This window comes from Paenibacillus sp. J22P218, assembly GCF_056269195.1.
This window is the reverse complement of record NZ_JBWDNL010000001.1, coordinates 1557132-1614204: the sequence shown is the minus strand read 5'-3', so window position 1 is coordinate 1614204 and position 57073 is coordinate 1557132. Positions and strand designations below refer to the sequence as shown.

The 57073-nt window shown below is 52.4% G+C and carries 57 protein-coding genes, 1 riboswitch and 1 other annotated feature (1 of these 59 running past the window's edge); of the genes, 10 read left to right on the top strand and 47 right to left on the bottom strand.

The window, feature by feature from the left end:
* The 5 genes from trmFO to sucC form a co-directional block, all read right to left on the bottom strand.
* Positions 1–953, bottom strand: the 5' portion of a protein-coding gene (gene trmFO / locus AC0YN0_RS06725; protein ID WP_475820915.1) for an FADH(2)-oxidizing methylenetetrahydrofolate--tRNA-(uracil(54)-C(5))-methyltransferase TrmFO. Its footprint begins 367 nt before the window's first position; only the first 953 of its 1320 coding nucleotides appear in the window; it begins with the start codon at positions 951–953; its stop codon lies off the left edge, out of view.
* Positions 954–1831: 878 nt separating this feature from the next.
* Positions 1832–3937 carry a type I DNA topoisomerase gene (gene topA / locus AC0YN0_RS06720; protein WP_475820534.1) on the bottom strand — a complete coding sequence of 702 codons (2106 nt, stop codon included), beginning with the start codon at positions 3935–3937 and terminating at the stop codon, positions 1832–1834.
* 28 nt (positions 3938–3965) lie between these two features.
* Positions 3966–5099: a DNA-processing protein DprA gene (gene dprA, locus AC0YN0_RS06715; RefSeq protein WP_475820533.1), complete on the bottom strand. Its 1134-nt coding sequence runs from the start codon at positions 5097–5099 to the stop codon at positions 3966–3968.
* 182 nt (positions 5100–5281) lie between these two features.
* Complete coding sequence (sucD, locus tag AC0YN0_RS06710; protein WP_475820532.1) at positions 5282–6223, bottom strand: succinate--CoA ligase subunit alpha; 942 nt, start codon at positions 6221–6223, stop codon at positions 5282–5284.
* A 57-nt stretch (positions 6224–6280) separates the two neighbouring features.
* Positions 6281–7441 carry an ADP-forming succinate--CoA ligase subunit beta gene (gene sucC / locus AC0YN0_RS06705; RefSeq protein ID WP_475820531.1) on the bottom strand — a complete coding sequence of 387 codons (1161 nt, stop codon included), beginning with the start codon at positions 7439–7441 and terminating at the stop codon, positions 6281–6283.
* Positions 7442–7769: 328 nt separating this feature from the next.
* Between sucC and AC0YN0_RS06700 the strand changes: the two genes are divergently transcribed.
* Positions 7770–9341: a YifB family Mg chelatase-like AAA ATPase gene (locus tag AC0YN0_RS06700; protein WP_475820530.1), complete on the top strand. Its 1572-nt coding sequence runs from the start codon at positions 7770–7772 to the stop codon at positions 9339–9341.
* 439 nt (positions 9342–9780) lie between these two features.
* On the opposite strand, the gene AC0YN0_RS06695 is transcribed toward AC0YN0_RS06700, so the two are convergent.
* From AC0YN0_RS06695 to rplS, 7 genes are all read right to left on the bottom strand, one after another.
* Positions 9781–10149 carry a YraN family protein gene (locus AC0YN0_RS06695; RefSeq protein WP_475820529.1) on the bottom strand — a complete coding sequence of 123 codons (369 nt, stop codon included), beginning with the start codon at positions 10147–10149 and terminating at the stop codon, positions 9781–9783.
* Positions 10136–10447 carry an EscU/YscU/HrcU family type III secretion system export apparatus switch protein gene (locus AC0YN0_RS06690; RefSeq protein WP_475820528.1) on the bottom strand — a complete coding sequence of 104 codons (312 nt, stop codon included), beginning with the start codon at positions 10445–10447 and terminating at the stop codon, positions 10136–10138. Before AC0YN0_RS06690 ends, AC0YN0_RS06695 begins: the two co-directional genes overlap by 14 nt.
* A complete protein-coding gene (locus AC0YN0_RS06685; RefSeq protein ID WP_475820527.1) occupies positions 10444–12465 on the bottom strand; it encodes a hypothetical protein in 2022 nt (673 codons plus the stop codon). The genes AC0YN0_RS06690 and AC0YN0_RS06685 overlap by 4 nt, the downstream gene beginning before the upstream one ends.
* Positions 12466–12650: 185 nt before the next feature.
* Positions 12651–13265 (bottom strand): ribonuclease HII, encoded by a 615-nt coding sequence (locus AC0YN0_RS06680; protein ID WP_475820914.1) that lies wholly within the window; start codon positions 13263–13265, stop codon positions 12651–12653.
* 24 nt (positions 13266–13289) lie between these two features.
* Positions 13290–14177 carry a ribosome biogenesis GTPase YlqF gene (gene ylqF / locus AC0YN0_RS06675; RefSeq protein ID WP_475820526.1) on the bottom strand — a complete coding sequence of 296 codons (888 nt, stop codon included), beginning with the start codon at positions 14175–14177 and terminating at the stop codon, positions 13290–13292.
* Between the two features lie 31 nt (positions 14178–14208).
* On the bottom strand, positions 14209–14922 hold the full coding sequence (gene lepB / locus AC0YN0_RS06670; protein WP_442052353.1) for a signal peptidase I: 714 nt from the start codon (positions 14920–14922) through the stop codon (positions 14209–14211).
* Between the two features lie 96 nt (positions 14923–15018).
* Positions 15019–15360 (bottom strand): 50S ribosomal protein L19, encoded by a 342-nt coding sequence (gene rplS / locus AC0YN0_RS06665; protein WP_307204005.1) that lies wholly within the window; start codon positions 15358–15360, stop codon positions 15019–15021.
* 214 nt (positions 15361–15574) lie between these two features.
* On the opposite strand from rplS, the gene AC0YN0_RS06660 reads away from it, so the two are divergent.
* Positions 15575–17005, top strand: coding sequence for a CAP-associated domain-containing protein (locus tag AC0YN0_RS06660; protein ID WP_475820525.1), 1431 nt, complete (start codon positions 15575–15577; stop codon positions 17003–17005).
* A gap of 81 nt (positions 17006–17086) precedes the next feature.
* On the opposite strand, the gene trmD is transcribed toward AC0YN0_RS06660, so the two are convergent.
* The 18 genes from trmD to AC0YN0_RS06570 form a co-directional block, all read right to left on the bottom strand.
* Positions 17087–17839, bottom strand: a complete 753-nt coding sequence (gene trmD, locus AC0YN0_RS06655) for a tRNA (guanosine(37)-N1)-methyltransferase TrmD (protein ID WP_475820524.1) — start codon at positions 17837–17839, stop codon at positions 17087–17089.
* Between the two features lie 3 nt (positions 17840–17842).
* Entirely contained in the window at positions 17843–18367 is a 525-nt protein-coding gene (rimM, locus tag AC0YN0_RS06650; RefSeq protein WP_475820523.1) for a ribosome maturation factor RimM, read from the bottom strand.
* Between the two features lie 150 nt (positions 18368–18517).
* Positions 18518–18748, bottom strand: coding sequence for a KH domain-containing protein (locus AC0YN0_RS06645; protein WP_307204001.1), 231 nt, complete (start codon positions 18746–18748; stop codon positions 18518–18520).
* A gap of 28 nt (positions 18749–18776) precedes the next feature.
* Entirely contained in the window at positions 18777–19049 is a 273-nt protein-coding gene (rpsP, locus tag AC0YN0_RS06640) for a 30S ribosomal protein S16 (RefSeq protein ID WP_337098823.1), read from the bottom strand.
* 55 nt (positions 19050–19104) lie between these two features.
* Entirely contained in the window at positions 19105–20481 is a 1377-nt protein-coding gene (gene ffh / locus AC0YN0_RS06635; RefSeq protein ID WP_337098822.1) for a signal recognition particle protein, read from the bottom strand.
* The gene (locus AC0YN0_RS06630; protein WP_475820522.1) at positions 20468–20869 is read right to left on the bottom strand and encodes a putative DNA-binding protein; all 402 of its coding nucleotides are present in this window, start codon (positions 20867–20869) and stop codon (positions 20468–20470) included. The genes ffh and AC0YN0_RS06630 overlap by 14 nt, the downstream gene beginning before the upstream one ends.
* A 143-nt stretch (positions 20870–21012) precedes the next feature.
* The gene (ftsY, locus tag AC0YN0_RS06625; protein ID WP_337098820.1) at positions 21013–22014 is read right to left on the bottom strand and encodes a signal recognition particle-docking protein FtsY; all 1002 of its coding nucleotides are present in this window, start codon (positions 22012–22014) and stop codon (positions 21013–21015) included.
* Positions 22015–22067: 53 nt separating this feature from the next.
* Positions 22068–25643: a chromosome segregation protein SMC gene (smc, locus tag AC0YN0_RS06620; protein ID WP_475820521.1), complete on the bottom strand. Its 3576-nt coding sequence runs from the start codon at positions 25641–25643 to the stop codon at positions 22068–22070.
* A 395-nt stretch (positions 25644–26038) separates the two neighbouring features.
* The gene (rnc, locus tag AC0YN0_RS06615; RefSeq protein WP_442052359.1) at positions 26039–26746 is read right to left on the bottom strand and encodes a ribonuclease III; all 708 of its coding nucleotides are present in this window, start codon (positions 26744–26746) and stop codon (positions 26039–26041) included.
* Positions 26736–27977, bottom strand: a complete 1242-nt coding sequence (gene fabF / locus AC0YN0_RS06610; protein WP_475820520.1) for a beta-ketoacyl-ACP synthase II — start codon at positions 27975–27977, stop codon at positions 26736–26738. Before fabF ends, rnc begins: the two co-directional genes overlap by 11 nt.
* A 182-nt stretch (positions 27978–28159) precedes the next feature.
* A complete protein-coding gene (locus AC0YN0_RS06605; RefSeq protein WP_053375686.1) occupies positions 28160–28393 on the bottom strand; it encodes an acyl carrier protein in 234 nt (77 codons plus the stop codon).
* A 139-nt stretch (positions 28394–28532) separates the two neighbouring features.
* On the bottom strand, positions 28533–29282 hold the full coding sequence (gene fabG / locus AC0YN0_RS06600) for a 3-oxoacyl-[acyl-carrier-protein] reductase (protein WP_475820519.1): 750 nt from the start codon (positions 29280–29282) through the stop codon (positions 28533–28535).
* Between the two features lie 22 nt (positions 29283–29304).
* Complete coding sequence (fabD, locus tag AC0YN0_RS06595; protein WP_475820518.1) at positions 29305–30234, bottom strand: ACP S-malonyltransferase; 930 nt, start codon at positions 30232–30234, stop codon at positions 29305–29307.
* A gap of 53 nt (positions 30235–30287) precedes the next feature.
* Entirely contained in the window at positions 30288–31274 is a 987-nt protein-coding gene (locus tag AC0YN0_RS06590; protein ID WP_475820517.1) for a beta-ketoacyl-ACP synthase III, read from the bottom strand.
* A gap of 9 nt (positions 31275–31283) precedes the next feature.
* A complete protein-coding gene (gene plsX, locus AC0YN0_RS06585) occupies positions 31284–32273 on the bottom strand; it encodes a phosphate acyltransferase PlsX (protein ID WP_475820516.1) in 990 nt (329 codons plus the stop codon).
* Positions 32257–32853 carry a transcription factor FapR gene (gene fapR / locus AC0YN0_RS06580; protein ID WP_337098808.1) on the bottom strand — a complete coding sequence of 199 codons (597 nt, stop codon included), beginning with the start codon at positions 32851–32853 and terminating at the stop codon, positions 32257–32259. Before fapR ends, plsX begins: the two co-directional genes overlap by 17 nt.
* 237 nt (positions 32854–33090) lie before the next feature.
* Positions 33091–33264, bottom strand: coding sequence for a 50S ribosomal protein L32 (rpmF, locus tag AC0YN0_RS06575; protein ID WP_116043433.1), 174 nt, complete (start codon positions 33262–33264; stop codon positions 33091–33093).
* Between the two features lie 34 nt (positions 33265–33298).
* A complete protein-coding gene (locus AC0YN0_RS06570) occupies positions 33299–33811 on the bottom strand; it encodes a YceD family protein (RefSeq protein WP_442053423.1) in 513 nt (170 codons plus the stop codon).
* A gap of 159 nt (positions 33812–33970) precedes the next feature.
* On the opposite strand from AC0YN0_RS06570, the gene AC0YN0_RS06565 reads away from it, so the two are divergent.
* A complete protein-coding gene (locus AC0YN0_RS06565) occupies positions 33971–35215 on the top strand; it encodes a nucleotidyltransferase (RefSeq protein ID WP_475820515.1) in 1245 nt (414 codons plus the stop codon).
* A 19-nt stretch (positions 35216–35234) separates the two neighbouring features.
* Here the strand turns inward: AC0YN0_RS06565 and AC0YN0_RS06560 are convergent, their stop codons facing one another.
* Positions 35235–36296, bottom strand: a complete 1062-nt coding sequence (locus AC0YN0_RS06560) for a S16 family serine protease (RefSeq protein WP_475820514.1) — start codon at positions 36294–36296, stop codon at positions 35235–35237.
* A 157-nt stretch (positions 36297–36453) separates the two neighbouring features.
* Here AC0YN0_RS06560 and AC0YN0_RS06555 point away from each other — a divergent pair, with 157 nt between their 5' ends.
* Entirely contained in the window at positions 36454–37692 is a 1239-nt protein-coding gene (locus AC0YN0_RS06555) for a nucleoside recognition domain-containing protein (protein ID WP_475820513.1), read from the top strand.
* Between the two features lie 6 nt (positions 37693–37698).
* On the opposite strand, the gene coaD is transcribed toward AC0YN0_RS06555, so the two are convergent.
* The 3 genes from coaD to AC0YN0_RS06540 form a co-directional block, all read right to left on the bottom strand.
* The gene (gene coaD, locus AC0YN0_RS06550) at positions 37699–38208 is read right to left on the bottom strand and encodes a pantetheine-phosphate adenylyltransferase (RefSeq protein WP_337098803.1); all 510 of its coding nucleotides are present in this window, start codon (positions 38206–38208) and stop codon (positions 37699–37701) included.
* On the bottom strand, positions 38195–38791 hold the full coding sequence (rsmD, locus tag AC0YN0_RS06545) for a 16S rRNA (guanine(966)-N(2))-methyltransferase RsmD (protein WP_475820512.1): 597 nt from the start codon (positions 38789–38791) through the stop codon (positions 38195–38197). The genes coaD and rsmD overlap by 14 nt, the downstream gene beginning before the upstream one ends.
* Before the next feature lie 129 nt (positions 38792–38920).
* Positions 38921–39046, bottom strand: coding sequence for a hypothetical protein (locus tag AC0YN0_RS06540; RefSeq protein WP_442053417.1), 126 nt, complete (start codon positions 39044–39046; stop codon positions 38921–38923).
* A gap of 172 nt (positions 39047–39218) precedes the next feature.
* Between AC0YN0_RS06540 and AC0YN0_RS06535 the strand changes: the two genes are divergently transcribed.
* Both AC0YN0_RS06535 and AC0YN0_RS06530 read left to right on the top strand, forming a co-directional pair.
* A complete protein-coding gene (locus AC0YN0_RS06535; protein WP_475820511.1) occupies positions 39219–39395 on the top strand; it encodes a YjfB family protein in 177 nt (58 codons plus the stop codon).
* A 686-nt stretch (positions 39396–40081) separates the two neighbouring features.
* Positions 40082–40240 (top strand): asparagine synthase, encoded by a 159-nt coding sequence (locus AC0YN0_RS06530; RefSeq protein WP_337098799.1) that lies wholly within the window; start codon positions 40082–40084, stop codon positions 40238–40240.
* Between the two features lie 31 nt (positions 40241–40271).
* Here AC0YN0_RS06530 and AC0YN0_RS06525 read toward each other — a convergent pair whose 3' ends face one another.
* Both AC0YN0_RS06525 and AC0YN0_RS06520 read right to left on the bottom strand, forming a co-directional pair.
* On the bottom strand, positions 40272–40925 hold the full coding sequence (locus AC0YN0_RS06525) for a hypothetical protein (RefSeq protein ID WP_475820510.1): 654 nt from the start codon (positions 40923–40925) through the stop codon (positions 40272–40274).
* A gap of 84 nt (positions 40926–41009) precedes the next feature.
* On the bottom strand, positions 41010–41255 hold the full coding sequence (locus AC0YN0_RS06520; RefSeq protein WP_475820509.1) for a YolD-like family protein: 246 nt from the start codon (positions 41253–41255) through the stop codon (positions 41010–41012).
* Between the two features lie 556 nt (positions 41256–41811).
* Here AC0YN0_RS06520 and AC0YN0_RS06515 point away from each other — a divergent pair.
* Positions 41812–42006 (top strand): aspartyl-phosphate phosphatase Spo0E family protein, encoded by a 195-nt coding sequence (locus AC0YN0_RS06515; RefSeq protein ID WP_475820508.1) that lies wholly within the window; start codon positions 41812–41814, stop codon positions 42004–42006.
* A gap of 301 nt (positions 42007–42307) precedes the next feature.
* Positions 42308–42466: a hypothetical protein gene (locus tag AC0YN0_RS06510; protein WP_442053494.1), complete on the top strand. Its 159-nt coding sequence runs from the start codon at positions 42308–42310 to the stop codon at positions 42464–42466.
* A 90-nt stretch (positions 42467–42556) separates the two neighbouring features.
* On the opposite strand, the gene AC0YN0_RS06505 is transcribed toward AC0YN0_RS06510, so the two are convergent.
* The 10 genes from AC0YN0_RS06505 to AC0YN0_RS06460 form a co-directional block, all read right to left on the bottom strand.
* On the bottom strand, positions 42557–44263 hold the full coding sequence (locus tag AC0YN0_RS06505) for a glutamine--tRNA ligase/YqeY domain fusion protein (RefSeq protein ID WP_475820507.1): 1707 nt from the start codon (positions 44261–44263) through the stop codon (positions 42557–42559).
* Between the two features lie 95 nt (positions 44264–44358).
* Positions 44359–44617, bottom strand: a binding site (T-box leader).
* 58 nt (positions 44618–44675) lie between these two features.
* Positions 44676–45446, bottom strand: coding sequence for a glucosaminidase domain-containing protein (locus AC0YN0_RS06500; protein ID WP_475820506.1), 771 nt, complete (start codon positions 45444–45446; stop codon positions 44676–44678).
* Positions 45447–45646: 200 nt separating this feature from the next.
* The gene (locus AC0YN0_RS06495) at positions 45647–46474 is read right to left on the bottom strand and encodes a TatD family hydrolase (protein WP_475820505.1); all 828 of its coding nucleotides are present in this window, start codon (positions 46472–46474) and stop codon (positions 45647–45649) included.
* Positions 46458–47321 carry an ABC transporter ATP-binding protein gene (locus tag AC0YN0_RS06490; protein ID WP_475820504.1) on the bottom strand — a complete coding sequence of 288 codons (864 nt, stop codon included), beginning with the start codon at positions 47319–47321 and terminating at the stop codon, positions 46458–46460. The genes AC0YN0_RS06495 and AC0YN0_RS06490 overlap by 17 nt, the downstream gene beginning before the upstream one ends.
* 2 nt (positions 47322–47323) lie before the next feature.
* Entirely contained in the window at positions 47324–48106 is a 783-nt protein-coding gene (locus AC0YN0_RS06485; protein ID WP_475820503.1) for an ABC transporter permease, read from the bottom strand.
* Positions 48096–48398 (bottom strand): thiamine-binding protein, encoded by a 303-nt coding sequence (locus AC0YN0_RS06480; protein WP_475820502.1) that lies wholly within the window; start codon positions 48396–48398, stop codon positions 48096–48098. Before AC0YN0_RS06480 ends, AC0YN0_RS06485 begins: the two co-directional genes overlap by 11 nt.
* 28 nt (positions 48399–48426) lie before the next feature.
* Positions 48427–49473, bottom strand: coding sequence for an ABC transporter substrate-binding protein (locus AC0YN0_RS06475; RefSeq protein ID WP_475820501.1), 1047 nt, complete (start codon positions 49471–49473; stop codon positions 48427–48429).
* A gap of 222 nt (positions 49474–49695) precedes the next feature.
* A riboswitch (TPP riboswitch) is annotated at positions 49696–49811 on the bottom strand.
* A gap of 73 nt (positions 49812–49884) precedes the next feature.
* A complete protein-coding gene (locus tag AC0YN0_RS06470; protein ID WP_475820500.1) occupies positions 49885–50997 on the bottom strand; it encodes a GerAB/ArcD/ProY family transporter in 1113 nt (370 codons plus the stop codon).
* A 16-nt stretch (positions 50998–51013) separates the two neighbouring features.
* Entirely contained in the window at positions 51014–52234 is a 1221-nt protein-coding gene (locus AC0YN0_RS06465; protein WP_475820499.1) for a Ger(x)C family spore germination protein, read from the bottom strand.
* 17 nt (positions 52235–52251) lie between these two features.
* Positions 52252–53799 carry a spore germination protein gene (locus AC0YN0_RS06460; RefSeq protein WP_475820498.1) on the bottom strand — a complete coding sequence of 516 codons (1548 nt, stop codon included), beginning with the start codon at positions 53797–53799 and terminating at the stop codon, positions 52252–52254.
* A gap of 249 nt (positions 53800–54048) precedes the next feature.
* Here AC0YN0_RS06460 and AC0YN0_RS06455 point away from each other — a divergent pair, with 249 nt between their 5' ends.
* Positions 54049–55314, top strand: a complete 1266-nt coding sequence (locus AC0YN0_RS06455; RefSeq protein ID WP_475820497.1) for a DNA polymerase IV — start codon at positions 54049–54051, stop codon at positions 55312–55314.
* Entirely contained in the window at positions 55311–55637 is a 327-nt protein-coding gene (locus AC0YN0_RS06450; RefSeq protein WP_475820496.1) for a YolD-like family protein, read from the top strand. The genes AC0YN0_RS06455 and AC0YN0_RS06450 overlap by 4 nt, the downstream gene beginning before the upstream one ends.
* On the opposite strand, the gene AC0YN0_RS06445 is transcribed toward AC0YN0_RS06450, so the two are convergent.
* Positions 55634–56962 carry a DUF2515 domain-containing protein gene (locus AC0YN0_RS06445; protein WP_475820495.1) on the bottom strand — a complete coding sequence of 443 codons (1329 nt, stop codon included), beginning with the start codon at positions 56960–56962 and terminating at the stop codon, positions 55634–55636. The genes AC0YN0_RS06450 and AC0YN0_RS06445 overlap by 4 nt on opposite strands.
* Between the last annotated feature and the right edge of the window lie 111 nt (positions 56963–57073).

Genomic DNA, 57073 nt, shown 5'->3' with positions numbered 1-57073 from the left:
ATGAACGTATTTCGGTGCATGACCCCGAAACGGACGAACTCGGCATTTTCCAGCCCTGGAATGAGTGAAAACACACGCTTCTGCTCGCCCCATTTCAAATGGGTTTGGAAGCCTACTACATTGTAGAGCGTTCCGGCAGCGTTATCTTGGCGCAGTTGAATAACCGCATGCGGCAGCTTGCCGGTATGCGGGTTAACAAGACCGACAGGCTTCATCGGCCCGAAGAGCACGGTCTGTTTGCCACGACTGGCCATAACTTCGATTGGCATACAGCCTTCGAAATAAACCTCTTTCTCGAATTCCTTAAGCTCAGCGGTCTCGGCTGTCGTAAGCGCTTCGTGGAAAATTTCGAATTCCTCTTCGGTCATCGGACAGTTGAGGTAAGCTGCTTCGCCTTTATCATAACGGGATGCCAGATACACTTTGTTCATATCGATAGAGTCTTTCTCGATAATCGGCGCAGCCGCATCATAGAAGTAGAAGTATTCCTCGCCAAGCAGCTCTTGAATTTGAGCCGACAAGCCAGGCGCCGTTAATGGGCCTGTTGCAATGACGACGATACCGTCCGTCGGAATCTCGGTTACTTCTTCGTTGCGCACCTCGATAAGAGGATGCTCGCGAAGCCTGCTCGTTACCTCTCCAGAGAATCCGTCACGGTCGACGGCGAGCGCCCCGCCAGCAGGTACGGCATGCTGATCAGCGCAGCTCATAATAAGCGAGTTAAGCTGACGCATCTCTTCCTTCAATACGCCTACGGCGTTCGTGAGACCATTCGCACGCAAGCTATTGCTGCAGACAAGCTCTGCGAATTGGTTCGTATGATGTGCCGGCGTTTGCCTAACCGGACGCATTTCATATAAAATCACGGGCACTCCTTGGGAGGCGATCTGCCATGCAGCCTCGCTTCCGGCTAAGCCTGCTCCGATGACGGTTACGGTTTGTGGTTGTGACAATGACAATTTAGGTCAATCCTTTCGAGTATATTTGCTACCAAACCTTCAAAGGCTTTTCGAACCCACCCAAACCCTCCCTTCCAAGGGAGGGCCCCATAGGGTTGCACCCTCTGGACACCGCCTGACTAACGATGTAGGAAGAGAGACGCTCGCGAGTCCACACTGTGCTAGGATCGCTGGTGTCCTTCCGGACACTCTTCACCTTTGGCTGGTGTTTACTTACCTGGTTTCGTGCAACAGTAACGATGGAGTACCAGATGTGTTTTTGAGTTTATTTAGCGCTTCGAACGCTTTGTCCCTACGGGACACGCTTGTACTGGGCAAAGCTTGGTTAGTTTTGAGTGCTTGAAGAGCAAGTATGGACTATTGATCGAATATTCGGACTAAGGTTGAGTCAGCTATATTTACAATCCAATCGCCCGCATCCAAACGATTCTTTTGTACCCGATGGATGGCAACCGTCACCCTCTCTATTAACTGGAATTTGTCCTGTTATTTTACGGATATGGACTGAATTTCTCGAAATAACTGGATTTTCTCCATCTATTTCGTGATGATATGTGCTGGATGCGGATAATGGGCTGTATTAACGGGAGTTTTTCCCGCTATTGCTAGCGCAGTCGACGATGGAGAGCATTTAACTGGATAAATTCCAGTTATTTTTGCTCCTTACTCCGTTCTCTATCCTACCTGCATCTTCACGCTGACCGTCTATGGACGGTCAAACCCTCCCCTTTGCAGGGAGGGCTTGATACGATAATGCATCGGGTGTTAAAAAATGGAATGATAAGCCCATATAACGACGGTGTCCTCCCTAGTAAGGGAGGACGGTGTGCCACTCGCAATGGCTGTTTGTTCATTTCATTAATAAGCTTGCTTTAATCCACGATTTCCTCGTTATCCTCTTCATCCGGTACTTCTTCCGAATAGTCGCAGGTCGGACAATTCAGCTTAACCCCGCTCCGGTTGCGCTTCTCGACCAACATGCTGTCGCAATTCGGACAAGGTTTCGTAGTCGGCTTATCCCATGACACATAATCGCAGCCTGGGTATTGATCGCATCCATAGAAGATTCGGCCTTTCTTGCTGCGTCGCTCGATAATCTTTCCGTCTCCGCATTTCGGACAAGGAACGCCAATATCCTTGACGATCGGCTTCGTATTGCGGCAATCAGGAAACCCTGAGCACGCAAGGAACTTGCCGAAGCGGCCCATTTTGTATACCAAATGCCTGCCGCACTTCTCGCACAGCTCGTCGGAAACCTCATCCTGAATTTCGATTTCCTTCATCTCGTCCTCTGCAACCTCGAGACGTTTCTCGAAAGATTCGTAGAACGTTGCAAGCACCTTTACCCAATCTTCCGTGCCTTCCTCCACATGGTCAAGGTTTCCTTCCATGTTGGCGGTAAACTCGGCGTCAAGAATTTCGGGGAAGAACTCCTCCATTAGTTGGATAACAAGATCGCCTAGCTCGGTCGGCATGAACTTCTTCTCTTCCATCGCCACATAACCGCGCTTCTGAATCGTCTCCAATGTCGGCGCATACGTACTTGGACGCCCTATGCCGAGCTCCTCAAGCGTTCGAACGAGCCGCGCCTCCGTATAACGCGGCGGGGGCTGGGTGAAATGCTGTTTCGGTTCAACCGTCTCGGCAGCAATCACATCGCCCGTTGCAAGCGGCGGCAAAAACTTATGCTCTTCCACGGTGCCGTCATCGTTTCCTTCGACATACACCTTCATGAAACCCGCGAACTTCACTTTCGAACCGACCGCACGGAACACAGTGCTGCCAGCTTGCATATCAACGGTCATCGTATCAAGAATAGCAGAAGACATTTGGCTGGATACGAAGCGCTCCCATACGAGCTTATATAGACGGAACTGATCGCGGCTCGTGAATGCCTTAACCGACTCCGGGTCACGGAGCACGGATGTCGGACGAATCGCTTCATGCGCATCTTGCGCATTGCTGTTCTTCTTCGTATAGACGCGCGGCTGTTCAGGAGCAAACGCCGGACCGTACTTCGTCGTGATGTACTCCTTCGCTTCCTCTTGTGCAACCGGTGAGATACGAGTCGAGTCCGTTCTCATATAAGTGATTAAACCGACTGTACCCTCCTTGCCAAGCTCTACGCCTTCATAAAGCTGTTGAGCAACCGACATCGTCTTGGAAGCGCGGAAACCAAGCTTTCTGGCCGCCTCCTGCTGCAAGGAGCTCGTAATGAACGGCGGAGCCGGATTACGGAGTCGTTCCTTCTCTCTTACATCGGAGACGCTGAACTTCTCGCCTTTCATAGCGCTCAGCACTTCTTGCACGTCCGCTTCCTTGCCAAGTTCCTTCTTCTCCCCGTTCACCGAATAATATTTGGCGTCGAACGGGATGCCGGAATGGGTCAGCTTAGCGGTAATGGACCAATATTCCTCGGGAACGAAAGCGTCGATCTCATTGTCGCGATCGATAATAAGCTTAACCGCAACAGATTGTACGCGTCCGGCGGACAAGCCCTTTTTCACTTTCTTCCATAGAAGAGGGCTAATCTTATAACCTACAAGCCGGTCTAGTATTCGTCTGGCTTGCTGCGCGTTAACCAAATCCATATTGATCTTCCGCGGCGTCTTGAACGCGTCCTTCACGGCTTGCTTCGTTATTTCATTAAATACGACACGGCAAGTGTCTGTTTCGTCAAGCTCCAAGTAGTGTGCCAAATGCCACGCAATCGCCTCGCCTTCGCGATCCGGGTCAGCCGCCAGAAAAACATGTTTTACTTTTTTGCTGGCGTCCTTCAATTCCTTGAGCACGCTTCCCTTGCCGCGAATGGTTATGTATTTGGGGTTAAAATCGTTCTCTACCTCTACGCCGATCTGACTTTTAGGCAAATCGCGAATGTGACCCATCGATGCTTTAACGATATATTTGCTGCCTAAATATTTGCCTATCGTTTTGGCTTTGGCCGGTGATTCGACGATAACTAATGAATCTGCCATGCGAGGTGCCTCCTCTCTCTACTGCTAGTTACAATGGGATATATATGGATCCGGGCTGAAGCTCGATTTTCCGTTTTATACATAAATTTATCAGAAGTGCGTTCAAATGTCCAAACGGAATGGCGGACAGCTCGTGTAATTCATTAATGGACAATGGCTGATCTTGCAAAAAACGGACGATTTGCCGCTCTTCTGCTGTTAAACTTAAGGCCGAGTCTTCACTCGCACTCCCAGCAGTTGTCTTGCTTTTGAACCTATTCTCAATAGCGGCTGGCAGCCACCTCAGCTCTTCAATGATATCATTTGCGCAAGAGATGAGCTTTGCTGTGCCTTTCTTGATAAGTTCGTTGGGACCATCGCTCTTCGGCGAAGAGATTTGTCCCGGGATGGCGAACAGTTCTCTCGACATGTCGAGCGCGTATTGCGCCGTTATGAGCGACCCGCTTCGTTTGGCTCCCTCCACAACAACCGTGCCTACCGATAAACCGGCAATGATCCGATTGCGCTGGGGAAATTGTCCCGGATGAAGCTTCGTGCCAATCGGCGTTTCGGATAAAAGCAAGCCTTTCTCAGCTATCGCACGAAATAATGAAGCATTTTCCGAAGGATAACAGGTATCAATCGGCGTTGGCAACACCGCTATCGTTCCGCCAGCACCGTCTAGCGCCGCTTCATGCGCAACACTATCGATTCCTTTGGCAAGTCCGCTAACAATGGTTAAACCAAGATCGGAGAGCTCCTTCGACAGTTCTCTTGCACTATGTCTGCCATAGGCGGTTGGCACTCTCGTACCGACAATAGCAACGCTTGGCGCGTGCAACAGTTCGATATTGCCTTTCGCGTACAGCACCCAAGGGGGCTGATCGATCTGTCTTAAACGATATGGATATTCCTTATCGAACGGCGTTAACGTAACCGCCCCTGCTCTTTCGGCAGTTGGAGCCGACTTGTCAGCGAGATCCCATCTCCCCGCAGCGAATCGGTTCATGACCGATTGTGCCTGATCCTTTTTCAAGCCAATGCCGGTCAACAGCTCAAATGTCCATATTGGCGTAAGCCATAATTGATGCTCAAGCGCCTTCGTAATGGAATGCCAGCCAATGCCCGGTATTTCATAGAATGCGACAACCATGCTTCTTTTCAGTTCATTATTGCTATTCATACGCCCATCCCTCTCATAGTTCCGGACGGCATACATTCTTATCTATTGTGCGTTACATGGATAAAGAATGCAAGTCGACCGATTAAATTTTGAAAATCCAAATGAAAATGAACAAAAAAAAGCAACCCTCCAACTCCCGTTAACGGGTCGTCGAAAGGTTGCTTACCTTCATAACTTGCGTATTAGATTTGTGCTTGGTGAGTCGTGCATTTATCAAGCAAGCCTTGCTCTTTCAGCACGCTTACGAGCGTGGAGCCCATATCCGTAGGTGTCGGAGCAACTTTGATGCCGCATGCTTCAAGCGTAGCGATCTTCTCTGCTGCAGTACCTTTGCCGCCGGAAATGATAGCGCCTGCATGGCCCATCCGTTTGCCCGGAGGCGCTGTTGCGCCGCCGATGAAGCCGACTACCGGTTTCTTCATGTTCGCTTTGATCCACTCAGCAGCTTCTTCCTCTGCTGTACCGCCGATCTCGCCGATCATGATTACCGCATAAGTGTCAGGGTCTTCGTTGAAACGGTTAAGGATGTCGATGAACTCGGATCCTTTAACAGGGTCGCCGCCAATACCAACCGCGGACGATTGACCGATACCGCGAGTTGTAAGCTGGTGAACCGCTTCGTACGTCAACGTACCCGAACGGGAAATGACGCCTACGTGGCCTTTTGTATGGATGTAACCCGGCATAATGCCGATTTTGCACTCGCCTGGTGTAATAACGCCTGGGCAGTTCGGTCCGATAAGAACCGTTTTGCTGCCGTCCATATAACGTTTTACTTTAACCATATCAAGTACCGGAATGCCTTCTGTAATACAGATGACAAGGTCAAGCTCAGCGTCTACGGCTTCCATGATTGCGTCAGCAGCGAATGCCGGCGGTACATAGATAACCGAAGCGTTAGCGCCCGTAGCTTTGACAGCTTGAGCAACCGTGTTGAATACCGGAAGCGATACAACATTTCCGTTGTCAAGCGTGATGTCAACGTTCGTGCCGCCTTTGCCCGGAGTAACGCCGCCAACCATTTGCGTACCGTATTCTAAAGCGCCTTTTGCATGGAATAAGCCGGTTGCGCCTGTAATACCTTGAGTAATGACTTTTGTGTCTTTATTGACCAAAATGCTCACTCTTAACTCACATCCCCTGAATGAATTCGTATGCGGGCATGCCGCAAGTCAAGCTATTTATTTCACGAGAGCGACAATTTTTTGAGCGCCGTCCGACATGGAGTCAGCAGCGACAATGTTCAATCCCGATTGTTTCAAAATAGCTTTTCCGAGGTCTACGTTTGTACCTTCCAGACGAACGACGAGCGGTTTATCAAGACCAACTTGTTTAGCCGCTTCGACAACGCCGTTAGCAATAACGTCGCAACGCATAATGCCGCCGAAAATGTTAACGAAGATCCCTTTTACTTTTTCGTCGGACAAAATAATTTTGAAAGCTTCGGTAACCTTCTCTGCAGTTGCACCGCCCCCTACGTCGAGGAAGTTGGCCGGGTCGCCGCCGAAGTATTTGATAATATCCATCGTTGCCATTGCAAGGCCTGCGCCGTTAACCAAGCAGCCAATGTTGCCGTCTAGGGCGATGTAGCTGAGATCGTATTTAGAAGCTTCGATTTCTTTCGCATCTTCCTCTTCGAGGTCGCGAAGCGCTACGATATCTTTGTGGCGATACAGCGCGTTGGAATCGAAGTTCAGCTTCGCGTCAAGAGCGATAACTTGTCCGTCGCCAGTAACAACAAGAGGGTTGATCTCCGCGATGGAAGCGTCCTTCTCAACGAATGCCGTGTAGAGAGAGATCATGAACTTAACTGCTTTATTAACCAGCTCGCCTGGAATATTGATTGCATAAGCCAGCTTGCGCGCTTGGAATGCCTGAAGGCCAACAGCCGGATCGACAACCTCTTTGAAAATTTTCTCCGGGGAATGCTCGGCAACTTCTTCGATTTCCGTGCCGCCTTCTTCCGAAGCCATTATAACGACGCGGCCTGTACCACGGTCGAGAACGACGCCGATATAATATTCTTTCTTAATGTCGCAGCCTTGCTCGATGAGAAGACGTTTGACTTCTTTGCCCTCTGGGCCAGTTTGATGCGTTACGAGCACTTTGCCAAGAATTTCGCTAGCGTATGCACGCACTTCATCCAAGTTTTTTGCTACTTTAACGCCGCCCGCTTTACCGCGTCCGCCAGCATGAATTTGTGCTTTCACGACAACTACGGAAGTTCCGAGCTCTTTGGCCGCTTCTACAGCTTCATCAACCGTGAAGGCAACTTTACCTTCAGGTACGACTACACCATACTGTTTAAGGACCGCTTTCCCTTGATACTCATGGATATTCATTGTTGAAATCCTCCATTTCACAGACTGAAATCAGTCATATGTACACAAACCTTTATTATTGTAGCACCTTTCCATGCTTGTTACCTTATTTTCACGCATAATTAATACGGCTTTTTTGATATGGGTTTAATCTCTTTTTGAGATTAAACCGCAGGAGCCAGGCAAACTACGCCAAATAGTATATCCTTAAACCTCATTTATTACGCGACAAATGTTATAGGATTGACAGTAGGGAAAGGCATGATCTATGATAGTCCCATAATCTAAAAAATGGAAACGGAATGGTTAGGAAGCACCTTCATTCAATACTTGGAGGTGCTATTTTTTTATGTTCAGTTTGGTACAAAGCGCAAGCGTTTACGGAGTTGACGGCAGAAGCATTTCGGTTGAAGTCGACATATCGAGCGGCTTGCCCCAGGTCAATGTAGTCGGACTCCCCGACCCCGCTGTTCGCGAATCAGTGGAACGTGTTCGGGCTGCGATTAAGAACAGCGGCTTCAGCTTTCCAATGGATCGCATAACGGTAAATTTAGCGCCAGCCGATCTTCGCAAGGAAGGCACCGCGTTCGATCTTGCGATCGCTGTTGGCATATTAACGGCCAGCGCGCAGATCGGCGCTCAACCGTTCGAGCGTACGCTTCTCATCGGCGAGCTATCACTTAATGGAGGCGTCAAACCCGTATCGGGAGTGCTTGCAATGATCGAACAGGCAAAGAGCAGCGGTATTACGAGAATCGTCCTCCCCCTCGCCAACGCTGCCGAAGCAGCATGGATATCCGGCATGGAACTGTTCGCCCTCACGCATCTCAAGCAATTGCAGGGCGAGAAGGCAAGCGGCGAACAGGATTGGAATCGGCTGCGATTCGACCCATCGGCTAAGAATGCAGGCACTCGCGGCAAGGCAGGCCATGCTGCTTTATCGGATGAAGATGATGCCTTCGACTTTAGCGACGTTATCGGCCAGCATCAAGCGAAGCGGGCTATGTTAATCGCTGCCGCCGGAAAACACAATATTTTGCTAAGCGGACCGCCGGGAACGGGCAAAACAATGATGATCCGTCGTTTGCCAGGCATATTGCCGCCGTTGAGCGAGCAAGAAGCGCTTGAGGTAACGAAGATATACAGCGTAGCCGGCAAGCTGTCAGAGGCACCCCAGGGGTTAATTACGCATCCACCATTCAGAGCTCCGCATCATACGATTTCTTCCGGCGGTCTAATTGGCGGCGGCACCATTCCGAAGCCCGGGGAAATTACGTTAGCCCATCGCGGAGTCTTATTCCTAGATGAATTACCTGAATTTCCGCGGCAGGTGCTTGAGATGATGAGGCAGCCTTTGGAAGATCGGGTCGTCACGATCGCAAGATCGAAGGCCGTTTTCCAGTTTCCCGCCAATCTCATGCTAGCCGCCTCCTTCAACCCTTGCCCTTGCGGCTATTATGGCCATGAATATGGCGAGAAACGCTGCACATGCAATTCGACGGCGATTAGCCGCTACCGCTCCAAGCTATCCGGCCCGCTTCTTGACCGTATCGATCTGCAGCTTGAAGTGCCTAGGCCTATCATGATGGAGCAAGGAAAAGGAGCTGAGCTGGGCTTAACTTCTGCCGATATGCGGCGAATTGTTCAGGAGGCGAGGGTGCGCCAACAGCAGCGAACACGCTCACTTGGGACCGTGTGGAACAGTGAGCTGACAAGCTCTGGGCTCCGCAAGCATGCTTTGCTTAAGCCGGCAGCGTTATCGCTGCTCGACCATGCTTTCCAGCTGTTCGGTATCAGCATGAGGGCCTATGACCGGCTCCTTAAGCTGGCGCGTACAATCGCTGATGTAGAGGGCAGCGAGGAAGTAGAGGCGGAGCATGTCGCTGAAGCGATTCAATATCGGAGATTGGATACGGTGTAGCAGTTGCAAGTAACTGCTTACAGTTGACAAGTTTTTTGTAACGACCGCATAAATTCGCTATTTTGATTGGATTTTGTACAATCAAAAGGCTAAGAACGAGACGACATTAGAGTTTGATTGGATTTTGTGCAGGCAAATGGTCGGAGGCAGGCAGTTGAAGGCTAAATTGCCGGTTTTGACTGTATGATATCCACTCAAGCGTCGCTTAACAGACGATTTAGACCAATTTGACTGTATGAAATACAGGCAAAACGTATGATCATCCACGTTATACAAGTTGAAATGGCTGATAATAAATTAATCATTCGCAATTTCTCTGTATTTCTTTCAATTTTGTTTAGTTAAAAGACTCGCAGCCTATGGTTGCGAGTCTTTGCTTTCTATTGAGATGGACCAAACTGTGCGATTACTTCCAGGACAACTCTCTCCGACGCATTTATCAGAATGCACCTTCAATATGCTTGCACTCCGCGACGCTCCCGTCGCTATTAACCGAAACGGCAATGACATCGAAGCGAACAGGACTGTCCAATAAGCCTGCGCTCCGCATATAGACGAGAGCTGTAGATCTGACCTTCATTTGCTTGCGAATATCGACCGATTCTGCGGCCGTACCGAAACGACCTGCTCCCGACCTTCGCGTACGTACCTCAACGAACACCGTTCTGCCATAATGCTCGGCAATCGTATCTATCTCTCCGATACGGCAGCGCCAGTTGCGCTCGATAATTCGATAGCCCGCCGCTTCAAGCAGGCTGCAAGCGGCATCCTCGCCTAACTTTCCAAGCTGCAGTCTACTTGTCGTCATTCCAATCCCTCGCTTTGCGATCCGAGCGATAGACGAAACTTAATATTTCAGCGACGAGCGTGTACAGCTCGGCCGGTATTTCTTGATCGACATCCAACTTAGAGAGCACCTCTACCAGCGAAGCATCCTCTTGAATAGGGATACCATTCTCCTTCGCCTTCTCCAATATCTGATCGGCAATATGTCCCTTGCCCTTGGCAATCATTACGGGAGCATTCCGCTCGCCTGGCTCATACTTTAGCGCTACCGCCTTGCGGGAGGGAACCGATGAACGGTTGCCTTGCTGATCTCCGGTCATATTTTGAAATCGACTCCTTTGTACCTCGCCTGCGAGAACTGCGACAGATCAGGCGGCGTCAGCGGTTTCTTCGCCTTCTCAGCGCCCTGATCCTGCTTCTGTTCGGTCTCCGTTCCCGGCTTAGGCAACGGCGTTGTACGAAGCGACAGCAGTTGGTAGCCGGTCTCCTGCAGTCGTTCTGCCACTTCCATGCGCGAAGCTTCCGCAAGCGCTCCAATAGCAGGGTGATCGTTCCACAAATTCAGACTGACGATCTTGTCCACTACATTCACGTCAACTAACGTATCGCCAAGATTGTTCATCGACAAATTGAATAACAATCGGCAATTGGCAGCATCGAGTTCGCCTTTGCGTCCGCGGCGGGTCTGAATATGAACCGACGCGGTCTGATTGCCGTCTTGCCCGTTCAGCGGAATAAACATCGTGACATGCGTAAGAATGGAGCTGTTGCGCTCCGGTGTCAGCAGCAGTTGCTGCCCCGTAATTTGGGAAACGAGCTGCTGCGCCGTCTCCTTGATTGCTGGCGGCGTGTCACTATCCGAGATGAGTGTGAGCAGCGCGCTCTTTAGCGATTCATGCTGCGCGCTTTGCGTTTGCTGAGCCGGCTGCGCTTGAAGCTGAATGTCCGGTTTCGCTGCATCCAGACCGAGAGCGTTTGCTTGCTGTAATAAACCGGCTGTACGTTCCATGCCTCCTGCGAGTCGTGTTTCCGCGGCAGCCGGCTTCGTCTGCTGCTCTTCCACAATGCCTTGATTGACTCGAGCCTGTCCACTGTTTTCTTGCTCATTCTCCGGCAACTGAGGTTTCGCTAAGCCGCTGCTAATACCACGCTCTGCTTCAATTCCTCTAGTAGTCGTAGCCACTGGACGAGCAGTCGACTCTGAATCTCCCTCGCCAGCACTCTCACTAACGCTTGCACCAACCGCAGCTTGCGACTGCTCCTCGACTGGCTGAGCTGTTGCAGCCGCACGAGCTGCGGCAGCATCAGGCGCAGCCGTAGCCTTGGCGAGCTGCAGCTCATGATCGACTCCAAGCCATTTCATCATTTGGCCGATCCAATTCTGCGAGCCTTTGCCACCAGCAGAAGCTGCTTGGCGACTTTCAGCATGCACGCTACCAGCCTCGTTTGCTCCCTTGCCTTGAACAGCCGCCGCATCCACCGCGCTTCCCGTTGCAGATGCCGTTCCCGTTGCCGTTGTTGCCGTTTGCGCAAGCCCATCTGGCTTGCCAGCTAACGATAACGAAGACATAGCCGCCTTCGCTCCCGCAGTGCCAGCTTGAGGCTCGCTGTCGGCAGTCGCAGTGCCATCAATCGCGCCCCGCAACAACTCCGCTCCTTCAGCCAACAGCGCAGCTACGCGCGCTGCTGCTGGCGGCAGCGTCTTCGCTTCAGCAGTTGCCTCTCCATCCTGCCCTTGCAACGTTTGCGTCATCGTCATCGCTGAGATCTGCTTCTGGAGCGTATCCAGCAACTCATGCGCATCCTGCCCGAACATGACCTGCTGTAACGACGCTACGACGGCTCCCGTCATCGGCAGGCCGCGCTTATGCGCCGCGGCGGCCGCATTCATCCACTGCTCAATATCGCCGCCCTCCGGCATTGCTGCAGCAGCCTGCTGGAAAGCTTGCGCCACTTCCTTCGTGAGCACTAGACCTTCCCGGCGAAGATCCTTAATGAGCGCCAGCGCCCATTTCGTCTCCGGCAGCCCCAATGCTTTTGCCCATTCCTTGAAATTCTCATCCGGCATGCCGAGCGCGCTTGGTTCTACCTGCTTGAGCACAATAAGCGCGCCTGAGGATTGCGGCTGGACTTGCATCAGTGCCGTCTGCCCCTGCTGAAGCGGAATTTCTAACTTAGCGCGAACTTGCACGCCGTTTATTTGTACGAGCGCTTCGTTATTCTCCATGACTTGCAATACGACGCCGCGAACCGTTTGGCCTGTCTTAAGCTCCAGCGCCCGCGTATCATTGCCGGCGGCTTCCCCCAGATAGGTTCTCATCATCTGGCCGATGTTCATCTATGCATCCGCCTCCCTTGCATTCTCTTTACGACTTACGATTTTCTCGTTCGCAACACATGTACCTTATATATCGGCTGGCAAGCTTCTTCCGTGTAGGTTTTCCAATCAAAAACGCCTGTCTCTTGTAGTGGCAGCAGTTGCCAAGAACAAGAAGACAGGCGTTAGTATGTACAAGGGTCGCGTTATATAAGCAGTTGCTGCTGCTCTGCAAAGAGCTTGCCGAGAAACGTTCGACGATGGAGCGGACTCGCGCCATACTCAAGCAGTCTCTCCCGGTGGAGCTTCGTTGCATAACCTTTGTGAATGGCAATTCCGTATTCCGGATAAGCTTCCTCCCACTCACTCTGGCAAAGTCTGTCACGCGTTACTTTTGCGACGATAGACGCTGCCGCAATGGACTGGCTAGTCGCATCGCCTTTAATAATCGATTGCTGCGGAAGCGGCACGTCCACCTTCTCCGCATCGATTAGCAAATAATCAGCCGGCATCTCAAGCGATTCCACCGCCAGCTTCATGGCCAGCCTTGCCGCTTGCTTAATATTGATTCGATCGATCGTCTCCGCATCGACGCGTGCAACGGACCAAGCGACAGATTGCCGCAAAATAATGTCATACAGCATATCGCGCTTCTTCTCGGAAAGCTTCTTAGAATCGTCAACACCGTCAATGATGAGACCGGGAGGCAAAATAACTGCGCCGGCGACTACATCGCCGAATAAGCAGCCTCGCCCCACCTCGTCAACACCTGCAATGGTCTTGTATCCGTCGCTCCATAAAGCTCGTTCAAACTGCAGCATCATATTGTTTCCCCCTAGCCCCGGCTAGTCGTTTCTTCCAGGCATATCATCATACGGCGCTTCAAGCGTAATCCGGCCAAGCTTGCCAGCTCGCAGATCGCGCAAAATAATGCCAGACGTTTTCTCCAAATCTACTCGCCCGCCGCCAATCAAGCAGCCTCTGCGACGTCCGATATCTTCCATGACTCGTACGATTTCATCCGAATCCTGAATATCCTTCGGTGGCGTGTCCAGTCCGTAACGTTCGCTAATCGTCGGCCAATAACGGTCAGCCAGCTCCCGAACGGCGAAAAACGCAATATCATCAACGTTCAATATTTGCTCTTTAATTGCTCCTGTCATCGCAAGTCGATAACCAACGAGCTCATCCTCGAATTTCGGCCACAAAATGCCCGGCGTGTCGAGCAGCTCAATATCGCCGCCAACGCGAATCCATTGCTGCCCCTTCGTCACACCCGGACGATCGCCCGTTATCGCAATATTGCGGCCAGCGAGACGATTAATGAGTGTCGACTTGCCGACATTCGGAATGCCGACGATGAGCGCTCTAATCGCGCGTGGGTTCATGCCTTTCGCGATTTGGCGGGCGATCTTCTCATGAAGAATTTGCTTCGCCTTCACGGGAATGTCGCCAATTCTTGTGCCAGTCGACGAATCGACCGCTACGCATTCATGACCTTCATTGGCAAAATATTGCATCCAGCTTTCCGTTGCTTTCGGATCGGCTAGATCTGATTTGTTAAGCACGATAAGACGCGGCTTATTGTTCAGAATATCGTCGATCATCGGATTACGACTGGAGATCGGCACACGCGCATCGAGAAGCTCGATTGCGATGTCGATTAATTTGAGCTTGTCCTGTATCTGTCTCTTGGCCCGCGTCATATGACCGGGAAACCATTGAATCGTCATTCCTTCACCTCAAACCTCAATCAAACTTCTGTTACTTCGTCCAATGTTTAATAAACTCAAGCTTGTTCAGCGGCCAGAAAATAATATCCGCACGGCCTACGATCTCTTCGTCTCTTACGAAGCCGATAAACCGGCTGTCCGTACTGTTGCTGCGATTGTCGCCTAGCGCGAAGATCGTGTTTTCTGGCACCGTTGCTTCTGTGACTTGGCTATTCGGGAAGTCGGTATTAATGCCAGGCTCGTTATACAATTCGCCTCTTGCATGAGCTTCTTCGATCGCTTCCTTAATATACGGCTCTTCGATTTTTTTATCATTAATATATAGATCGTCACCTTCAAGACGAATGACATCGCCCGGGACGCCGATTACGCGTTTAATGAACTTGCGGTGCTGATCAGGCACGTCGAACACAACGACCTCGCCAAACTTAGGCTCACGAATCGAATACAATATTTTATTAACAATTAGCCGCTCGCCCGTCTCGAAGTTAGGCTCCATCGAGGGACCATCGACAATAAAAGGCGAGAACAAAAATTGCCGTATAATAAACACAAGCACTACCGCAATGACGAGCGCTTTAATCCATTCCACGATTTCCTTATAAGCGCCGCCCTTCTTAACCGATCCTGTTCCATATGTAACAGCACGCCCCGGGAGCGGGTTCTGCCCATCCTCACCAGCTGTATGCTTCATTTCATTGCTGTCATCATTCTCTGAAACACCATTGTTCTTCTGTAAGTCCATCTGTCCCGCCCTCTTTCCTTAAGCGTTGTTAAGTAAGTATAGCTGCAAAAAAACGAAGAGGAGCTTGTTTGCGCAAGCCCCCCTTGTTTGTTCATCTTAACGAATCTCTTTAATTCTAGCAGCTTTACCGCGCAGACTGCGAAGGTAGTACAGTTTCGCACGACGTACTTTACCACGGCGAGCCACTTCGATTTTTTCGAGTTTTGGCGAGTGCAGCGGGAAAGTTCTTTCCACGCCTACACCGTAAGAAATTTTGCGCACTGTAAAAGTTTCGCTAATTCCGCCACCGCGACGTTTGATAACAACGCCTTCGAACAACTGAATACGCTCACGAGTACCCTCGATAACTTTAACATGTACTTTCAAAGTGTCGCCTGGACGAAAGTTTGGAAGATCTTTGCGCAATTGCTCTTGTGTAATTGCTTGTACGATATTCATTTAAATTTCACTCCTTCCACCATAGACGTTCATAGAAGCTCGCCGGATTCCATTGAATCGGTTCATCACTGCTAGCGGACCGCCCGATATACGAACAACATTAAAAATTTTATCATACCTAAAAAAATATATCAACTTGTTTTTCCGACGGTCACAATCATGTATACTTGTACGTATAATATATTGACAAAATACGACAGAAAAGAGGTGCAAAATGCTCCAACAATTATGGAAATCCAAACCGTTCCTCAAAGCGGGCGTCGCCATGATCGTCGCAAGTTCGATCGCTGCCTACGCTCCCGGGGAACCTGCCTTTGCTGAAAGCGTTCCGTTCGTCGATACGAACGGTCACTGGGCCCAACCCTATATCAGCTGGGCGGTAGACGAGCATTTGGCATCGGGTTATACGGACGGCTCGTTCAAGCCGAACAGGCCCATCAGCGAGCCCGAATTTCTATCGATGCTTCTGAGGTCGTACGGGCTTCCGACGCAAACGCAATCGTCCGAGGCCTGGTATACGCCTTATTATGACTATGCAGGCAATCTAGGCTGGCCTGTTACTTATGTCACATCGAACGATTCCTTTCGGCGCGGACAAGCCGCCTTGCTCATCGCCACGGCCGTCGAAGGCAAAGCCTTTACGGAAACAAGCGCCGTCGCATGGGTATTGAAGGAAGGCATCTCCAACGGGCGAACTTCCGCTACCGTCGCCGGCTTCGAAGGGAACGGCTTGCTTACGCGAGCAGAAGCACTGACTTTCTTTTACAAGCTTAAGGAGCACAGCGCTTCTTTATCCAGCACCAAAATTGCGCAGATCGGCTACTCGCTAGGCGGCATAGCGATCGGCGATAACGCCCAAAAAGTCACGCAATTGCTAGGCAACCCCGCTAGAAAAGAAGCAAGCGGCTACGACTTCGCATGGCATATTTACAATACCGACAAAAGCTACAAACAATATCTCATGATCGGCATGCAGAACAACCGCGTTGTAGCACTATTCTCGGGTTCTAAGTCCGTTTGGCAAGCCAAGACTGGCATTGTACCGGGAATTACGATAGCCGAAGCAAAGTCGAAGACAGGGCCGGTCGGGAACGCTTCCGCTCATGACGACTATTATGAATACATTTCGGAAGGCATTCACTCGACCCTATTCATTGACCGCAAGGATGGAAACAAAATAAGCGGAATGCTGCTTGTTGACTCCGCAAGCATGAACGCTAATTTTTCCAAACCTTCCGAGGCGCTCCAAACCGCGCTCGAGCAGCAAAGCTTTGACCTCACGAACGCCGAACGAGCAAAGCGCGGCATCTCGCTGTTGACATGGGACAAGCTGGCCGCCGCTTCAGCCCGCTCACACAGCGTCGATATGGGGAATAGAGATTTCTTCGCCCATACGAACCTTAACGGCAAATCGCCATTCGACCGCATGAAAGCAAATGGCGTCCGCTATATGCTGGCAGCGGAAAATATAGCGGCAGGTTACAACAACAGCATTTACGCCCACTACGGCTGGATGAATTCCGATTCCGGCCACCGAGAGACGTTGCTGAACAGCAAGCTGGAGAAGCTTGGAACAGGTGTCGGCTTCGGCAACTCTAACAGTACCTATAACATCTATTATACCCAAGATTTTTATACGCCATAATCAAATCACTGTCTAAAAAAAACAACAAGCTGCTATCGGTTGCAATTTACCGAACGCAGCTTGTTGTTTTTCAAACGCCTCTTATGCTTTCCACTTGATTCCCTCTTGGGCGGCAGCCTCTTTAAGAAACTTGCGCTCCTTGTCCGACAGCTCTGCGTGCGCAAGCAGATCAGGACGACGTCGCAACGTGCGCAGCAGCGATTGTTGACGTCTCCATACGACAATGTTGGCGTGATGCCCTGACAACAGGATATCGGGCACTCCCCAACCTCGGAACTCTGCTGGCCTCGTATAATGCGGATACTCTAATAAACCGGTGCTGTATGAATCCGTTACCGCGGACGTTTCATTGCCAAGCACTCCTGGAAGAAGCCGAACAACGCTGTCGATGACGGTCATCGCCGGGATCTCTCCGCCTGTCAGCACGTAATCGCCGATCGAGAGCTCGTCCGTGACCAGATATTCGCGTATACGCTCGTCATAGCCCTCGTAGTGGCCGCAGATAAGGACGATATGCTCTTCGGCCGCAAGCTCCTCGGCTTTCTTCTGCGTGAAGGTTTCTCCCTGCGGACACATCAAGATGACGCGAGGCTTCACATTAGGAGCAAGCTTCAAATCCTCTACTGCCGCAAAGACCGGTTCCGCCTTCAGCACCATACCGCCGCCTCCGCCATAAGGGTAGTCGTCTACGGTATTGTGTTTATTGTTCGAATAATCGCGGAAGTTGATCGCCTGCAGAGAGACAATGCCTTTATCCTTTGCTTTCCCCAGTATGCTCGCACCGAACACGCCTTCGAACATTTCCGGGAACAACGTCAGCACATCAATCTTCATTCCTTAGATCAATCCTTCCATCAGCTTAACCGTAACGATCTTCTCAGCAACGTTAACTCGAAGCAGCACGTCATCAATAACCGGAATAAGAATCGGCTTGCCTGCTCCCTTCGGGCGTTCTACGACCCACACATCGTTTGCTCCAGGGCTAAGTATTTCAGTAATCGTGCCGAGCTCCTGACCTTCATCCGTCTTCACCAGGCAGCCGATAATTTCGTGGTAATAATATTCGCCTTCATCCAGCTTGCCTTGCTGGTCCTCCGATATTTTGAGCGCCCAGCCTTTGTACTTCTCCACAATATTAATATCGTCGAAACCGGCCAGTTTTAAAATATATACGTTTTTGTGCGCTCTTGAGCTTATGATCTTCACTTCAAGGGAAGTGCCTTTTTCTTCATCCTGCAGCAGCAGCTTGCTGCCAGGTGCGAACCGCTCGTCCGCGAAGTCCGTTTGCGAGAGCACCTTGACCTCGCCTTTAATGCCATGCGTGTTAACGACTTTTCCTACCGTTAAATATTTTCCGTTCATTGTGACCAGCCTTTCGCCTATATGTATATATGTATTATACATGAAAAACGGCTTCGTTCCACGTCGAGCCCGCGGAAGGAAGCCGTCTATGATGTCTCCCTAAAATGGAAAAGGGTTAGGACTGTTCATCCTAACCCTCGCATGCGTGTATTATGACATGATATCGACGACGACGCGCTTCTGCGATTTGACGGAAGCTGAAGTCACAACTGTACGCATCGCTTTCGCAATACGTCCTTGTTTACCGATAATTTTACCGATATCCTCAGGGTGAACCGAAAGCTCGTAAATCGTATTGCGGTCATCATCCTTCACGTTTACACGCACTTCCTCCGGATGATCCACCAAAGCCTTCGCTATGACAAGAATTAATTCTTTCATCTCAAAGCCCTCCGCCGTTCAACCGTCATTATTTTTGAAGTTTAAGCTCGTGGAACTTTTTCATGACACCAGCTTTGGAAAGCAGGTCGCGAACCGTGTCAGAAGCCTGAGCACCAGTTTGCAGCCATTTCAACGCTTTCTCTTCATCGATCTTAACTTGAGCCGGTTGTGCAACCGGATTGTAAGTACCGATTTCTTCAATAAAACGTCCGTCACGCGGCGAACGGGAGTCCGATACAACAACGCGGTAGAAAGGTGCTTTGTGAGCGCCCATCCGTTTCAAACGAATACGTACTGCCATTAGAATTCACCTCCTTCGAAAAATAAACGTTCGTATTTCTGCTATGCAACCCGCATTAGAACGGGAACTTCATATTTTTGCCGAGCATGCCTTTGAGCCCTTTCTTGCCGCCTTTAGGCCCTTTCGGTCCCATCATCGACGAGAACTGCTTCATCATTTTCTTCATATCGTCGAACTGTTTAATTAAACGGTTAACTTCAACGATCGTTGTACCGCTGCCCGTTGCGACGCGCTTGCGACGGCTATGGTTGAGCAGCTCAGGCTTCTGCTTCTCTTCCTTCGTCATCGAGCGAACAATCGCTTCGACGCGGCCGATCTGCTTCTCGTCGATCTTCATATCCTTAACGCCCTTCATCTTGTTCATGCCGGGCAGCATATCCATAATCTGATCGAGCGGGCCAAGCTTGCGCACCTGAGCCATCTGCTCTAGGAAGTCGTCAAACGTGAATTCCGCCGTGCGCATCTTGCGTTCCATCTCTTTGGCTTGATCCGCGTCGATTCCGGCTTGCGCCTTCTCGATCAACGACAGCATGTCGCCCATGCCGAGAATACGCGATGCCATCCGCTCCGGATGAAACGGCTCAAGCGAATCGATCTTCTCGCCCATTGCGGCGAACTTGATCGGACAGCCTGTTACAGCCTTAACCGATAGCGCCGCGCCGCCGCGAGTATCGCCGTCAAGCTTCGTCAGTACAACACCCGTAAGCTCGAGCTGCTCGTGGAAGCTTTGGGCTACGTTAACGGCGTCTTGACCTGTCATTGCATCGACTACGAGCAGAACCTCATCAGGCTTAACGATCTGATGGATGTTCTTAAGCTCTTCCATCAGCGCTTCGTCAATATGCAGACGGCCCGCCGTATCGATAATGACGTAATCGTTATTGTTTTCCTTCGCGAACTGCAAGCTCTGACGAGCAATCTCAACGGGCGATGTCTGATCGCCAAGAGCGAATACAGGCGCATTAATCTGTTCGCCGAGCACTTGAAGCTGCTTAATTGCCGCCGGGCGATAAATATCGCACGCAACGAGCAACGGCTTGTGATTGCCCTTCTGCAGCAGCTTCGCTAGCTTACCGGACGTCGTTGTTTTACCTGCGCCCTGCAAGCCGGCCATCATGATGACGGTCGGAGGCTTGTTCGCCTTAGCAAGCTTGCTTTGCGTACCGCCCATTAATTCCGTGAGCTCTTTATTTACGATATCGATGACGACCATGCCGGGCGTAAAGCTCTTGGATACGTCCAAGCCCAAAGCCTTTTCCTTCACCTTGGCGATAAAGTCCTTCACGACTTTGAAGTTAACGTCCGCTTCCAGAAGCGCCAGCCGCACTTCGCGCATCGCCTCGTTCAGATCGTCCTCGGTTACTTTCCCCTTACCCCTCAGCTTGCTGAATACATTCTGAAGCCTATTCGATAAGCTCTCAAATGCTGCCATGAACCGTCACCTCCTTCTCTAGTCGATTATCCGCCGCTCGGAACGCATCAATCACATTCACTAGCGCGGCTCTTGCTGTATCATCTATTACTAAGCTCATTACACTCTTCTCCAGCTGTTCGGTTAGCTTCAGCAGCGTTTCATGCTTCGCAAGCAGGTTCAGCTTGCTTTCATAGCCTTCCAGCGCTTGCTCCGCTCGCTTCACGTTATCGTACACGGCTTGACGGCTAATGCCGAATTCCGCGGCGATCTCGCCCAGTGAGAAGTCGTCGTGAAAATAATATTTGAGAAACGTCTGCTGCTTCTCGGTTAGAAGCTGCTCATAAAAGTCGAATAGCAAATTAACTCTGGTAGTCTTCGATAAGGCGTCTGGTTCATTTGCTTTCATCCCCTTCGCCTCCCGATTCCTAACTTCACTATTGCGCTATCGGCAAGCCGTCAAGGCATTCACCTTTACAGCATTGCAACGTCTCTTATCATACATGACGCCATGGGCGGCTGTCAAGCTTTTGTACTTGTCACCAAAATGAATTATTGACCAGCCTGCGCTTCCTCTTCTTCGCGCTGAATTAAGCCGGCGAACAGCGCATGCACGAACTGCTCGGAATCGAATTGCTGCAGGTCGCCCATCTTCTCGCCGAGACCGACAAGCTTCACCGGCAGATTCAGCTCGTTGCGGATTGCGATGACGATGCCGCCTTTTGCCGTACCGTCAAGCTTCGTCAGCACGAGGCCGGTTACGCCGCTTTTCTCGCCGAACAGCTTCGCTTGGCTAAGCGCGTTCTGTCCCGTCGTCGCGTCGAGAACGAGCAATACTTCATGCGGCGCATCAGGCAGCTCGCGCTGGATAACGCGGAATATTTTGTTAAGCTCTTCCATCAGATTCGTCTTGTTCTGAAGACGTCCGGCCGTATCGCACAGCAACACGTCGACGCCGCGCTGCTTAGCCGCTTGAACGGCATCGAACATGACGGCTGCGGGATCGGAGCCGGATTGCTGCTTAATGACGTCAACGCCTACGCGCTGTCCCCAAACTTCAAGCTGCTCGATCGCTCCGGCACGGAACGTATCGCCGGCAGCCATCAGAACGCTCTTGCCTTCGCTCTTGAACTTATGCGCAAGCTTGCCGATCGTCGTCGTCTTGCCGACGCCGTTAACGCCTACGAACAGAATAACGGTAATTCCGCTGGAAGCCATTCGCAGCGCCGATTGGTCGTCGCCCTTCATCAAGCCGATCAGCTTCTCGGAGAGGATCGGCTGCAGGTCGGCAGCATCCTCGATCTTGCGTTTCTTCACCTCTGCGCGCAGCTCGTCGATAAGCTGCATAACCGTATTAACGCCAACGTCAGCGCCGATCAGGATCTCTTCAAGCTCCTCGTAGAACTGCTCGTCGATTTTTTTGCGGCGAAGAATAAGCTCTTCGACCTTCTCGACGAAGGCGGTACGCGTCTTGGTGAGACCTTCCTTAAATATATTCGTAACCGCTTCTGTCTTCGTAGCGATACTTTCCTTCAGTTTCTTAAAAAAGCTCATTCTCTATTTCCTCCATCCTAAGCATAGGGGCCATTCTTTTTATTTCTACGTTTCTACGCCGAAACCGGTTCTTCTTCTTCCAAACGCACGGATACCAGCTTCGACACGCCGCCTTCTTCCATCGTTACCCCGTATAGCACGTCAGCTTCCTCCATCGTGCCTTTACGGTGCGTGACGACGATGAATTGCGTCAGCCCGGAGAATTCGCGTAAATATTGGGCGAAACGCGCGACGTTCGCTTCGTCAAGCGCAGCTTCTACTTCATCGAGTACGCAGAACGGCACCGGCTTCACTTGCAGGATCGCGAACAGCAGCGCAATCGCTGTGAGCGCCCGCTCGCCGCCCGACAACAGCTGCAGGTTTTGCAGCTTCTTGCCCGGCGGCTGAGCCACGATGTCGATACCCGTATCGAGCACCTTATCCGGCTCGACTAGGACGAGATCCGCACGGCCGCCGCCGAACAGCTTCGCGAATACAACAACGAAGTGGCCGCGAATCGCTTCGAATGTCGTCTTGAATCGCTTCGACATCTCGTCGTCCATCTCGCGAATAACTTGATACAGCGTCGTCTTCGCTTCAATAAGATCGTCCTTCTGCTCCGACAGGAAGTCGAAGCGCTCCTTCACGCGCTCGTATTCATCGATCGCGCCAAGGTTCACTTCACCGAGTGCCGTAATTTGACGCTTCAGATCGCGTACTGCCGTTTGCGTGCCAAGCACATCTTCCGGCACAGGATACTGCTCCTTCGCCAATTCAAAGCTAAGCTCGTATTCTTCGCTTAGCTTGCGAAGCAGGTTATCAAGCTCTACGTCGAGCCTATTAGCGGCGATTTCGGTCTGCCGCATTTGCTCTTCGACTGCTCTAAGCTGAGCGCGCTGCTCCTTCGTCTCGCTTTCGCCTTCCTCGATTTCCTGGAAGCGCTGCGAGCGCTCGGCACGCTTCAGATCCGTCTGCTCCGCGCATTGCTGCTTCTTAATGCGCAGCGCATTAAGCTGCTCGATCTGGCGAACCGACTCCTCGCCATGACGAGTGAGCTCCTCATCCTGCTGCTCGGACAACGAGCGCAGGCTGGCAAGCTCTTGCTTCGCCCGTTGAATGTCCGCGCGCACCCGCGTCGCTTGATCATCGAATGATTGCTTCTCTTGATCAGTCTTCGCTGCGGCGATTTTAATATCGGTAAGCTGCCCTTGCAGTTCCTCCTTCGCGAACTCGCTCGCTTTGCGCCGCTCCTCTGCCAGACGAATCGCTTCTTGCAGCCTTGCTTCATCTATTACGAGCTGCTCTAACCGTTTCTCGGCAGCTGCCCCAGCCGCTTGCAGCGTCTCCAGCTCATTCTTGTTCGTGCTGCGATCAGCCGTATGCAGCTGCTGCTGCTCGTCCAAGTTCTTCGCTTCATTATTTAATTGCTGGAGCTCGGCGCGAATTTGCTGCTCTTCAATTCGGCATTGCTCAGCCTTTGCACGCAGCTCTTCCATGTTATGCGAGCGAATAGACTGTTCCTTGCGCAGGTCGCTTAGCTTGTCCCGCAATTGTTCTACCGTAATTCTTGCATCCGCTATCTCTTGGTCGAGCGCTTCGATCTGACGCTGTCTGCCAAGCAGGCTTGCGCCTTTCTTCTGCAAGCTGCCGCCTGTCATCGAACCGCCGGCGTTCACAATATCACCGTCCAGCGTAACGACACGGTAGCGGTATTGGCACTTGGACGCGATGCGATTCGCTTGCTCCAACGTCTCGGCGAGCAATACGTTGCCGAGCAAGTTGTTCACGATTGCTTCGTACTTCTTGTCGCTTCCTACAAGATCGGCTGCGACGCCAATGAAACCTTCGACTTCGGATGCGATCCGCTTATCATGCTCAGGCACTTGCCGCCCGCGAATAACATCGAGAGGCAGGAATGTCGCTCTGCCGAGCTGTCTTTGCTTCAAGAAGCTGATTGCCGCGCGAGCCGACTTCTCATCCTCCATAACGACATGCTGGAGCGCTCCTCCGAGCGCTGTCTCGACAGCTGTCTCGATCCGCTCCGGTACGCGCACGAGCTCAGCGACCGCTCCATGAACGCCGGATATGCCGCCCGAACTGCGGCGTGCAGCCTTCAGCACTTCCTTAACGCCGTGCATGAAGCCATCAAGCGCATCCTGCATTTCTTTCATCGTATCGCGACGCGAAATATGGCTGTCCAGCTTCTGATCCCACTTGCGAATGGCTATCGTCACTTCATCGATTGTCTGCGTATTCGACTTCGATTGCTCCGACTCCGCTATCGATTTACTGCGCGCTTGCTCCAATTGCTCCAGTGTCCCTTGCAGCGCTTGCTGCAATTGTTCTCTTCGCTCGCTTACGCGGGTCTGCTGCTCGGACCATTTGGACTCGTCCTCGCTCATCCTTTCCATTCGGCGCTGCAAAGCCTCTTGCTGCTGCGCAGCGTAACGAATTTCGTTGCGGCTCTGCGCCATCGAACTAAGCACCTCAAGCAGCTCGCTCTTAAGCGTCTCCTCTGCATCGGGAGCCGCTCCGCCGGCGACGCCGAGCAGCCGGAACTCTTCTTCCTTCATCTTGGCGCGCAGATCGGCAAGCTCCAGCTCCAATGCCGCAGCTTTGCTTCGGAATTCGGCTTCTTCCTTCGTCAAGGCGCCAATACGCGCATCTTGCGAAGCAATCGACTCCTCCAGCTGCCGCTTATTCTGCTCCAAGTTACGAAGACGTTCCTTAAGCACTTCGCCGTAGCCTTCACACTTCTCGAAATCCTCGCTGATTTGCAGCATTAATTCATGCAGCTGATCCAGCGTCGTCTCCAGTTCGCGAAGCATATGGCGATCCTTCTCCAGGTGAGCGTCATGCGAGCTTACGATCGTCGACAACTGCATCTGCTCATTCGTCAGCTTCTCGAGCTTGCCGCTCGCTTCCGTCCACGAACCGTGAATCTGCTCGATATTATGTACGTACATGGAGATTTCTTTGTTTTTCAACTGTTCCTTAAGCGCCTTGAAGTGGATGGCCTTCTCCGACTGCTTCCGGAGAGGTTCAACCTGATCCTCAAGCTCGGTGACCAGATCGTGAATCCGAAGCAGGTTCTGCTCCGTCTCATCCAGCTTCTTCTGTGCCTCGCGCTTACGGGATTTATATTTGACGATACCCGAAGCCTCTTCGAAAATACCTCGGCGATCCTCGGAACGCGTACTCAATATCTCCTCGATTCGGCCTTGTCCGATAATCGAATACGCTTCCTTCCCGATGCCCGTATCCATGAACAGCTCGGTAATATCCTTCAGCCTGCATGGCTGCTTATTAATTAAGTACTCACTGTCGCCGCTTCGATGAACCCGGCGGGTGACCGTTACTTCATTATATTCGAGCGGCAGCGCGCCATCCGCGTTATCCAGCGTCAGCGATACCTCACCGTAGTTGACCGCTTTGCGGGCGTCGCTTCCGGCGAATATAATGTCTTCCATCTTGCCGCCGCGCAAGCTCTTCGCGCTCTGCTCGCCCAGCACCCATCTGATACCGTCGGAAATATTGCTCTTGCCCGAGCCGTTCGGCCCAACAACAGCCGTAATGCCGGTAACAAATTCCATTTCCGTACGATCGGCAAATGATTTAAAACCCGATAATTCAATCCTCTTCAGAAACATGGTTTGGCTTTCACCTCACCCTACATTGTACCACATAATAAAGGCATTCGTTAACCATTTTGGCAGACGGAACGTCAATATAACTTAGTCATATAGGGGTGTTTCTAGCCTATAGCATGGATTTCATCCAATCAAAAGGCTAGAAACGAGCAGATTTCAGAGTTTGGTTGGATTTTGTACAGTCTAATGGGTCGATAAAGGTTATTGAGGGCTAAAATACTAGTTTTGGCTGTATGAATTCCACTCAAAAGTCACTTCACAGACGATTTGGACCGATTAGACTGTATGAAATACAGACAAAAGTAGCTCATCTGGCTCTTTTAGTTGAAAAAAATCCAACTAAAACGGAACACCCCTCGGAAGACGCGGCCTCCAAGGGGTGTTCCATTATGGTTCTATGCTTGCTGCTCTTGCGATAAGTTGCGCCATGCCTCAGCAGCCGCACGTTGCTCCGCTTCCTTCTTCGTCCTGCCCGAGCCGATGCCGAATCGCTCGACACCGAGGTATACCTCCACGACAAACTCCCGATCGTGAGCAGGGCCGCGTTCCTCTACGATCCGATACTCGACCGGACCCAGTCCATGATGCTGCGAGCGTTCCTGCAGCTTGGACTTGGCATCCTTCACAAGCAGACCATAGTCATTCGAATCAATGAACGGGAACATATGCTGTTGCAAAAAGCTTCGTACCTGCTCAATTCCTGCATCGAGGAAAATCGCGCCAATGAAAGATTCGAACAAATCGGCGAGCAGCGCTTGACGCTGCCGTCCGCCCAGCTGTTCCTCTCCGCGACCGAGCAGCACATGCGCTCCAAGCTCCAGTCGTTCAGCGAACTGTGCTAAGGAAGGCTCGCATACAACCGATGCGCGCATTCTCGTCAGCTCACCTTCCGGCCGCTGCGGATAGGTCATGAACAAGTACTCCGACACCAACAGCTGCAGCACCGCGTCGCCGAGAAACTCCAGCCGCTCGTTGTCCTTCGTCTGTGCACCCTTGTGCTCGTTCACATATGACGTATGGGTAAAAGCCTGTTTCAGCAGCCGCGGACGTTTAAAATGGAGCTGCAGCCTCTGCTGCAGCTCCATAAAGGAATCACGCTTCATAAACTTTCATCACGATCGTTGCGTTATGGCCGCCGAATCCGAACGAATTCGACAGTGCCGTCTTCACATCCGCTTTGCGCGGCGTATTAGGCACATAATCCAGATCGCACTCCGGATCTTGGTTTTCCAAGTTGATCGTTGGCGCAATAATACCGTTCTTGAGGGTAAGTCCAAGGATGACAGCCTCTACGCCGCCGGCAGCACCGAGCAAATGACCTGTCATCGACTTCGTCGAGCTTACGGCTACTTTGTAGGCATGATCGCCCAGCGCCTTCTTGATCGCCTTCGTCTCCGAACGGTCGCCTACCGGCGTCGATGTGCCATGCGCGTTGATGTAATCGATCTCCGAAGGCTCAATACCCGCATCCTTAAGCGCTTTGGTCATGCAGCGTGCCGCGCCATCCGGATCCGGCTCTGTCATATGATGAGCGTCGCCGCTCATGCCATAGCCGATAATCTCCGCATAGATCTTAGCGCCGCGTGCTTGCGCATGCTCCAGCGATTCAATGACCAATACGCCTGCTCCCTCGCCCATTACGAAACCATCGCGATCGACGTCGAACGGACGGCTTGCCTTCTCCGGCTCTTCGTTGCGAACCGACATCGCGCGCATCGAGCAGAATCCCGCCATCCCAGTCGGACGGATCGTTGCTTCCGCGCCGCCGCAGATCATGACGTCAGCGTCGCCGCGTTGAATGAGCTTGTAAGAATCGCCGATCGAATGCGTGCCCGTCGCACAAGCGGTAACCGCCGTGCTGTTCGGACCTTTTGCACCCGTCAGCATCGATACTTGGCCGGAAGCCATGTTCGCGATCATCATCGGAATGAAGAACGGGCTGACACGCTTAGGGCCTTTCTCAAGCAAAATATTATGTTGATCTTCCCACGTGCCAAGACCGCCGATACCGGATCCGATCATAACGCCAACGCGTTCCGCGTCGATGCCTTCTCCGATTTTCAAGTCCGCGTCTTTAACCGCCAATTGGCTGGCTACTGCCGCGAACTGAACGAAACGGTCCATTCTGCGCGCTTCTTTTTTATCTAAACCGTAATCTTCAGGATTAAAGTTTTTGATCTCTGCGGCAATGCGCGTCGGATATTCGGAGAAATCAAATGCTTCTACAACGGAAACCCCCGACTTACCTTCAAGCAAATTGCCCCAAAACTGTTCCAAATCAGAACCTAATGAGGTCATAACCCCCATACCGGTAACTACAACTCGTTGTTTCATTCGCTTCACCTCTACGGACAGCAATATGGATGACCAAGCTTGCGTCATCTTTATATTTATATAAAAGCTATAACGCTAAGTATAATTGTTAGGAATAAGCCATCGGGCTTTGTGATCACGCGTCGTTTGAAAACGGTTAAGATGGAGAGAAGTCCCGTTTGTTATAACGGGACTTGTCCTTCTTAGGTATGAGATTGTATGTATTTAACAACTTCTCCCACCGTTGTGATTGTCTCTGCATCTTCATCAGAGATCTCCATATCAAACTCGTCTTCCAGCTCCATGACCAATTCAACGACATCAAGAGAGTCAGCGCCGAGGTCATCTTTAAAGGAAGCTTCCAGCGTGACTTCCGCTTCGTCTACGCCAAGGCGGTCGATGACGATACGTTTTACACGATCTACTACTTCGGACATCCGGTTCACCTCCTCCATGGTATTATACGAGAATTAAAGATAAAATGCCATACGTAACCGTTTTAATTGAATCGGAAGCGGATTTCACCGTCTCTGGCGGCGAGGGCTAACGTTTCGTGGTTGCGGCATTAAGGCTGCTTTACATGTACATGCCGCCGTCAACGTGGACGGTCTGGCCTGTCATATATGCAGCGGCGTCCGAAGCCAGGAAGCGAACCGCGTTCGCAATGTCTGACGCGTCGCCTAGACGCGCAAGCGGGATTTGCCCAGCAAGCGACTGGCGCATTTCCTCAGGCAGCTTGTCCGTCATTTCGGTCTGAATGAAGCCAGGCGCCACGCAGTTGACTGTGATGCCTCTCGAAGCGAGCTCGCGCGCGCTTGCCTTCGTTAGACCGATAACGCCTGCTTTGGCGGCGACATAGTTCGCTTGCCCGGGATTTCCGAGCACGCCAACAACCGAAGAAATATTAATAATTCGGCCGGAGCGCTGTTTCATCATCGAACGGGTGACAGCTTTGATACCGTTGAACACGCCTTTGAGGTTCGTTTCGATCACTTGATCGAACTCTTCTTCCTTCATTCGCATAATAAGATTATCTCTTGTAATGCCAGCGTTATTCACCAAAATATCAATAGCTCCCAATTGCTCAATAACTTCCTTCACCATCGCGTCGAATTCATCGGCTTTGCCAACGTTCGCTTTCACGATGACAGCGCGTCTGCCGAGCGCTTCAACGGCCGCTGCCGTCTCCGCCGCCGCCGCTTCGCTGCCGGAATAATTGATCGCAACATCCGCTCCCGCTTCAGCAAGCGCAATCGCAATCGCTCTGCCGATTCCGCGGGAAGCTCCCGTTACGAGCGCTTTCTTGCCTTCCAGACTGGCAAACATAAACTATCCCCTCCGTTTGGCGTTAATTAAGTTGCAGCGCATCAAGCGCAGAGATGTTATTCACCGAAATGATGCGAACATTTTTGTCAATCTTCTTGATCAATCCGGCAAGCACCGTTCCAGAACCGATCTCGACGAACGTATCTACGCCCTGCTCGATCAAGTAACGAACGCTGTCTTCCCAAAGGACCGGCGAGTAGACCTGCTCTACCAACAGTCCGCGAATGTCGCTTGCGCTGGTCACTTCGCGCGCCGTCACATTGGCGACGACCGGAATCGAAGCATCTTGCAGTTCCACGCTTGCCAGCGCTTCGCCAAGCTTCTCTGCAGCCGGCTTCATTAGCGAAGAGTGGAAAGGACCGCTGACATCAAGCGGAATGACGCGTTTGGCGCCAGCTTCCTTGCCGCGTTCCACTACGGCCTGAACGCCTGCTGCCGTACCGGATATGACAATCTGGCCCGGACAGTTCACATTGGCAAGCTCCACAGCCATGCCTTCGGACGTCACTGAGGCACAGAGTGCGGCAAGCGCTTCGCGCTCAGCGCCAAGAACAGCTGCCATCGCGCCTTGACCGTTCGGCACCGCTTGCTCCATGAACAAGCCGCGTGCGCGAACCGTGCGAATCGCGTCCTGGAACGACAAGGCGCCAGCTGCGACAAGCGCGCTATATTCGCCAAGGCTATGTCCGGCAACATAATCGGCTTTAAAGCCGCGACCTTCAAGCGCTTCAAGCAAAGCAATGCTGACAGCGAGAAGTGCCGGCTGCGTGTTAGCCGTCTGCTTCAAAGCCTCTTCAGGTCCATCAAAAATAATGTCGCTAAGCTTGAAGCCTAATGCTTCGTCCGCTTGCTCAATAATTGCCCTCGATTGATCGAAAGCGTCGTACACGTCTTTGCCCATGCCAACGGCTTGAGCGCCTTGGCCGGGAAATACGAATGCTGTTTTGCTCAACTTATTTACCCTCCTAAAAGGTTTGCGAATACAAACCTAACTTCGAAAGCATATTACCACACGAGTACCGATGCGCCCCATGTCAGGCCGCCGCCGAAGCCAACAAGCACAAGGCAATCGCCTTGCTTCACGCGACCCTGCTCTACAGCTTCTGCCAGCGCGACCGGAATCGAAGCGGCCGACATATTGCCGTATTTGTCCAAGTTGATCATTGCTTTCTCTTCGGACAGATCCAAGCGGTTAAGCGCCGAGTTAATGATGCGAATATTCGCTTGATGCGGCACAAGAAGATCAATATCTTCCTTCGTCATGCCGGCCTTCTGCAAAGCGTCCTCCGCCGCGCTGCCCATGATGCGCACCGCGAACTTGAACACGTCGTTGCCAGCCATATGAATGAAATGCTGCTTAGCCGAGATGCTCGCCTCTGAAGCAGGAACGCGCGATCCGCCTCCGCATACTTTAAGCAGGTCGCCGCCGCTGCCGTCCGCTCCAAGCTCGAACGAGCGGAAGCCTCGTCCTTCCTCCACTTGCCCGAGGACTACTGCGCCAGCACCGTCACCGAACAGGATGCAAGTATTGCGGTCCGTGTAGTCCGTAATTCGTGATAATGTCTCTGCGCCGACGACTAGCACATGCTTGTACATGCCAGTAGCAATCATGTTCGAAGCAGTCGCCAGGCCATAAATAAAGCCTGAGCACGCAGCCGACAAGTCGAACGCGGCCGCCTTCTTCGCGCCAAGCTTATCTTGCAGCAAGCAAGCCGTCGACGGGAAGAACATATCCGGCGTAATTGTAGCGACGATGATAAGATCAATGTCTTCGGCCGTAAGACCTGCCGCAGCAATTGCTTTTCTTGAAGCGTGCAGCGCTAGATCCGACGTCGCTTCCTCTGCAGAGGCGAGACGGCGCTCCTTAATGCCCGTGCGAGTGACAATCCACTCGTCGTTCGTTTCAACCATTTGTTCCAATTCTTGATTCGTAAGAATACGTTCCGGAACATATTTACCCGTTCCTATAATGCCTACAGGATATAAACTCATAACACACACTCATTTCCCGTTGATTTCATCTGCGATCGATTCAATCAATTGTCCTTGAATCGCTATGCGTGCTTGCCGGACTGCATTTTTCACAGCGACAACATCGGACGAGCCGTGACATTTCACGACGAGACCGTTCAAACCGAGGAGCGGCGCCCCGCCGTGCTCCTTATAATCCATCTTATTTTTCAGTTGACGCAAGCGCGGCATCATAATCGCTGCCGCAAGCTTTGTCAGAAGCGTTTGCCCGAATGCACCCTTAAGCTCGGTGAAAATCGCGCCAGCCGCGCCTTCCATCGCTTTTAACATAATATTCCCCGCGAAGCCGTCGCACACGATGACATCGCAGTTGCGCGTAAGCACATCTCTTGCCTCGACATTGCCAATGAAATGAATCGGAGCTTGCTGAAGCAAATCGTATGCAGCTTTCGACACTTCATTGCCTTTCTTCGCTTCCGTGCCGACATTGAGCAAGCCGACTCTCGGCTTCTCCACGCCATGCACTTTCGAGCGATAGATGCTGCCCATTATTGCATATTGCAGCAAATGCTCCGGCTTCGCATCCATATTCGCACCCAGATCAAGCGCCAGTACGCCTAGGTTATCCATCGTCGGCATCATAGGCGCGAGCGCCGGACGCTCAATGCCGTCCATTCGGCCGACGACGAGCAATCCCGTCGCCATCAGGGCACCGGTATTGCCGGCCGACAGCATAGCGTCAGCTTGTTTCTCGCGGACGAGCTGGCCTGCTACGACCATCGACGCACCTTTCTTACGGCGCACCGCCTTAACGGGCTCATCATCCGGGCCGATCACTTCATCGGCATGACATATTGTAATATTAACAGGCTTAGAGCCGCCAATCAGCTTCTCGATTACGGCAGTGTCTCCAACGAGCAGAAGCTCCGTATCGGGCCACTCTGCCGCAGCCTCCAAAGCGCCTTGCACGATTAAGCCAGGGGCGTGATCTCCCCCCATCGCATCAATAGCGATCCGCATGTTCGTCTCCTCCTTCACTGTTTGCAGCACCCGCGGATCTGAATATAACAAAGTTCCCCTGGAAAACCATCTCGTCGGCCACGTAAGTGAACAGCTCCACCTTCGCTTTGTTCCGCTCGCCCGAGATAGATCTTACATAAGCCTTGGCTATACATTTCTCACCGAGCTTAACAGGACGTATGAACCGAATGTCCGCCGTTACAGTAAGGGCAATCTCATCGTTGATTACGGCAACCGCAAGCGAGTTCGCCTGTGCGAACACATGATGACCGCGAGCGATGCCCGTTCTCGAGAATACATGTTCTTCCCGAATCTCGAATACCGAGATACCGCTCTTATCGAGCTCCAAATCAACGATGTCGCCGATGACCTCGTGCAGCGGCAACGAACGGACAGAATCGTATGAGCGTTCTGCCATCAGCTTCAATCGTTCCCTCAGCTCAGGGATACCAAGCTCCATACGATCTAATCGGATCGTCTGAATGCTGACTTTTAGCTGGCGAGTAAGCTCCCGATCGGTGATGAAAGGATTTTCTTCTATAAGTCGGGCAAGCTGCTGATGCCGCTGCCGTTTGGGCATTCGTTCGATGTCCGGCACCGCCTTTTTTGACAAAAATAGTGACCGCATGTATAGATGACCTGATCGCAGACACAGCACCGCCATAGCTTGCTTGGTTTGCGATAAGTATATGTATGAAAGCTGATATTATCACCAGGTACTAAATATGAGTATATAAAAAAAATGGCCCAAGCGCAATGAACGAAGAAAAAAAATAGCACCTCATCGCGAGATGAAGTGCTATTATTGAAATCATTCTTATTGGGAAATGATCTCTTTTGTTTTGTAATATCCGCAAACTTTGCATACGTGGTGAGCCAATTTCAGCTCTCCGCATTGCTCACATTTCACCATGCCCGGTATTGCGAGCTTGAAATGCGTACGACGTTTGTCGCGGCGAGTTTTGGACGTTCTACGTTGAGGTACTGCCATATTTCCCACCTCCTTCACAAAATCAATCGAGCCGTTATTCCTTAAATAGATCCTTCAGCGCTGCAAAGCGAGGGTCAATCTTCTCCGTCTTGCAGCTGCATGTGCGCTCATTTAAGTTTTGTCCGCATTCTTGACATAGACCTTTACAATCATCGCTGCAAAGCGGCGCGAATGGCATGAACAGCAGAAGCGCTTCTTCGAGATAAGGCTTCAAGTCCAGACGTTCTCCGCTTACTTCGATGAAGTCACTCTCTTCTTCCTCATCCTTGTCTTCGTCACCCGAAGCAGGCTTGAATTGTTCGAAGAACGGAATGACCGTATGCTCACTTGTCGGATCAAGGCAACGCGAGCAAGCCAGCTCCAGATCGATGGAAAGTTCTCCATCAACCGAAATGAAGCCTTCATTGCCGGTTACTTGAAGCGAGACGTGAAGCGGTCCAGTACGAATAACATCTTGGCGTCCTTGAAATAGGTCGCTGACGTCCAATTGTTCATTGATCGTCGACTTTAGACCTTTGGACATCGTTTCTTGAATATGAAACTGCATCAGATCACCCCAAACAAACAAAGATTATTATATCTATCAGCCTACCGTTTTGTCAACATTTTCACACGGTTATTTCGTTTATCCACTATGCAGCCGTGTAAGGCGCGCCTCTCTATGTTATGATAGAACGACCAAGATTTAACAGAGAGAGGTTAGAGGATGCGTACGGTAGGACTCATCGTCGAATACAATCCGTTTCACAACGGTCACCATTATCATTTACAACAATCGCGCAAAATAACGGGCTCCGACACTGTAGTCGCTGTCATGAGCGGTAATTTCTTACAACGCGGCGAACCCGCGCTGCTCGATAAATGGTCACGCACACGTATGGCGCTGGAGGGCGGTTGCGACCTTATCATCGAGCTGCCAATCGCCTACGCCACGCATGCCGCAGAATGGTTCGCTTACGGCGCAGTTGCTCTGCTCGAGGCGACAGGCGTCGTAGACGCCTTCTGCTTCGGCACAGAGAGCGGCGAGCTTGCTCCATTGCAGCAGGCAGCCGATTTGCTGGCGGACGAGCCGCCGGACTTCCGTGCATCGCTGAAGCAGTTGCTCGATACGGGAATGAATTACCCTAACGCATACAGTGCGGCCGTCGCCGCTTATTTATCGGAGCAGGGTCATACGGATACGGCTTCATTCCCGTTCGCCCAGCCTAATCATACGCTAGGTCTTCATTATTTGCTAGCCTTGCGGCGACTGGAGGGCCGAATGCAGCCGTTCACGATCGCCCGCGAGAAATCGCAATACAATGATCAGACGATCTCGGACAGCCAGATTGCCAGCGCGACCGCTATTCGCAAGCTGTTGCTCGAGGAACGAAATCTGGCACCTATTCGCGCATACGTTCCTTCATCGACCTATCATATCATAGAAGAGCAATGGTCGGCCGGTCATTGCCCGATCAGTTGGACCAACTTCATGCAGCCGCTGCTGCATCAGACCGTGACCCGCTCCGTCAGTCAACTTGCCCAGCTGCGGGACATATCGGAAGGTATGGAGCATCGCTTGCTCCGAACGCTCCCGGAGCTGACCTCGATGCAGTTCGAGGAACTGCTGGACATGCTCAAAACCAAACGATACACGCGCACGCGTCTGCAACGCGCGCTGCTGTCGGTGCTTCTCGGACATGAGAAGCCGTCCTTCACAACAGAGAAGCTAGCCTCCGGCGTTCAGTACATTCGCGTTCTTGGCTTCACTGAGAAGGGCAAACAGTTGCTGCGCCGCATGAGAACAACCGCTTCGCTGCCTGTGCTGCTTAGCGCTGCCAGAGCGCCCGAGCCTTATCCCTACTTAGAGCTCGACACCCGTGCAAGCGCCGTCTACATGCTTGGCCGCGGAGACACCGTTCCGTCTGAAGCGTTGTTCAGAGATTTCAAGGAGAAGCCCGTCATCCTGTAAAGGATGCCGCGCTTCTTTTTTACTGGCCGCCGCTTGCGGCAGCGTTGAACTGCTTTATTTTACTAAGCGCATCCGCAAGATCCGTAACCTCTACAATTTTCATCGCCGTGCCGAGTTGCTTCGCCTTCGCAGTCGCTTCCTTATAATTGCCTTCCGGAACGAGAAACAGCTGCGCGCCCTCCCGGCTCGTGATCACGACCTTCTGCTTAATACCGCCTATCGGTCCAACCTTGCCCTCTGGCGTAATCGTGCCTGTAGCAGCGATACGGCTTCCTCCAGTTAAATCGCCCTCAGTCAGCAAATCAATCGATTGCAGAGCGAATACGAGACCGGCTGACGGCCCTCCAATGTCTCCCGCCTTAATCGTAAGCCGGTCGCGCGTATCGGTTGGCTCAAGCGCTCTAAGCTCCGTAAGCCCGGATGCTCCGAACAAAGCAGGCAACTGCTCTTCCGTTAAGCCTGAACCAAGGCGAGCCGCATCCAGTTGCACCTGCATACGCGCGCCGCTACGCTCAATTTCGAGCGTTAACGGACTGCCTTCCTCTACGTTACGCAGCTTGTCCAGCATATCGGCCGCATTCTCAAATCGCGGACCGCCAGTCATTCCGATCAGCTTGTCTCCGGTTTGGAATAAACTCTTTCCCTCTTCGACCTGGGAGGCATTATCCGACACGATGATCGCTTGTACTTCGATCGTATAGGATAAATTCAGTTGATGGTAGGCGGCTTCGACTGCGTTATTTTGCGAACCCTCCATAATGACGGAAAGTCTATCCGCATATTGCTGCTGCGTATATCCCCTGAACACATCCTTCTTCATGAGGATATCATCATCCTTGTCCCATGCCGAACGCAGGACGTTGAAGAAATTAGGATCGCTAAGTTTAACCGCGGTGAGCAGGAAGCTTCCGTTCCCTTCGGCATCTCCCTGCTCAGCTGCCACCATCGGGGCTACCGGTGTTGCAATACCCGGCTCATAGACGACATAAGGTGTTGGCGCATACAACAGAATCCACATGGCTGCCGCCGTCGCAACCGCAACAAGCGTTATCCGTTTTAAATCCGAAACCTGCCTATTCACAAGAAGCAAGCCTCCTATTCCTCTGTACCTGACTTCCACGCGGTTACAGCTCTCTAGTCGTGCAGCCGTTCCTCCATGTCCTTGCTTGGTCTATCTGCTGCGCCATAAGCGTACTAATTAACTTATACGAACAGATTGTCCTAGGAGTTGAACGGCAATGGCCAAAACGATACTGATCGCCATCATTTCCATCCTGCTTGTCGGTACGATTATTGTACAGCCCGATGCCGCCTTCCAAGCGTCGCTGCAAGGACTGACCGTTTGGTGGAACATTGTGTTTCCCGGCATTTTGCCCTTTCTCGTCCTGTTCGAGCTCATGACCGCCTTTGGGCTCGCTCATGCCGCTAGCGCCCTGCTAAGTCCAGCTATGAACAAGCTGTTCAAGCTGCCCGGCGAGGCGGCGCACGCCATTGCGCTTGGCTGGATGGGCGGGTATCCTGCGGGAGCGGAAGCAACAGCCTCTCTGCGCAAACAAAATAAAGTCGACCAAACGCAAGGTCAACGCCTGCTCGCCATCGCGCATATGCCTAATCCGCTATTCATGCTCGTTGTCATCGGTGCAGGCTTCCTTCATAAACCAATTGTCGGCATTATGATAGCAGCAGCCGTTTGGCTGTCTGCTCTCTTCCTGCTGCTTCTATTGTCCATTGCAAATATCGGAGCAAAAAATAATGAAGTTGCTCCGTCCATAGAAACGGCTTCCCCTGATAAGGCGCAGCAAAGCAGCAGGCTATTGGGGCAGCTGGGAGCAGCTATGAAGCTTGGCAGAGACCAAGACGGCCGCAGCTTCGGCAAAGTGCTCGGCGACGCCGTGACCGCAAGCGTACAGAAGCTGCTTATGATCGGCGGCTTCATGATCTTCGCCTCCGTGCTCGCAAAGCTCGCGCAGCCGTTGTTCGCACCAATTCTAACGAAGCTGAGTGCCCCATTCATCGGGCCAGCGCTATTCGAAGGACATATCGGCGCTTATGCGGCCGCAATCTGGGAAAGCCCTGTTGGCGGAAGCCTGATGAATGCCGCTGCTATTGCAGCGGTGTTGGCCTGGAGCGGTCTTGGCGGTATTTTGCAGACGGGATATACGATTGCGGGGACCGATCTGAAGCTGCTGCCCTTCGCCGCGTTCCGCATGATGCACGCAGTTGCTGCTTTTTTGCTCATGCTGCTGCTATGGAATCCAATGTCAGCCTTGCTGCGCTATGTAACGCCTCCCGGGACGTTCCCCGTATTCAGCCCTAATCAGACCGAAGGAGCTTGGGGCGGCACGTCAGCTATAACCGTAAGCGACATGCCTATGTTATGGACCTATTCCATCACAGCTAGCTTGCTGCTGCTCGCAGTCTTCACGCTATTGCACCTTGCCTCGCCTCGCTGGCGGGCTCGGCGTATAAGACGCTAATGCCGCTTATTTGCGGGCGTTATACTTCTTCCTTAATTCACGTTCAACCGCAGGAGGCACAAGCTCCTTCACTTCGCCGTCGAATTGCGCGATTTCTTTCACAATGCTGGAGCTCAAATACGAATACTTCGGATTCGTCATCATGAATACGGTATCGATCTCGCCATCAAGCAAATGATTCGTGGACGCAAGCTGCAGCTCGTACTCGAAGTCCGTTACCGACCGGATGCCGCGAATAATGACATTCGCCTGTCTTGACTTCATATATCGAACGAGAAGATCGCGGAAGCTGTCAATCTCAACGTTAGGCAGATCCTGTGTAACCTCCGCTAGCAGCTGCTTCCGCTCATCTACTGTGAACAGCGGATTTTTGCTCGTATTGTTCAGTACCGCTACAATCAAGCGATCATAAAGCTTGGCGGATCTTCGGATTATGTCTAGATGCCCGTATGTAACCGGATCGAAGCTGCCTGGGTATACCGCCACTCTCTCGTTGCCTGTGTTAATCGTTAACATCGGTCTCACTCCTGTCGTCATGGCTGACCTGGCTGTAGTATTTGTATATGGACACGGCAGTATCTCCGTATTTGGCGTATTTGATTTGGTCAAAATGTTCCATCGCTTCCGGGTACCGTACCGACGAATCATGCTCAACGACAATAACCGCCGCCTCTTCAAGCATGCCTTTCGCTGCCAGCTCTCCCATAAGCTCGTCCATCGTCGTTAGCTTGTATGGCGGATCAAGAAAAACAAGATCGAACTTCAGCTCCCGCTTCGCCAGCGCTTTCAACGCGCGCTCCGCGTCGTTGCGGTATATTTCCGCCGCGCTGCCCATGCCGGCTGTCTGTATGTTCTGACGGATAATATCGATGCTGATTTTTTCCCGATCAATGAAGATGACACGTTCCGTGCCTCTGCTCCACGCCTCGATCCCAAGTCCTCCCGTACCGGCGAACAGGTCAAGCGCCGTTCCTCCGTCGAAATAAGGACCGATCATGCTGAATATCGCTTCCTTCACCTTGTCGGTCGTCGGCCTCGTATTCACGCCGGGCACCGCTTTCAGCGTGCGGCCTCTAGCCTCGCCCGCAATGACTCTCACTTGCAATTGCCCCCTTCTGTCTCATTCCCGCCTATCGTACCATACATTCCCTTTGGAGATAAAGCTGTTGAAAGGCAGGCATATGTGCGATTTTGGGACTATCCACAAGCTTCGCTCAACTTTTTTGTCCTAATTATGTATATTCCCCCACAAAGCGGACAAGATAATGTCATCGGCGTCGCAAGATGCCGTAGACAACCGCGGAGAAGACTTACGTTTCCCCATAAGCTCTTCGTCCGGTTTCTCCTCTCCCATGAAAAGGGCATCCCGAAAGGGATGCCCGATTTTTTTGTCCAATTCTTTTATATTCCGTCCGCATTTGAGCCAATCCATTGCAATCCTTAGCTTTCTATCCCAAACGCAGTTAAGAATTGCACCTGCAACTTCCGATAAATAAAGTGAAGGATCATAATGAAGGAGGCAGTAAATGGACATCGCGGCGTTATCCGTATCCCTAGCCCAGAGCAATCTATCTCAAGCTGTTGGGATCAGTGTTCTTAAAATGGCTACCGAGCAATCTACCGATCAAATGCAGCAGTTGGTGAAAATGATGGAACTAAGCGTGCAGCCAAACTTAGGCGGAAATCTAGACATAAGCGTATAAGCCTTCATGCTCTGTCTTCCTCCCGTAACCAAAATCGTTAATTTTCGTACTATCCATTATTAATTATCCGATTTCAACTATAACATTGAGAAAGGATTTGATAATGTGAATTATTCTGCAGGCGGTGTTATGCTTCGTTGCCCCTGTTGTCAACATGACGCCTTTAACAAAGATTATCGTCAACTCAATTCAAGAGGCGCTACCTTTTTCGGCGTCGACTGGGCAAATAAAAATGCAACCATTCTTGTATGCCAACGATGTACTTATATTTCATGGTTTATGAATGAGCCTAAAGCAGCTAGTAGCTGAAAAAACAGCAGACTCTCCTATGAAAAAGAGCGCCCTCGAAAGAGGGCGCCTTTTTCATGGGAGAGGAGAAACTTTTGCTAATACGAGCTATGTTGGATTCTCGCGCTAACTTCGTTTACTAAAAGCAAGGTTTCTCCGCTATGTTGGATTTCTGCAATAACTTTGTTCAAAATCAGCTCTTTTATGGCGCAAAAGGGAAAAGTTACTGCCAATATCCAATATAGCTAGCAAACGCGAGGTAAAATGCAGCAAAATCCATCATAGCTCCTCCAAAAAGACAAATAAGAACACATGCACGCAGTCAGCGAAGTATGCCAATCCTGCTCCCGTAGCACACTAATACTGCTTGCCAAACAAACCATAGGGAGTGTTGGATAATGCGTGAAGGATTGATACCTGCCGTTCTTGGAACTGTGGTTACGGCTTCTGGCGCTACACTGCTGAAGAGCAAGTATAAGCTTATAGGTACGGGTGTCCTCGGCTTCGGTCTTGCCCATGTCATTCTTGGCGCGATCGATTTAGTCGAGCATCGTTAAGTTTGGCAAAGCATAAAAAAGGAGAGGCGGCTTAATCGCCCCTCTCCTCCTTTTTCGCAAGCCTCAGCTTCTTGTCTTCCAGCTTGAACATATAGGTATATGCCTGCTGCTCATCCTCTGTCGACTCCAGCACAAGCTGCCCCGCTTCTATATAGGGCTCGCTCTCGGGAGCTAGGCTAAACTGATCTAATAACTGCCCTTCTACCTCGAAGCTTGCTTGATACGCATCGTCTTCACTCACTACATATACATAAACAGCATCCGCGCGGCATTTGTTCTGGATAGGTTGAAAATAATACAATTCAACGCCTTCGGACGCCAATCTGCCCAGTTTGCGAGGCTCATCGGATCCGCCTTCCGAGACGATCTGCGTCCCAACCAAGCTGCCCACATTTGTCTCCGTTCCGTCCGTTCGCTTGAACACGACATCATAGTCGCCGGACGATATGTAATCCGTCTCTTCTCCTAGACATGACGGCGCTCCCAGCGATTCCGTTACTCCGCCGTCTTCCGTCAACGGCAAGACATGCAGTTCTCCATATTCCCCTTGTCCGACAGCCCGAGAAGCACCAGCGAACTCTGCACTCTCGGCAATTACTGGTCGTTCTTCTATATTCGATTGAACTTGCCCGCAGGCACTCAACATGGCTGCTACTATGAACAACAATATGAGTTGCTTCATCATTGGCATTTCCTCCATAAATAGTCGGTTAACCAATAAACGTCAATGAAGCACGCAATGTTTCAGCCCATGCCACGCTTCAGCAGCTTAATAAGGGTTCTCTACCTGCATAATATCCATAAATGGGATTTTCGTCAGTTCGCCTTCGTACTCGACATGCACAAGCTTCGTCCTCGAGTCCATCTTCACGATAATGCCGCGAGGCTGCTCCGTCCAATTCCAGACGGTGAACAGAAGCTCAATTTCTTCCCGCTGCGCTTCGACCAAGCGCTCACCAAGCTCCTCCATTTGGAACTCGTCCCGCGTTGGCCGTTTCGGTCCTTTTGATGCCATTCCATTGCCCTCCCTCTATTCCATAACCCGCTTATAATCAGTCGTTCAGAAACATTAACGTTATCATGAATGGCCTCCGGTTGCCACAACGATTTTGAGAAAACCTCTATCGAGGCTATTCGAAGATGAGCGACCTACAAGTTTGCGTAGCAAACTCACTTCGGAAGCCAGGGAAGGTTTTATGCCAATAAGAATTTGTTCTTCCGCAATGCTCGGAAACTTATAAATTGTTATGTGGTAACAAAAATGACACAATTTCATGACATCACCTTGCACTTGCCTCCAATCATTATCAGAATAGTTCAACACATCGACAATTATTTTTAAGGAAGCGTTAAGATTAGATCCGTATACTAGTCCTATCAACCCCACAGTTGATGACGAGCTAGGACAGACCCACAGCAATGTGGGTCCTCTACACTTTTACTTCCAATTTTTTCGTACTCCTGTCCCTTTTTGACATAACCCAATTGTAAAAGAAGGAAATTTACAGTAAAATGATGTATGCTTTAGCTTAACAGTTACATCTTGGACCTTACGTAGGAGGACACTTTAAATGCATAACTGTGTTTGTCAACAACAGATTGAGGCGTTGAGAACAGAGATGGTTCGTGTGTTTGGAGTATCCAATAGCTTTTCGGACAGAGTGGTTATACAGATAAGTCAGGAGCTCGACAAAAAGCTGATGGAGTACACGAATTGTAGCTCCAGGATTCAAAAAACAGATAACGGCGATACATTATGTTACTAAAACGCATTTACTTTCCCGGCCCCCGCGGCCGGGTTTTTATTTTGCCCATCACTTTATCGAAGTCAAGCCGCGAACAATACCCCTGCCAACAACCCGCTGCTCTATCCTGCTATATCCGTGAATATACTTCTTTGTAGCTTGCGATGCAGATCTGGGGCATGAGAAAAACTCTATCGGAGTAACCCAAAGATGTACGACCGCGTTTCAAAGGAAGTTTTTATCGCCAATCAGAATGATATTTCTTTAGCTTTATCGCTGTAAAACAACTAACATTCTGATGTGGTACGAAAGGAGCAATGGCATGGAAACGTTCGGACGAGGTTGTCTGTACATTATTTTGGGCGTTATCTTCGTTATGATATTGGCATTTATCGTCGGAGGGACGATTACGATCCCTTGGTTTATTTTGCTGCCGCTTATTGTGCTAGCGTTTTGGGCCGCCTCTAAGAAAGGCAAGTAACGCCCTCGCCCTCGCCTCGCATACGCGGCGCCAGGAAGCGCACAAAGGCTGCCGATTCTTCAATCAGCAGCCTTCGCACATCTTAACCGATCAATTCTTTTTATTCCAGCTATCCTTAAGCGGTACGATGCGGTTGAATACAAGTCTATCGGCAGTTGTATGCTTGTTATCCAAGCAGAAATAGCCATGACGGAAAAACTGCAGCCTCCGCTCCAAAATTCCGGCTCCATGTTCCGCCTCCGCCGCATACGGCTCGATCCGAGTATCCCCGACGACGATTAGCGAATGCGGATTAACGCGCTCCGTCCAATCCCCGTCAGCCGGCGTATCCTTTTCCGAAGCTTCTAGCAGCAGCTTATCGTACAAATGAACGTCGGCCATCAAGGCGTGATCCGCCGACACCCAGTGAATCGTCCCCTTCACCTTGCGCCCGTTAAACCCTGTGCCGCTCTTCGTCGTATGATCATAGGTGCAGCGAAGCTCCATCACCTCTCCGGTAACCGAATCCTTAATCACTTCCTCGCAGCGGATAAAATAAGCGCCCTTCAATCGCACCTCGGCATTCGGAGTTAATAGATGAAAGCCCTTCGGCGGATTTTCCTCGAAGTCGTCTCTTTCAATATAGATCGTTTTGCCAAAAGGAACTTCCCGCTTCCCAAGCTCCTCATTCTCGCTGTTATTCTCGATCATCAATAGCTCGGTTTCATCGTCTGGATAATTCGTTATGACGACTTTGAGCGGATTCAGCACCGCCATGACCGTAACTGTCGATGCCTTCAGCTCCTGTCTTAGACAATGATCGAGCAAGGAAATATGCACCGTGCTTTGCGTACGGATGCTGCCGATCTCCTTGATGAAGCCGCGTATGCTCTCGGGCGTGAATCCTCTCCTTCTTAAGCCGCGGAGCGTCGGCAACCTTGGATCGTCCCAGCCGTCTACATAACCGCCCTCGACCAGCTGCCGCAGGAAACGCTTGCTCGTCACGACGCCCGTCAGACTTAGACGGCCGAACTCCCTTTGCCGCGGCGGACTGTCTATGCCGCGCTCCCTAAGCACCCATTCGTACAGAGGCCGATGATCCTTGAATTCGACGGAGCAGAGCGAGTACGTAATGCCCTCGATAGCGTCCTGAATCGGATGCGCGAAGTCGTACATCGGATAGATGCACCATTCGCCGCCCGTTCGGTAATGCTCAGCATGGATGATGCGGTAAATAACAGGGTCGCGCAGGTTCATGTTAGGCGAGCCCATATCGATTTTGGCGCGGAGTACTTTGGAAGAGGCCGGAAAAGCACCTTCTTTCATTTTCGCAAAAAGCGTCAGATTCTCTAGGATGGAGCGCTCTCGAAACGGGCTGTTCTTGCCCGACTGCGTCAACGTTCCCCGGTATTCCGATACTTCCTCCGGCGTCAGATCGCATACGTATGCACGCCCGCGCTCGATTAGATGAACGGCTGCACGGTAGATTTCCTCGGAGTAATCTGACCCGTAATAGACGTGCTCGCCCGGATCGTAGCCAAGCCACTTGATGTCCTCGATGATCGCGTCCACGTAAGCAATGTCTTCCTTAAGTGGATTCGTATCGTCAAAGCGCAAATGAAACTTGCCGTTGAATTGCCTTGCTATCGTGTCATTCGTCTGAATCGCGTAGGCGCTGCCGATATGAAGATAGCCGTTCGGCTCGGGCGGAAACCGCGTGCGCATCTCCCTCGTGAACGGATATTGCTCCAGTTCCTCCGTTATCAGCCTAAATAAAAAGTTGTCGCTTGAATGCTCTTTCTTATTATCCGATTCCATTGCCGGCTCCTCCTTAATGAATAACTGTAACAGCCAAGCTACCTCCATATGCGCCTAATAAACGCAAAAAAGAACCTCACCTCCAAGACGTTGGTCTTGGGGACGAAGTTCTCGCGGTGCCACCCCAGGTTCATTAACATGTCGCCATATTAACCTCTTCAAGTACGGCATTGCAGAGAATGCTTATACTCTAGCTCTGTAACGGGAGCTCCCGTCATGCCATCCTCGCCCGGGGGCGATTCCGACATGCCGCTCAGAGGCTTGGTTCAGGGAAACGTCGTTCGCCCCCTCTCAGCTGCCGAGGGCTCTCTGTGCAACAACCTATTCCCTTACTCTTCTCGTCATCGCGTTTCAATGTTGTCTATAGAATACCAAAAGAGCAACCTCGATGTAAACCGGCTGATCTTTTTCGTTAGTCGATCGATGCTGCTCGCGCCATAGCGTCCCAACTGGCCGCAAGTCCAAGCTGGTCTGCCAGATCGCGCAGCTTGACGTAGCCCTTTGCATTAGACAGTACGGACTCGATTGCAACCCCGTTCACCGTAACCTGCTTTCCGTTCCAGTCAATGACCGCTCCAAGCCGCTCGCCGACCAGCCTAGCAGGCACCCAGGTAGCGCCATGAACCAAGTAACCATCCGACACCGCTTGCCCGCCATGCACAACCGCCACGATTTCAGCGTCTTTGAACTTCTCCGGCTTAACGGGCGGCTTGCCCATTAGATCGTACTTCATGAGCGAGTACTGCTTAATGATTGCCATTAGCTTGAGCGGATAATTCGGATCCGTCGCATAACCGCAAGCGAGCAGCATCTGGGCTTGGCGCTCAGGCGTTTCCGCCTTCCGAACGCGGTCGTAACGCGGCGTTGCCAGCAGCAGATCAAGATCCTTATAGAAGTGATATAAGCTTGTGTAAGCGCGGAACGCCGCCTTCGTGTTGACATTGCGGCCATCGACATACTCCCACGTCCCCTTCACCACTGCTTCGCCATGCCAGTAAGCATTCGTCTGCCCGCTGCCGACCTTAATGCCGCTCAGATTGTTCCAAGGGTGAATAACACCGCCTGTTTCGAGCAAATTTTGGGCTAGCCGCACGGAAGGAAACATCGTCGAGCCTTCCCCCCTTACCCGAATGACGGTTGGAGCGAGTGCCGCAAAAAACTGTTCTCTAGTCAAAGCTGCCATCTTAGAACTCTCCCTTCTCTCAACCCTATTGCTATCTTTGTATGCGGAAGAGAAGAACGGCGCAATGGACAAAACGGTATGAATCGGTAAGGCGCATTAAAGGCGATAGACAGCAATTAACGCCTCTGATGTCCTCAACGAAACCAAAAACAAGCTGGCGTCGCATCATGCGCAACCGCCAGCTTGTTTTCGTATTTCCGCTATATTCCGTACAGCCGTTTCGTATTTTGCAATAAAGTAGTACGAACAAGCTCCACCGGTTGCTGCTTAATGGCCGCAATATGTACCGCCACATCCTGCGACATGGCAGGCTCGGTCCTTCGCCCCTCATACGGTCCTTCGAACGGCCATGGCCCATCCGTCTCAGCCATCAGCAAGTGAAGCGGATATTGCTCCGCCAGCACCCTAATTTCCGCTTCGTAAGCGATATCCGGCGTCATCGACACGAAGTAGCCTGCGGCGATCATTCGCCGCACGGTTGCTTCGCTTCCCTTGAACCAATGGAAGTGCGCGCTCCGTACGCCGCTCCGCTCAAGTATGTCGCAAGCCTTGTCCGCGTCCTCATAGACGGCGTGCAGCACAATCGGACGCTCCAGTTCCGCGGCAAGCGCTGCGAACCGTTCGAGCAGCGCGAGGTAAGGCGCTTCGTCGAACGGCTGCCTCGCAGCCTCCGCTTCCGTTCTCGTATAATACGGCAATCCGACCTCGCCGATGGCGAAGCTCTCGCCTTCCGCATGACGCGCTCTAATCCAAGCGAACAGCTCATCCAGCTCACATGCAGACGGTATCGGCTGCTCCGGATGGAAGCCATATGCGGGATGAACGCGATTCGGCAGGTGCGCCAGCGCCAACTCTCGATTGACAATCGAGGATTGCAAGTGCATCGACACGGCTACGACAGCAGCCGCACCCGCATCAAACGCCCGCTCCAGCAGCATTTCCCGTTCCGCTTCTTCATAATGATCGACATGGATATGAGCATCGATCCACGTTCCTGCTGCTGTTTCCCCGTTAACGGCGCTTGGCATATTCCGCTTCCCCCTTCTCTCCCGCTCCTGCCTGAAGCAGCTCATAGATCCGCTGCTTCAGGTCAATAAACGCAGGCTCCGTCCACATCGCTTCGCTGCGCGGCCTAGCCAGCGGCACGTCGAATTGCTCGAGCACAACTGCAGGCGAGGACGACAGCACGATAACCCGATCGGATAGGAACAACGCCTCATCGATGCTGTGCGTGACAAGCAGCACCGACCTGCGGTTCTCCTCCCAGATCGACAACAGCCACTTCTGCATCTGCAGCCGCGTCAGCGCATCGAGCGAACCGAACGGCTCATCAAGCAGCATGAGCCGCTGCGGCGACAACAGCGCCCGCAAGAAGGATACGCGCTGCTGCATGCCCCCCGAGAGAACATGCGGATAGCTCTTTCCATATTCCTCAAGCCCGATGCGGCGCAGCCACTCCTCCGTGCTGCGCTTCGCTTCCTTGCGCTCCATGCCAGCGATCGTCAGCGACAGCTCAATATTGCCGGCTACCGTCTGCCACGGCAGCAGCGACGATTGCTGGGGCATATACGAGATATGCCCCGTCTGTCCCGTCGCCTGCTGGCCATCGATCCATATCTCGCCGCTAGTCGGACGCTCCAAGCCGCCGATGACCTGGAACAGCGTCGACTTGCCGCTTCCTGACGGCCCCACGATGGAGACGAATTCCCCTTCGCCGACCGTCAGCGACAGCCCTCCGAGCACTTCCTTCACGGCTGTTCCTTTGCCGAAGCTTTTGCTGACCGATTTAACCTCCAGCGCTTTGGTCTCAGTTCGAGCAGCTCCAGCACCTGCATCCATCGTCGTTCGTCGCTCTTCATTTGCTATATCGCTCATTGCTAGTTCCCCTCCTTCTTGGCAGGACGCCAGCGCAAGAGCAGCTTCTCGGCCAGCGTCATCAAGCCGAACAGCGACAGGCTGAGCGCCACGATGATGAATACCGACGCGAATACCCGCTCCGGCATGAACCCTTTGGCCGACAGCTGCATGAAGTAGCCCAGTCCCTTATTCGTGCCGAGCCACTCAGCGACAATCGCGCTAAGCACGCTATAGGATGCCGCAAGCTTAAGTCCCGAGAACAGATGAATGACGGCATGGGGCAGCTCCAGCTTCCAGAACAGCTGCCACTTGCCTGTGCCGATCATTTGCAAATAATTGCGCAATTGCGGATCTGTATTCGTGAGGCCGCTTAGCATGGCTACCGAGATTGGGAAGAAGCATACCATCATAACGAGCAGCACCTTCGGCAGCAGCGTGTAGCCAAGCCACATCGTAAGCAGCGGACCGATCACGACGATCGGAACGTTCTGCGAAACGACGAGGAGCGGGTAGACAGCGGTACGCAAACCCGGAATTAGATGCAGCAAAGCGGCGAGCAAGAAGCCCGCCGCCGATCCGCCTGCAAATCCGAGCAGCGTAAGCCGCAGCGTCGCACCGGTATGTTCCGCTAAACGCGGCCATACGTTCGCCGAGGCCGCCTCCTGCACGATCGATAATGGGCTGGGAAGCAGCCATTGATCGACCTGCCCCCACATCGTCACCGCCTGCCAGCAAGCCAGCAGTGCAGCGATAACGATTACCGGCGGCCATACCTTAGCCCATACGCCCGACTTATTGCCCATCTGGATATTTCTCCAGCAATCTGCCCATCGAAGCGCCGTTTGCCGGATTATAGTAGATTTTCACTTGCGAAATAACGGACGGGCAGCCCATCTCTGCCATCGCTTCGCTCATCTGCTGCACAACCCCTAGCAAAGAGCTGAGTTCGCCTTCCATCGTCGTCTCCAGCGGAGCTACCCGGTAGGGCACGCCCGCTGCCTTTATGATGTCAATCGCCCGATCGACGTACGGAAGGACGCTTTCTCCGCCCGGCGTCGTCGGCAATATTTGAATGCTTACCAGTGCATTATCCATTCGTTTCCCCTGCTTTCGTCAGTATGAATTATTTCTTAGGCAAAAAGTCGTTCGTAAACGCTTTGTCCGCCTCCAGCTCCTTCTCCAGCAGCTTGTGGTCGAACATCCAGTTCGCATAATTTTCCCATACGCTCAGCTTCTGCTCGCCCCATTGCGCGGCATCGTCCTGGTATTTCGGGCTCAGCCACTTCTGGCTTGCGCGAACGAGCTCGGCATTCAGATCCGGCTCTGCCTTAATCAATACTTCGGCAGCATCCTCCGGATTGTCGATCGCATATTGGTAGCCTGCCGCAGCGCCCGCAACGAACGCCTTGACGAGTTCCGGATCCTCGGCGATCAGCTTATCGCTTGTCGCAAGCACGGGCGTATAGTAGTCCAGCTTGTCGCTATAATCGGTCAAATATACCATGTTGATTTTCTCGCCGCGCAGCTCGGCCTCAACACCCGTCCACGCGTAATAAATCCAAGCGAAGTCGATATCGCGCTTAACAGCCGAGAAGAAATCGCCGTCGCCGATGCTCATAATATTAACCTTCTTCACATCCGCTTGCTCCTCTTGCATGAGTGAATCAATGACCGCTTCCTCAAGCGGAGCGCCCCAGCCGCCGTATGTTTTGCCTTCGAACTTCTTCGGCGAATCGATGCCTTTATCGACAGGCGAAGCGAAGCCCGACGTGTTATGCTGAATGACTGCCGCGAGCGATACGAGCGGTACGCCTGCGATACGAGCCATGGTGATCGACTCCTGATAGCTGACGCCGAATTGCACGTTGCCGGAAGCGACCATCTGGTCGGCGCCGCTCTCGCCCGGCTGAATAATTTCAACGTCAAGCCCCTGCTCCTTGAAGAACCCTTTATCCCGAGCGACGTACAGCCCCGTATGATTCGTGTTCGGCGTCCAGTCGAGCACGACCTGCACTTTCGTCAGCGGCTTATCCGCGCCGCTCCCTTCATTCTCTCCCGCGTTGCCGCCCTCCGGCTTGTTGCTGTTCGCGCCGCAGCCTGCAAGTACGATAACGAACGCCATTAATAACGCCATAAGCCTCCAAGTCATTCGTCCAGTTTGTTTCTTCATCCTGCTGTCTCCCTCTCCCTGTATCTCTTTATTGTGTCAAAACGAAACGAATCGAAAGGATATCTTGTCTGTGTCCGGTTGGTTGCCCCCGTGCGATCGACCGTTGCCGCATGCAAAAAAGCGTCCTCCCGTATGGAAGGACGCCTGAAATTCGGCTGCACCTATGCACGCTGCTTCGGCATGACGTTAGAAACACGATCTAACGGTCGTCCCTTGCATGAAACGCGCAAAGCTTATCTTCCCTACGCTGGCATTATCCAGATCAGGTTTATAGGGTCGGGATTGCATGTACATAAATCCCCTCTCAGCCGGCCTAACCAGCTCCCCGGAACATATTCGGTTTCGTCAATATGCCTATTATAGCAAATCCCGACTAAATAGCTATCTTTTTTTGAAGCTAGAAGGCCGGCATTAACCCGTTTGGCCTGCGTCGGAATTCCGCTGCGCCGCCTTCTTGTACCGTTTGCGCACACCGACGATCAGCAGAAGCAGCGGCAGCACGATTTGGAATAACGGAACGATTTTCAGCGTCACATCGAACCCTAGCCATATATGATACGTATTATTCGGCTCCAGAAACGATGCAGCGTAGATGACCATCCCGACTGGCCAGACCAAATGACGGTAAGCCGCCCCCGTCACTTCCTTAAGCGTAAGGACCGCCGCCAAGTACAACGCCGTCATTTTTACATAGAGTCCGATGTATAGCAGCAGCGTAACGATAACGTCCAGCCGCTCGAGGAAATTCGCCAACCGAATCAATTGAACCGCCTGCAGAAGCGGCAGCGCCGTAACCTCGGACAAGGAGAGGCCCAGTACGCTCATCACGAGCATATTCATAAAAATCAAAAAGACAGATACGCCCACTTGCGCCCAGAAGGTGACCTTCCGCAACACTTGCTTCTCCTTCAAATATTTCCAATAGACAAGAAAAATGACCATTTGCCCAAAAGGAAACGAAACCAGATCCGGAAACGCCGCCTTCGCAATCGGGCCTATCCCGTTCTCCATCAGGGGCAGCAACTGGTGAATATCAGGCAGCTTCGCGATAAACAACAGCAAAATAATAAGCAAATAGCTGATCCCCGCAATCGGGAACAGCAGCTGTGTAACACGCACGAACACTTCAAGCCCCTTGCTGACCGTGTACGCAGCGACAAACAGAATGAGCAGCATAATCATCCATTTGGGCGTCACGGTCAAGAGCGCCATATTCGTCAGTTCCCCTACGTCCCGCACATTACGCATCGATTCATAGGCGAACCATAGCGCATAGACAAGTCCAACCGCTCCGCCGAGCCATTTGCCAAAATGCATCAAGATCAGCTCGCCGAGTCCCGCTTCGGGCGCGCGCTTCTGCACCGTCACGTAAACAACGGTCAACAGCAATCCGATGACCGCAGCCATCGTCATCGCAAGCCATGAATCGGGCTTCGCTTTGATGCCAAGCTCGAACAGCGGCGTGCTGCCGATTAAGAAAACAATAATCAGAATAGACAACTGTTGTTTGCCGATCTGCTGCATGGCATCTCCTTTCCGTCTATGAACGCGCCTTCTCCTGCAGTTTCTTAAATCCGCCGCCGCTCATGCCCGCTGAATTCACTTTCACCTTTACGTCAATCTTCACTTCCATCTCCGCAAATAAGTCAGGCCAATCCCCCTTCATCTGCTTCCAAGCGTCCGGATGCCTCTGATGAATGATATTGCCGAAACCGACCACGTCCGCCTTATATCCCACAACAGCTTTCCAACCGTTTTCCATCGTCGCTTTGATCGTCTCGGCTATCACTTGCGCGGTCTCGTCTACTTCTTTCGGCTTATTCATGTCGCCGCCGCAATTGTACTCGAGCAGCGTGCCTTCCGCTTTTGTCTCAATATGCATCGTCCACTTGCTGCCGGAACGTTGCGGGCGAAGCATCGTTCTCGCCTTCGTAATGCGAATGGAGGAGGCTTTGCCCTCCTTTCCGTCATCCGGACAGCCGAACGCTACCGTCGTCTTCTTGACCTGATTTTTGATCCACATCAGACCTGAGCTTTCTTCCTTCGTAATCCAGCCTACGAGCTTATCGCCGGAGACGATGCCCAGATCCATCAGCCTCACCTTGGAGGACGTATTCGTTCGGCTAAGCTTGTCTACCTGGTCTAGACTTTCTCCCGTTCCGGAGATCACCAGACTCGGTATGCCAACGACCTGTGCCCCGCCAAGCAAATCCTTAAGCACCTTATGCATCGTCGTTTCCTGGAAGGTCGAGCCGTTCAACTGCTCATTGAAGATCATCTGCTGAATGGCGGCTCCGGGTATTTTCTCCAATGGAATGAGCTGCTCCAGCACGCGGCGCGCGTTGCCCTTCGTCAGAAATACGCTGACCGTCTCGCGCGAATCGGGATTTCGGAGATAGGCTTCCGCAAGAGCGGATATGCCTTTGCGCGCTGCATCCTGTCCAATAATAACGACCTGGTTGTGAGCGAAAAAAAGCCGCCTCGGCGTCTCCAGGCTCGCCTTGCTGATCGCAATCCGAAAGTTGTCCCCTTTGGTGGAGAACACGTTAACCGCCGCGTTCGTGCCCGCCGTAGCGCTTTGGCCGGAAATCGCTTGCGGAATGACGACCTGATAGGACAACTGCCACTGCCCATCCTTCCAATCGATGCCCGTTGCCGATACGATCGCGATATCGCTTAGCTCAACCTTGCCCCAGCAGCCCGCCAGCGGCAAGCAAATGAGCAGCGCCAGCAGTCCGGATAGCAGCCTCCTTCCGATCACGCGCCTCCCTCCTTCCGTTATGGATTGTCTGAATGCCTCTGTGCCGGCGGCTTCCGGCGATTAGGCAGCCGCCGCGGATTGCGCAGCTTAAGATCGAATGGGCGGAATACCATGGCCCACCACGGCAGGCGGATGAACATGTCGCGGAATGCCGTCTGGCTTGCCGATCCCGGTGCCATCGGCGACATGTAGGGCACGCCGAACGAACGCAGCGATACGAGATGAACGAGCATAATCAGCACCGAGATGAAGATGCCGAAGAAGCCGAACATGCCCGCCATCACCATGAAGATAAACCGGATAATGCGCGATGCCGCGCCCATATTGAACTCCGGCATGACGAAGTTCGAGATCGCCGTGAACGACACGACGATTACCATCACCGCCGACACAATGCCGGCCTGTACGGCCGATTGCCCCAGCACGAGGGCGCCTACAATCGATATGGCAGGCCCGATGGCCCGCGGCATCCGCAGCCCCGCTTCGCGCAGCACCTCGAACGTCATCTCCATCAGCAGCGCCTCTACGAGCCCCGGAAAAGGGACGCCCTCTCTCTGAGCCGCTATGCTAATAAGAAGCGTCGTCGGCAGCATTTCCTGATGAAAGGTCGTAACGGCAATATATAAGGCCGGCAGCAAGATCGATACAATGAACGCCACATATCGGATCACCCGCACAAGCGTTGCTATATCGAACCGCTGATAATAATCTTCCGGCGATTGGAAGAAGCTGAAGAACGTAATCGGCGCCATCAGAGCGATCGGCGTGCCATCCACCATAATCGCCACCCGTCCCTCCAGCAGGATGGAGGCTACCGTATCGGGACGTTCGGTGTTCAGAATGGTCGGGAATAGCGTGAAGGTCTCGTCTTGAATAAATTCTTCGATATAGCCGCTCTCCAGCACGCCGTCAATATCGATATCGCCAAGCCTGCGATACACTTCCTTAAGCACGCCTTCGTCGACGACCCCGTTCAAATAAAGCACGGCGACGTCGGTATGCGTTTGGCGGCCGATCTTGTGCATCTGCACATGAAGATCGCTTGAGCGGATAATGCGCCTAACAAGGCTGATATTGGTCCGGATATTTTCCACAAAGGCATACTGCGGACCGCGTATGACCGTCTGCGTCTGCGGAATCGTTACGGACCGCTGCTCGCCGCCTGTAACGCTGGCCGTCAGCACCGACGTGCAGCCTTCAGCTACGATCAAGCATAAGCCGTCAGACACCGCCTGCAGCGCCTCCTCCAGCGTGAACATTTCTCCTACGGAGCCAACGGATACAATGCAATTGCGCAAAGCCTCCAGCAGCTTAGTTCCCTTCGTATGCGCATGCTGCGGAAGCTGCATCGACATTAACGGCTCCATAATGCTGACGTTCACGGTCTCCGCGTCGACGATGCCGTCGATATAGATAAGCGCAAGCTCCCGGCTGGGGGTCGCATCGCTGCGGAACAAACGAACGACCAGATCGAAGCTGCCGCCGAAGCGGCTTCGGATCGCATCTGCATTAGCCTGAAGCGACGGACTAAGCGGCGTTCGCGCCTTCTGGGCATTTTTTTTCATAGCGGCATTCGGACACCTTTCCGTTTCCATGTTGCCTCTATTTTGGCGCAAACTGGTTGAATATATGTAAGATCATCCCGTCTCCTCATAATTGTAAATAATAACCATAGCAGAGCCTATAGCATAAGAACGTATGTTCTGTATATAATAAGGCAAGGTGAAACGGCTAACGCCGTGCACAGTATAAGCATCCCATTTTATGCTTTCTTATATTTGAACAAACGTTCTGCATAGTATAGGAGGAACACGATGTCCCGTCAAAGAGTTGTCATGCTGGCGGACTGCCAGTCGTTCTACGCCTCCGTCGAGAAGGCGGAGCATCCCGAATATAAGGATCTCCCGCTCGTCGTCGCCGGCGATCCCGAGCGCCGATCCGGCATTATTCTCGCCGCCTGCCCCCTGGCGAAACAATTCGGCGTCACAACCGCCGAGCGGCTAGGCGACTCGCTCGCCAAATGCCCGAATCTCGTCATCGTAAAGCCCCGCATGAAGCTTTACATTGATACGTCGATGAGAATTACGCAAATTTACGAAAGCTTCACCGATTTGGTCGAGCCGTACTCAATCGATGAGCAGTTTCTCGACGTGACGGGATCGCTGCAGCTGTACGGCCCGCCGGAGAAGCTCGCCGAGCTCATACAGGCGCGCGTACTGGCCGAGACCGGCATCTACACCCGCTTCGGCATCGCCGAGAACAAAATTTTGGCGAAGACCGCCTGCGACAATTATGCCAAGAAGAACGAATCCGGCATCTACACGCTAACCAAGGATTTGCTGGAAGAGACGCTGTGGACATTGCCGGTAGGCAAGATGTTCATGGTCGGCAACCGGATGAACGCCCACTTCAATGCGATGGGTATGCCGACCATCGGCCATATCGCGCGAACGCCGCTGGATAAGCTGAAAGCGATGATGCGCCGCAAATTCGGCAAAAACTCGGACATTAACGCCGAGCTGTATTGGCGCATTGCCAGCGGCATCGACGACAGCCCCGTAACGCCCGGCACGCATCAGGTCGCGCCTACGACCGTCGGCCATATGATGACGCTGCCTCGCGATTACGGCAGCCTGGCGGAGATTAAGGTCGTGCTGCTGGAGCTCGTCGAGCTTGTATGCCAGCGCTGCCGCAGCAAGGGCTACATGGGACATGTCGTTTCCGTCGGATGCATGGGCGCCGACTACGACCGTCCGAGCGGCTTCAACCGGCAGATGAAAATGGAGGACCCGACCAATATTACGAACCAAGTATATCGATCCGCCGTGACGCTGCTGCAGAAGCATTGGGACGGCCTGCCTGTCCGGAAGGTCGGCGTCAGCCTCTCGCAATTTTCGGCGGATGACGAATACCAGCTCTCCTTATTCGATCTGCACCGGGAGAAGTCCATCGCGCTCGAGAAGACGACCGACGCCATCAAGCTAAAGTACGGAGACGCCAGCATTATGCGCGCCGTATCGATCACAGCGAGCGGCCAAGCGCAAGACCGCTCCGCCAAAATTGGAGGCCATTACAAATGAGAAAGAAGCTTGAGGGAAACGGACTATGGGAATCGAGCCGCATAATGCTGCCTGAGCACAAAGCCGAGATTGTCCGGAACAACGAAGCGTTGAAGCGGCGCGTGCGCGCCTCGCTCGACGAGCAGGAATGGGAAGCCGTCTCCCGCGCCGTCGCCGAATCGCTGCAGCTGCGGCTGCCGATCACGCTGCGGATGTTCCACCCGCTGGAGGAGCTCACGATTATCGGCATCGTTGACCGAGTCGATTCATTGAAGGGCCGGTTCATGATCGACGGCGAGTGGTTCCCGGTCCAGGATATCGAAGGCGTCACGAGCAGCGACTAAAGCTTTTGCCGCTGCGCCGCAAGCACGGCAAGCTCAAGCTTATTCAGGATGAGTCCGTATTCGTTCGTCAGCTCGAACACGGGCGGCAGCGGCAGCTTGCGGAAATAAGGCAGCACTTGATCTGCCGAATGAAACCAATCTCCCTTCTCGGCAGGAGCGACGGGGCGATCCCCCCAAGCTGACGGCAATTCCGGGCTGTACAGCGGCTTCGCGCCCGGCTTCAACGCGCCGCCGATAAGCCGCTCCTTATAGACGCGCTGCGGCGGCAGCTGCCGGATGCGGGCGTAGAGCTGGGGCGCGAAGTCGGCCCGCGAGCCTGTATGCTTCACGGCGGCAGCGAAGCAGCGGGCGCCGTGGAGAACAGGAGCGATGCCGAACAGCATCGCATAGAGCTGCTTGCCGAATTCAATCCGCTCCTCTACATTCTCGAATCGCTCGATAATGATACCCGCCAGCTGCGTGCCTGCCTCCGTGCTGCAGTCCCCGTCGGCAGCTGATTTGCCGCCGCTGCCGTAAGGAAAGACGACGCCGTTCAATTGCAGCACGGACTGCAGACCGAAGAACAGCGTTTGCAGCACCTTTTCTTTGAAATGCTCGTTCTGTATAACGCGCTGTTCGATGTAATGCTGCTCGTTAACGATAAGCGCCACCGTCAAGGGAACCGGATCCCGTTCCTTCCAGAACTGCCGCCATACAGGCGCCATGAACACCGAAACGTCGAACGCCGGCAACAAATGGAACAGGCTTCGGCCTTCCCTCAGGCTGCGCTCGTAGAGCAGCAACTGCGGATAGGCATCTTGGAAAATAAGCGCATTCGCGCGTTCCAGGAAAGAGAACAGCTCCTCCCGCTGATCGTCCCGAAGCAAATAAGGCAGCCACTCCCCTTGCAGATCCGTCATATTCCAGCCGCCGTTGCGCGAGACGAGATGCGCAAGGAGCGCCCAATGAAGCACTGGCGTGCGAAAATAAACGGTCCGGTACGCCTCGGTACGCGTTACGTTATTCCGATTGCACTTGTCCGTCTCCGTGCGAATCTGTGAGATGAGCGCCAGTTCCTCATCCGTCCACGACTCGGAAGCATGAAGGGGCGACGTCTCTGACTCCTCCTCCAGTCTTCTCCACGCAGTCGTCAGCCGGGATATCGAAGCCGGCGACAGCAGGAGCGGAGAAGCTTCGGCGATCATCTGCTCCGATACGCTCATTGCTTTCCACTTCCCGATAGCATAAGCGACAGCAGCGCGCGGAAGCGCAAACAGCCGACTAAGCAACGAATCGCCGCTTCCCCGCTGCTGCCTTTGCCCTCGGAAACTTCCCTGTTTGTCCATACACGCCCCTCCCGATCATCACCTTATAAGACCAGTATCCTCCAAGTCGCAGGCTGCCATACGGAAGCGGGCGTGCAAGTTGGGCATACAGGGAAAGTCATAGTATAATAG

Coding starts and splice junctions, on each gene's coding strand:
- AC0YN0_RS06450 (WP_475820496.1), top strand. CDS start 55,311: ATGAGAAAGAAGCTTGAGGGAAACGGACTATGGGAATCGAGCCGCATA.
- sucC (WP_475820531.1), bottom strand. CDS start 7,441: ATGAATATCCATGAGTATCAAGGGAAAGCGGTCCTTAAACAGTATGGT.
- AC0YN0_RS06630 (WP_475820522.1), bottom strand. CDS start 20,869: ATGAAAGCAAATGAACCAGACGCCTTATCGAAGACTACCAGAGTTAAT.
- dprA (WP_475820533.1), bottom strand. CDS start 5,099: ATGAATAGCAATAATGAACTGAAAAGAAGCATGGTTGTCGCATTCTAT.
- AC0YN0_RS06520 (WP_475820509.1), bottom strand. CDS start 41,255: ATGGCATCAAAAGGACCGAAACGGCCAACGCGGGACGAGTTCCAAATG.
- AC0YN0_RS06695 (WP_475820529.1), bottom strand. CDS start 10,149: ATGACGACAAGTAGACTGCAGCTTGGAAAGTTAGGCGAGGATGCCGCT.
- rpsP (WP_337098823.1), bottom strand. CDS start 19,049: ATGGCAGTACGTATTCGTTTGAAACGGATGGGCGCTCACAAAGCACCT.
- coaD (WP_337098803.1), bottom strand. CDS start 38,208: ATGTTAACGATTAACACAGGCAACGAGAGAGTGGCGGTATACCCAGGC.
- AC0YN0_RS06485 (WP_475820503.1), bottom strand. CDS start 48,106: ATGGGCAATAAGTCGGGCGTATGGGCTAAGGTATGGCCGCCGGTAATC.
- AC0YN0_RS06500 (WP_475820506.1), bottom strand. CDS start 45,446: ATGGCAGCTTTGACTAGAGAACAGTTTTTTGCGGCACTCGCTCCAACC.
- fapR (WP_337098808.1), bottom strand. CDS start 32,853: ATGCCCAAACGGCAGCGGCATCAGCAGCTTGCCCGACTTATAGAAGAA.
- AC0YN0_RS06475 (WP_475820501.1), bottom strand. CDS start 49,473: ATGAAGAAACAAACTGGACGAATGACTTGGAGGCTTATGGCGTTATTA.
- plsX (WP_475820516.1), bottom strand. CDS start 32,273: ATGCGGATCGCTATTGATGCGATGGGGGGAGATCACGCCCCTGGCTTA.
- rimM (WP_475820523.1), bottom strand. CDS start 18,367: ATGAACGGAAAATATTTAACGGTAGGAAAAGTCGTTAACACGCATGGC.
- rpmF (WP_116043433.1), bottom strand. CDS start 33,264: ATGGCAGTACCTCAACGTAGAACGTCCAAAACTCGCCGCGACAAACGT.
- AC0YN0_RS06565 (WP_475820515.1), top strand. CDS start 33,971: ATGCGTACGGTAGGACTCATCGTCGAATACAATCCGTTTCACAACGGT.
- AC0YN0_RS06525 (WP_475820510.1), bottom strand. CDS start 40,925: ATGATGAAGCAACTCATATTGTTGTTCATAGTAGCAGCCATGTTGAGT.
- ftsY (WP_337098820.1), bottom strand. CDS start 22,014: ATGAGCTTTTTTAAGAAACTGAAGGAAAGTATCGCTACGAAGACAGAA.
- AC0YN0_RS06605 (WP_053375686.1), bottom strand. CDS start 28,393: ATGTCCGAAGTAGTAGATCGTGTAAAACGTATCGTCATCGACCGCCTT.
- AC0YN0_RS06490 (WP_475820504.1), bottom strand. CDS start 47,321: ATGAGCGATATAGCAAATGAAGAGCGACGAACGACGATGGATGCAGGT.
- AC0YN0_RS06515 (WP_475820508.1), top strand. CDS start 41,812: ATGCATAACTGTGTTTGTCAACAACAGATTGAGGCGTTGAGAACAGAG.
- fabF (WP_475820520.1), bottom strand. CDS start 27,977: ATGAAACAACGAGTTGTAGTTACCGGTATGGGGGTTATGACCTCATTA.
- lepB (WP_442052353.1), bottom strand. CDS start 14,922: ATGGACTTACAGAAGAACAATGGTGTTTCAGAGAATGATGACAGCAAT.
- AC0YN0_RS06645 (WP_307204001.1), bottom strand. CDS start 18,748: ATGAAAGAATTAATTCTTGTCATAGCGAAGGCTTTGGTGGATCATCCG.
- rnc (WP_442052359.1), bottom strand. CDS start 26,746: ATGAAGCGTGATTCCTTTATGGAGCTGCAGCAGAGGCTGCAGCTCCAT.
- rplS (WP_307204005.1), bottom strand. CDS start 15,360: ATGAATATCGTACAAGCAATTACACAAGAGCAATTGCGCAAAGATCTT.
- trmD (WP_475820524.1), bottom strand. CDS start 17,839: ATGAAGATTGATGTGCTGACGTTGTTCCCGGAAATGTTCGAAGGCGTG.
- topA (WP_475820534.1), bottom strand. CDS start 3,937: ATGGCAGATTCATTAGTTATCGTCGAATCACCGGCCAAAGCCAAAACG.
- AC0YN0_RS06480 (WP_475820502.1), bottom strand. CDS start 48,398: ATGGATAATGCACTGGTAAGCATTCAAATATTGCCGACGACGCCGGGC.
- AC0YN0_RS06590 (WP_475820517.1), bottom strand. CDS start 31,274: ATGAGTTTATATCCTGTAGGCATTATAGGAACGGGTAAATATGTTCCG.
- AC0YN0_RS06510 (WP_442053494.1), top strand. CDS start 42,308: ATGGAAACGTTCGGACGAGGTTGTCTGTACATTATTTTGGGCGTTATC.
- AC0YN0_RS06700 (WP_475820530.1), top strand. CDS start 7,770: ATGTTCAGTTTGGTACAAAGCGCAAGCGTTTACGGAGTTGACGGCAGA.
- AC0YN0_RS06570 (WP_442053423.1), bottom strand. CDS start 33,811: ATGCAGTTTCATATTCAAGAAACGATGTCCAAAGGTCTAAAGTCGACG.
- AC0YN0_RS06540 (WP_442053417.1), bottom strand. CDS start 39,046: ATGGGAGAGGAGAAACCGGACGAAGAGCTTATGGGGAAACGTAAGTCT.
- AC0YN0_RS06470 (WP_475820500.1), bottom strand. CDS start 50,997: ATGCAGCAGATCGGCAAACAACAGTTGTCTATTCTGATTATTGTTTTC.
- AC0YN0_RS06685 (WP_475820527.1), bottom strand. CDS start 12,465: ATGAACATCGGCCAGATGATGAGAACCTATCTGGGGGAAGCCGCCGGC.
- AC0YN0_RS06460 (WP_475820498.1), bottom strand. CDS start 53,799: ATGAAAAAAAATGCCCAGAAGGCGCGAACGCCGCTTAGTCCGTCGCTT.
- AC0YN0_RS06495 (WP_475820505.1), bottom strand. CDS start 46,474: ATGCCAAGCGCCGTTAACGGGGAAACAGCAGCAGGAACGTGGATCGAT.
- fabG (WP_475820519.1), bottom strand. CDS start 29,282: ATGTTTGCCAGTCTGGAAGGCAAGAAAGCGCTCGTAACGGGAGCTTCC.
- AC0YN0_RS06445 (WP_475820495.1), bottom strand. CDS start 56,962: ATGGACAAACAGGGAAGTTTCCGAGGGCAAAGGCAGCAGCGGGGAAGC.
- ffh (WP_337098822.1), bottom strand. CDS start 20,481: ATGGCAGCATTTGAGAGCTTATCGAATAGGCTTCAGAATGTATTCAGC.
- AC0YN0_RS06690 (WP_475820528.1), bottom strand. CDS start 10,447: ATGACCGGAGATCAGCAAGGCAACCGTTCATCGGTTCCCTCCCGCAAG.
- AC0YN0_RS06505 (WP_475820507.1), bottom strand. CDS start 44,263: ATGGAATCGGATAATAAGAAAGAGCATTCAAGCGACAACTTTTTATTT.
- AC0YN0_RS06455 (WP_475820497.1), top strand. CDS start 54,049: ATGTCCCGTCAAAGAGTTGTCATGCTGGCGGACTGCCAGTCGTTCTAC.
- AC0YN0_RS06680 (WP_475820914.1), bottom strand. CDS start 13,265: ATGCTGCAGTTTGAACGAGCTTTATGGAGCGACGGATACAAGACCATT.
- AC0YN0_RS06555 (WP_475820513.1), top strand. CDS start 36,454: ATGGCCAAAACGATACTGATCGCCATCATTTCCATCCTGCTTGTCGGT.
- AC0YN0_RS06530 (WP_337098799.1), top strand. CDS start 40,082: ATGCGTGAAGGATTGATACCTGCCGTTCTTGGAACTGTGGTTACGGCT.
- ylqF (WP_475820526.1), bottom strand. CDS start 14,177: ATGACGATTCAATGGTTTCCCGGTCATATGACGCGGGCCAAGAGACAG.
- AC0YN0_RS06535 (WP_475820511.1), top strand. CDS start 39,219: ATGGACATCGCGGCGTTATCCGTATCCCTAGCCCAGAGCAATCTATCT.
- AC0YN0_RS06660 (WP_475820525.1), top strand. CDS start 15,575: ATGCTCCAACAATTATGGAAATCCAAACCGTTCCTCAAAGCGGGCGTC.
- smc (WP_475820521.1), bottom strand. CDS start 25,643: ATGTTTCTGAAGAGGATTGAATTATCGGGTTTTAAATCATTTGCCGAT.